The following is a 57,671-nucleotide window of genomic DNA, read 5'->3' as shown; positions in this document are numbered from 1 at the left end:
TTCGTTATACTTTAGTTGAAAAATATAAACCGCTCGATCAACTTTGGCTGTTTATTCGTGGGCAGAAAGGAAAATCAGGCATTATCTATTGTAATAGTCGCAGCAAAGTAGAAGAGACCGCTGAACGACTAGGTAAGCGAGGATTAAGTATCGCGGCTTATCATGCGGGTATGGATATTGCCACACGAGCGAAAGTGCAAGATGCTTTTCAACGCGATGATTTGCAGATTGTGGTCGCAACGGTCGCTTTCGGTATGGGAATTAATAAACCCAATGTACGTTTTGTGGTTCATTTTGATATTCCGCGTAATATTGAATCTTACTATCAAGAAACGGGACGTGCAGGACGCGATGGTTTACCTGCACAAGCGGTACTGTTTTATGATCCCGCGGATATGGCTTGGCTACGTCGTTGTTTAGATGAGAAGCCAGAAAGTGAACAAAAAGCGATTGAATCCCATAAATTAAATGCCATGGGGGCTTTTGCCGAAGCACAAACTTGTCGACGTTTAGTGTTACTTAATTACTTTGGTGAACACCGCCAACAAGCTTGTGGTAACTGCGATATTTGCCTTGATCCACCTAAACAATATGATGGGTTAGTGGATGCACAAAAAGCGTTATCTTGCATCTATCGTACCGGACAACGTTTTGGTATTGGTTATATTGTTGAAATTTTACGCGGTGCCAATAATCAACGCATTCGCGATAATGGCCATGATAAATTGCCAGTTTATGGTATTGGTAAATCCCATAGCCATGAATATTGGATGAGTGTGATCCGCCAATTGATCCATTTAGGTATGGTTGCGCAAAATATCGTTCATCGTTCTGCATTACAATTGACTGAGATAGCTCGACCAATATTGCGTGGTGAGGTGTCATTACCCTTGGCAGTACCACGACTATTAAGCCCAACAAAAAGCCGTTATCAGCAAACAAAAAATAGTCATCGACAGTACGATAGGAAATTATTTGCGAAACTACGCAAATTACGTAAATCTATTGCTGATGAAGAAAATATTCCACCCTTTGTGGTATTTAATGATGTCACATTGATTGAAATGGCGGAACAATGCCCTGTCTGCCCTGATGAATTGTTGTTGATCAATGGGGTAGGACAACGAAAACTAGAACGATTTGGGCCAGCATTTATGACACTTATCCGTGATCATATTGAGGGGTTCGAATAGCGCCAACGAGGAGGAGCCGAATGACAACCACACTTTTTCAGCACATGTGGTTATCTCGTGAAAAGCAATTCTCTGCTTTTACGAATGGTATCTTATTGGACTTTTGGAACCAACGACAGGAAGGCGAATTTATCGGAGTCGATGGCGTGAGCATTCGCTATGTTCATTGGCGCTCTTCATCACACAAAAAAGCGTTGGTGATCTGCTCTGGCCGTAGTGAAAGTTATGTAAAATATCCTGAAGTGGCCTTCGATTTTTATCATCTTGGTTATGATATTTTTCTTCTCGATCATCGGGGGCAAGGATTATCAGGGCGCTTATTAGATGATCCGCAAAAAGGCCACGTAGAAAAATTCAGTGATTATGTCGATGATTTATCGACATTTATTGATACTATCGTTTTGCCTTATCACTATCAGCACTATTTTGCGTTAGCCCATTCGATGGGAGGCGCTATTTTAGCCAGCTACCTATTACGTAAACCTGATATTTTCCAAGCCGCCGCACTGTGTGCGCCGATGTTTGGGATTAATTTACCGATACCACGCTGGGTGGCTAATTTTTTAGTTAACCGTGCAGAACAAAGTCTTTCAGAACGAAATAATTACGCGGTATCAACGGGCAAATGGTTTCCTTTGCCATTTATTTTGAATGTATTGACTCATAGCCATGAAAGGTATCGTCGATACTTACGTTACTATACCGATTTCCCTCAATTACGTTTAGGTGGGCCGACCTATCATTGGATGAAAGAGAGCCTAGAAACGGGGGATTGGCTTATTGAACATGCAAAAGAGATTAACACCCCTTTGCTAGTACTTGAAGCTGAGCTAGATAAAGTGGTGGATAATCGGGGAGTAAGGGCTTTCTGTGATGGTTATAGTCAGTCCAGAACAAGAGAAGAAAAGCAAAAATTGCCACTTGTGATTGAAGGTGCGCACCATGAAATCTTGTTCGAAATAGATAAGCTACGCTCACAAGCATTAACTGAAATCTGTGAGTTTTATGATAAGCATTTATTTTAATCAGGAATGTGTATGTATTCGATAGTTGCTTCTGATCTTGATGGCACCTTGTTATCACCTAACCACTTATTAACTCCCTATACCAAAGAAACGTTACATCTGCTTATTGAAAAAGGGATCCATTTTGTGTTTGCTACAGGACGTCATCATATCGATGTGGCACAAATTCGTGATGGGCTTGGTATTGACGCGTATATGATCACTTCAAATGGGGCTCGCGTACACAATACGCAAGGCACTCTTATTTTCAGTCAAGATCTTGAACCTGAAATCGTTTATGACTTAGCCCTAATGGTGTTTGATCACCCAGATATTGCAACGAATATTTATAGCAGTGATGACTGGTATATCAATAAAGAAACGCCTGAATTAAAAGAATTTTTTAAAGAATCGGTATTTAATTACCGTCTATTTGAGAAAACAGGCTTCCCAACAACGCAGGTGTGCAAAGTCTTTTTTACCTCAGAAGATCATGAATTGTTAGTTGAGTTAGAAAAGAAAATTAATCAACGTTGGGGTAATAAAATTAACGCAAGTTTTTCGTTGCGTAATTGTCTAGAGATTATGGCGGGTGGGGTATCAAAAGGAGAGGCACTACAAAAAGTCGCTAAGTTGATGCAACATTCAGTCAAAGATGCCATTGCATTTGGTGATGGTATGAATGATAAAGAGATGCTACAGATGGCGGGTAAGGGCTGCATTATGCAAAATGCCCACCAGCTACTAAAAGATCTATTACCGGATATGGAAGTGATTGGCTCAAATGTTGATGATGCTGTTGCACACTATTTACGTAAGTTGTATCAGGTTTAATCACAAACAATGGGATAAATTAAAAGGCGGATATACTTCCGCCTTTAGTTTAAGAGCGCAATTTACTTAATGATATTGCAGGGTAAATTGCAGTGTTCCATCAGCTTTGCCTGCGGTGGTAGTCTCAGAAGTTTGTATGTAACCCGCTTCTAAAGGAATAGAAAAATTACCACTGTTATTCTTTTCGCTCACCGTTATCAATTTTCCTAACTCAATGGGTTGGTTTTGGTATTTCACCTGAATGCCATAGCCTTTGGCTGTATTGCTATCATTAGCATTATTAAGGCTAATCGTGCCTGCGGTTTGGCTAGCATCTGGGGTGCCATCGAATTTTATCTTAATGGGTGAAACGGGATCACAATCTAAATCGATATTCACATCTTGTAGACTATCAGGGCTAACAGAGCCAACACCATTAAAGCTCGATTTTGCCACAGATCCTAAAGGAACATTAATATTATTATTGATAACTTCACAGCCACTGGAAACAATATTAAGGGGATTAAGGTAAACCTTTGGTTCAGTGCGGCCAGTATTGTCACTGGTGATAAATCCCCCATTGTGATACAAAATCAGCATAGCAACCCATGTGCTTGGAATGGTTTGTGATTTGATATTGTTACGCAGTTTATATAACGTCATTTTTAAAGAAGCGGTATAACTACTACGGTTTAAGTTACTTGTGCAAATAAGGCGATTACTGTAGTTGCCATCAACATTATATAGTCCATCGACATAAGCGGAGCCGGTGCAACCGACAGTAATAGTCCCGTGTAGGGTATAACCGATACCACTAGTCCCTAATTCACGCACATAGGCACTGCCTACTTTAGGGCTGGAAGCTGAAATATAGCCGGGCAAGTAGATCCCCGCCTGTACTGGGCCTGTGATATTCCACCAAGTCCAGCCATACATAGTGCCTAAGTCAATCGTTGCCAGCTCTGTTAAAATAGGCGCAGTTCTTGAAACATAAATCGTATTATTATAACTCACCGTTCTAGTGGTTGTATCGGCACGATATTCAGCAAAAGCGGTTGATGTATACAAAAGTGCAGACAGACAACCCAAAGTTATATATTTATTCATATTTATCACCTATCTGCAGTCCAGTTGTAAAAATTGAATTTTCTCGAGCGATAGATCGGCGTTTAATGTTGCTTGGCACTGTTCCGTAGCACTATTCCCCCATTTGGCTTGTAGTTGACTACTTGCAGGTACACCATTTAGGAAAACCTCACCATCATTAGCCACAATCCCACTGGAAATCACTTGTCCATCTTGGCTAATTTCAACTTGGCTACCGAATGGTAAAGGTTTACCGTTATAAGAGAGGTTCACTAATACTCTTGCACCCTTGCGAGCTTTAAAATCGGCTAAAACAATCGCGCCTTTTGTTGGGATCACTGTTGTTGAAGTGAGTTCCACATCGTTGTTTCCCTTTAAGGAAGCGGGATCAACCGTTACTCTATTGCGTTCATAACGGGAAACGTTAGGGATAACGGCATAACCTTGAGCATTGGTATATAAACTTTGTGCACTGCTAATTTTCAAATGATCAATATCTTCCGCTTTGATTAAAATAGCGGAGTCATAGATAGTGCGAGATGGGGTTATTCCAGCTTGATGGATTAATAACGCGCCAGTTGCTCCCCAATTCACTGACTGGAAACGTTTATCATAGTTATAACCAGCACTGATTTCGCCGCCTGAAGCACTATAACTACCATTGATAGCACCGCTATATTCTTGGCGAGTATGGTTATAGTTTTGCGAAATATCATACTGAAGATTGTTATCTTCGAGACGAGTACCACTTAAACTTACAGAACTTATCGAATCACCTTGTTTACTGGTGTTATAACGATAACTTAACCAATTGTTATTGTTGGTCATATTGAACGGCAGGTTAAAGTTAATCGATAAAATTTGATCGGTTAATTCACTTTCTTGCCGTTTATTATAGGCATAAGAAATACTATAACTGAGTGAGCGATAATTAGAGTTAAAGCTTAGGTTGATATTGCGATCGACTCTATCTTGATACCAATAGTATTGCTGATAACCATTTAAAGAGAGGTAACCAAGCTCTCCTAATGCTTGCGATACTGAGATCTGAAACTGTTTTTTCTTACGATAAAGCTGTGAAAAGCGTTCATTCGTGGTTGAAAAATCATAATAATCTTTAGTTGAGTAGCGATAAGACGCTAATGAAAATCCTGTTTTGGTATCCGGTAAATATTTTGAATACTGGACACGATAAGATTGCCCTTGTGCTTTATGGTTATCGATAAGCGTGGTATTTGCATGAGTTATATCGGCTGAAATCGCCCCTAAATAACCCATATTTACGCCGGCACCTATCGCATAAGCTTTATAATCTGCTGAAAGTAGCGTACCTCCATAAAGGGAAAAATTATAAGGTAAGCCGTAAATGGCAGAAGCTTGTAAAAAGGTCGGTTTTCGCTCTGCGCTATCAGCATTATATTTCCCCAAGTCGAGGCTATATTTTAAGTTCCCAGCTCGTTGCATCATGGGGACTGCAGAGAAGGGTTGGGAAAATGTACGTTTGCTCCCATCAGCTTCTTCAACAGTCACTTGTAAATCACCACTATAAGAGGTGGGATAGAGATCTGATATTTCAAATTCACCGGGGGGAACAGAGGTTTGATAAATAACACTATTATTTTGGCGGATAGTCACCATTGCGTTGCTTTGTGCAATTCCTCTTACAACAGGAGCAAAGCCACGCTGACTTTGTGGCAACATGCTTTCATCTGAGGCTAATTTAATACCACGATAAGGAACACTTTCTAACACATCATTACTTGATGCGGTTTCACCTAGTGTTAATCGACTTTTTAAACGGCGGATATCGCGTTCAACGTAAGTTTGTAGACTGTTCCATTCTGCGGCGTTATCACTATTTTTGTTGTAAGTGCTGTGATTACGTACACGCCAAGCGCCTAGATTAATACCACTGCGTAATCCTAAAAAGATATTGTCACTGTCTTTTTGGTCTCGATACCAATATTTATTCTGACGATAGGTGTAATTAATAAAGACTGCATTAATCCCATCATTCCATTCTGTGGGGGATATATAACCTTGCCCATAGTTATATAATGCAATTTGTGGGATCGAAAATGATAATCGCGCACGTGAAAAATCATATTTATATGTAGCATTAGGAATAACACGAGCAATATCCGTTATTTTACTACTATCAGGTTGTTGGCTAAACGCGTCTGTAACGGATCCTTTGACTCCCCAATTGAGTAAATCCTGTTTACTGATTTCAGGCGCCAGCACTTTTTTATCGTCATCAAAAATAAAACGAATTTGACGATTATCGATAAGTTTATCGTTAAGATAAATATCGACAGAATAGACACCAGGAAGTTGTCCTCCTGCATAGGACAGGTAATTCAAACTGTTAATATCTGCAACGTGATTTTCGATACCTAAATTAAGTGCTTCAGGATTAAAAATATCTTCAGCAAGAACAGTATAAGGGAATAAAACAGTCGTGATAGCAATAGCTAACACTCCACGACGATAAAGATTATCTGCCATGTTGATGGGTAATCGTTTTGTAGATACTGCTATCATAGAAAAAGTCATCGCCGTATACTCTTAATTTAATACTTTATCTACAGTCGCACCGTAATCATTGATAAATTGAACGGTAACTTTCTGCGGAATATGATTTTCTTTTAGCAAGACCACTTCTTGGTGAGGATTAACAAAATCATTAAATGGGTAGCGTTTATCACCCACTAAGATATGTTTAATTGTCAGGTGATACGGCGTATCGTTATTTATTACTAACCCTTTATTTTGTTTAGATAATTTCACCTTATCAAAATCAAGTGGTTCAATATCATGGGCACGGAGAAACAATTTAAATTGAGAATTAATCACTAATTGGAGTTGATTCTCTGGACTTTTTTCCATCGGTGGAATGGATTTGATATTGAGCCAATAAACCACTTCTTGGTTTGACGCCAAAGGTGCTCCGGTATATGAAATTCGCGCCGTGCCTGAACTATCTGGCTCAATACGAAATAGTGGAGGTGTTGCAATAAAAGGTGTTTTTTCATCACCTTGATAAGCTGAAACCCAACTTTGAATTAAATAGGGTTTTTCCTTATCTGTATTCATAATTGGAATACTGATTTCACGTAGATTATCGTCATAGACAAAACGTGTTCCTCCCACACTTATTCCAGCAGCTTGGCTAGCCGTTATGAGGGAAAATAGTAAAAATAATATTAGGGAAATATTCTTTTTCATAAGTGGCCATAAGTTTGAGGAGAGGTGAGAGGGTAATGGTGATTACCCTCATATTTATCATTTATTATTTATATTGGATGCTATATACAGCAGAGCCATTGGCAGGGCCTGGCGTTGCCGCATCAGTTGCTTTATAACGAGCAACGTAGTCTAGGTTAATTTCCGTACCTGTGATCTGTACATCTTGTGAATCGTCATACAGTTTGATTTGGGAAACAGCATCTTTCTCAAATAACGCGATACCTACGTTAGTTGCGCCACCAGAAACTTGATCTATAGCTAAGATATCTCTGTCGCTTGCATCACGAGTACCGCCAAAACGTACGGCTACCGTGGTATCAACAGGGCAGTCGATTAATTTAATGGTAAAATCTTTCAGGCCAGCAACTTCCCCTTTGGTTGCTAAGCTTTTAGAAGAAACTTTGCCTAAGTCGACGGTTAAGTTTTTAGAAGAGCCATCAACAGTACATGCTTGATCGGTTATTTCTCCCGTAAAGTTAATTGTGCCTGATGCTAAAGCAGCAGGTGCTGAGAATATAGAAAGAGTCACTCCTAATGCACAGAGTGATTTATTTAATTTGCTCATGATCGGTCCTATATAAAAAGTAAGCGAACTTACTTTTTAATCTATTTATAAGTATATATGTGTATAAATTTATTTGCATAGACAGTATGCCGATAAAATATAACACTGCTAATTTTTTAAGTTAATAAACATTTACATGAGTTTTTTTGTTCTTACATCAAATTATTTAATATGTCGTAATTTAATTAAAATAATTTTTTATTAAAAGTTTTTAGATATTTGTTGAATAGCTAATTGTTGATAATAAACTTTGCAAGTTTTCATTAATAAATGAATTTTTATTCAAATATAAATAGAACTTATATTCCTTCTCTTTTTTATATGTTATTAATTGTTTTATTGTTTTTTTATTCAATTCATCTTGAATAAAAATAAGGGGGAGACGTGCATAACCTAAACCATGCTGAATTAAGCTAATTGCTGTCTCTACCGAGCCAACTTGAATGACTTGGGCCTGATTATCAGTATCGGGTGAATCAGGTGAAAGAGAAATACAGCTATGTTTTTGTAATTCCTGCAATAATTCCTCATCTTGTAGTTTCTGTAATGGGCTATCTGGATGTGTTACTAAGGCGGTTTTAATGCTTTCTAAAACAATAGGTTGCAGTGATTTAATATAATAAGGTGACACAATTAAATCATATTCTTTTTGCGCTAAAATTTCTGATTTGCTGAGAGAATTCCTATAAATATTAATATCATACTGTTTATTCTGCTTAATAAATTGTGAGATTTTATTTAAAAAAAGATCAGCGACATACATTGGGTCAATTAGTACGTTAATTCTTAACTTATTGTTAAATTTGATATTTTTTGCCTTTTTTTCTAGAGATAATGCTTTTTCTGTTACTTCTCGAGAAAGTGTTAGCAATAGTTCTCCCTCAGTAGTTAATACTGCGCGTCTTTTTTCTAAAGAAAGTATTTCTATACCCAAGGTTTGTTCTAACTTATTGATAGTATAGCTAATTGATGATTGAGTCCTATGTAACACATCAGCGGCTTGAGCAAAGCCACCGTAATCAACAACAGCTTGTAAGGTGATCCATTGGTCTAATGTTGTGCGGGATTTTTCCATAATGGAGTCCTTCTTATTATTGTTTATTAATAATGCATTTTAAACGAAGCTAGCAATATATCTTAGCATTGTTAATAGGTAATAATACGCATTTTTTTTGTGAGTTAAAAAAATATTAACATTATAAGTTGTAATGCTACTTTTTAATTAGAGAAGAATATTTATAGTTATTTTTTATTGTTATCTTTGAATATAACACTTAAATTTTTATTTTTTTATATGTAATTTTTATAACTATTGTTTTTATTTTCATTAATAGTCCACTTAAGTTTTAGTATTTTTTTAATATAAATTGTTAATTGATGTTTTATATTTCTTATTTGTGTTTTTTATTTTTCTTTTTTTCATTTTGTTTTTTTATTTTGTTGTTATTAAATATAAATATTAATTAATTTTTTAATTACTTATTTTTTAATAAATATGTTTATCTATTATATTTAAAAATAAAGATAAAAAAGAAATTGGCCAAGTTAGTGTTCACCTCGTGTGAAGAGAAAACAAACCTGCGTATATAATAAATTAATACACTTATCTTTTTTAGACTACTTGTTGGTGTTTCATATAGCAATTTGAATGATTTTTGCTACGTCACGCTGATGCAGCAAGGAAAAGGAGAGGATAATGATAGGTTAAAAAATAAACTAAACTTATTTGACTTAAGTTAAACAAAAATTAAATATGATAAAAATAAGTAAAATAAAATATCGAAAATAGTATTTTAATACTCATTTATTGAGTAAATTTAAGTATAAAAACGTATTTTTGTGATCTTTAGCAATAAAAAAAGATAGGCGTGTTTGCACAAATTTTTGAAGAATACAGAACAAAGATGGCTTTTTATATTGCAAAAATTGATAAAAATTAAAATAAGAGAAAACAGTAAGCAACTAAGATGGTCGCTATTATTTCTTAATTCTTTACTTAGTAAGAAGGATCTTTGGTAATAAAAGAGATCTCTATAAGTAAATAGAAAACTAAGTAACATTTTATGATGTTCATATTCCAATATTGTATAATTATATATAGATAAAATAGTTTCATTGTGTTATTAATCATCAATTTTATTAAACAAAAAAGTGAAAAAAAAGTTATTAATAGTGATAGGTAAACGGAGTGTGCATATCTATTGTGGTGTGACATGCGTCATACCAACAGAATAGCTGTTTATAACTGGCTGTTTGCATTGAATGCTAGGCGCATAACAGTGGTAAGAAGAGAGGTAACAAGAAGCAAAAATGCCACTATTTTGGTTTTTTCATTTAAATTAGTGGCATTTTTATTCAAAGTAATAGATGTAATTGACTACAATCCGCCTACTTCTCTCGGTGTTGCACGCATTGAAGTACTAATGGTATTACCCACCATATCTACCCGTGCTTGGAACGGCGGGAATGGTAATGGAATGCCATGCTCTGCAAAGGCTAGCAGAATATTTTGATGGATCTCATGTCTGGCTGGCATTCTATGTCCCATTTCTGCGGCATAAACACGTAACTCGAAGATTTGGATCCCTTGTTGTAGGTCAACCAAGTAAACCTCAGGAGCGGGGTTGTCTAAAATCATGGTAGAGCGTTTAGAGGCTTCTAATAAAACATTGGTCACTTGTTCACTATTGCAATCAGCTGGCGCAGGGATGGTCATTACGATACGTGTAATAGAGTCTGATAATGACCAGTTAATAAATTGCTCTGTAATAAATGCTTTATTAGGCACAATGATCTCTTTTCTATCCCAATCGGTGAGCGTGGTGGCTCGCGTATTGATTTTAGAAATATTCCCAGTCAAGTTACGGATAGTAACGGTATCACCAATACGGATTGGCTTTTCAAACAAGATCATTAACCCTGAGATAATGTTGGCAAAAATTTCTTGTAAGCCAAAACCAAGACCTACCCCCATAGCCGCAATTAACCATTGTAGTTTTGACCACTCAATACCTAATAATGAGAAACCAACAATACTGCCTATTAGGGTGATGCTGTATTTCGTTAAAGTGGTAATGGCATAACCTGTACCAGGTGTTAGATCTAAGTGTTGTAAAATTGCCAGTTCAAGCAGTGCTGGCAGGTTTCTTACCAATTGTGCCGTGATAATAATCACTAATATAGCGACTAAGATAGACCCCATGGTAATGGGCTGGATAGTATTGACGCCATTAACGGAGGAAGTCACATCCCATAGTCGGATATTATCGACAAAAGAGAAGGCTGTATTGAGCTCTGACCAGAGTAAAATCATGGACACGAGTGCAATCATGGTCAGAATAGAACGTACTAGACCAATAGATTGTGCACTAATCGCATCAAGGTCAATGGCTTGATCTTCCAACTCTAAGTTAGCGGTACTCTCACCACTGCTGCCAACAATGGTATTCTCATCTTCCCCTTTAGCTCGTTGAGCTAAAATTTCTGCCCGTTTTTGTTTGGCTCGTTCAAAGGCAAGCTTACGACGTTGGATCAGCATCCATCGTTGAATAATATGATAAATAATCAGCAAGGCAAACCAAATCGCCACAGACATCTCTAAGCGACCCAGTAATACGATGGAGGTTGAGAGATAGCCTAAGATAGCCGCGAGGGCTGCAAGAACAGGGGCAACAAGTAAGAACCACCATAAAATGGTATTTATCACATTATCACCAGAGCCATGTTTATCTAAGTAAAGCGGCACATGTGCCTTTTTTAGGCTTGAGGTAATAAAACTTAAAGCAATGCACAATAATAAAAAGCAAAAACGCCCAACCGTTGGCGCAAATTCTCTGTCACTATAGTATTCAAAGGTGATAAGCGACATCATTAATGGCACAATGACGAAGATCGATAGTTGATAAAAGCGCATCGCTTTTTTCACACGACTCTCTTTCCATTTAAATTGCGCGATAAATAACCCATTAGGGCGAGCAAAGGTAGCACTTATCATAAATAGCCATAGCACAGGGGCTGCTGCAGTTACACCATAACCAATCGCTCCCGCCATGGGATAACGCCATTCGACACTTTGTAAACCATATCCTACGGCAGACCATAATAGCGGTAGTGGTAAGGCGATTAATATTGACCAAAATACGGTACGCACCGTTAATGAGAAATGATCTTGAGTGACTTTACCAATGCGATTACTGACTCTTTCAAGAAACGCATTGTAATGCTTACGGGTACGAAGACTAAAACCGACAATAGATAGGGTGACCAGTAGATAGATAAAGGTATCTTGGTTTTTGAGCATGTTAACCGCAGCATGCCCTAATTGTGAGAAAGTATCTAATGAGAGTAGGCGAGTAATATCTTTAATTAATAAAACCGGATAATTGAGTTTTATTGGGCTGATATCGGCCACCCAGAACATATAGCGGTTTGTGGCATCTTTTGTCTCTTTTAAGGCATCCGCAAGTTGTGTTGTGGCTACTTTAAGCTTGGTCAGCTCTAGGATTTGGGAGTCATAACCGGATAAAAGAGAATTGAGTAACTCTTGGCGCGCTTGAATGAGGGAGTCAAAAATATATTGCTGAGCTTCTGGTAGCTTTGAGCCATCGGCAGTTTCAGGAGGCTGGATTTTGCCTAGGTTTTCTAGCATCTCTTCATAGCCTAATCGCTCAACACGTAACTGAACGATATCCCTATCCAGCTCTTGAGAGCGAGGCATTTCAGGTAAGCGAGCCAATTGTGTTCTTAATGCTTCACCTAATGCCGTAGAGCCACTTAACCATTGTGCTTGCTCTCGAATGGTTGTGAGTGTCTGTCTTACTTGTTGGGTTTGTTGTGTTGTTAGACGCTGTTTTTCGGTTAACTCACTCATTTCTTGCGTCTGTTTATTGAGGATCTGAGAAAGTTGACGGTTAGTCTCGATTTGCTTAGTCAGAAACTCGGGGAGTTCGCCCCCTTGCTCGGCGAGCATTTCTGTCTTTTCTAAAGCGAGATCTGCCACTTCTTGGCGCTTAATATTCAGTAAACTACGCAATTGTTGCAGTTGTACGTCAAGTCGTTGATAACGTTTTTTAAATAGCTCTAAGCGCAGTCGAGTAATTTCTTGACGATTATTAGCAGAAAGTTGCGCCATTTCCAGCTCATTAACCATCGCTTTTCGTGCTGTGACTTCAGCTTGGGTTAATTTATTTTGTGCTTCTGCTAGTGGGGTGTTTGATGCCCCTATTGCCGCTAAACGTGCCGTTGCATCACTTAGTAAACGACGAGCTTCTGAAAGTTGCTGAGGGAGTAAATTGAGTGATTCGCTGATTTCACGGCTTTTATCTTGCTCTTGTTGTTGTAGCCGAGCTTGTTCCATCAGTTGGCTACTCACTTGAATGATTTTTTGCTCAAGCTCAGGAATGGTAATTTTTTCTGGAATTGTTGGAACCGAGTGACTCTCTTCGAGTAATTTAGCCCTTAGCTCTTGAGTGATCTGCGGATATTCATCAATAGTCTTTTGATAATTATCCGCATTAACTTGAGCTTTTTCACCATCATTTATCCAATTGATGGTGCCTTGTAGCGCCTGAACAGTTTCAATATCTTGAGGGTTAGTACTGCCTTCAAGTTGTTTGATATCTTGACGTAATTTATCAACATCCGCAGCAAACACCGAAGTATTGAATGAGATAGTCAGAAAAAAGCTAAAAAGTAGACTGATTATCAGGCGCACAAGGTTTACTCCGAATTACGAATTATTCATTAATGGTATTATTATCGCAGGCCTTATGATCAGTGCCTGTGGCATTAATGATAGAGCCTAGTAGTTCTCCCATTAATGTTACAGAGCCGTTCATCAGATCTTTATTTAATTGAACACTATTTTCAGGGAAGAGGTTAATAACGGTCGAGCCTAATTTAAAGCGTCCCATCTCTTCACCTTTTTTCAGAAATATAGCGCCAACTTTATCCGCTTGAGGATAAGTCCAACGTTTAATAATACCTTCACGTGGTGGTGTTACCATGCCACACCAGACCGTTTCAATACTTCCTACAATGGTCGCTCCAACAAGAATTTGTATCATGGGACCAAATTGGGTGTCAAAAAGGCAAATAATACGTTCATTACGAGCAAATAAGTTAGGAACATTTGCCGCAGTTAAAGGATTAACAGAAAAGAGATCGCCGGGGACATAAATCATCTCTTTTAATAACCCATCGCAAGGCATATGAACACGGTGGTAATCCCGTGGTGAAAGATAGGTTGTAATAAATTGTCCATGGCGGAACTGGTCGGCCAAGGTAAAATTACCTGCTAGCAACGCTTCAAGGGTGTAAGAGTGCCCTTTGGCTTGTAAAATTTGATCGTCTTGGATCTGACCAAGCTGACTGACAGCGCCATCTGCGGGGAGAGCCAGTTGGTTATCTCCTTCAACAATAGGGCGAGCGCCATCTTTTAATGCACGAATAAAAAACTCATTAAATGTTGCATAAGCCTGAAATTGGCTCTCTTTCGCTTCATTCATATCAACTTTATATGTGCGAGCAAACATTTTGATAGCAAATTGAGTAACGCTACCTGCTTTTTTATTGGCAAACCAACCAGCTAGCTGTGTTAGCCATAATTTAGGCAATAGATACTGTAGTTTAATTTTTAGCTTGTCCAAAATGGCAACCTCTGGGATCGAACGATAAAAAATCGACAAAAGGGGTCTATTGTACCCACCCTTAATAGGGTTGTCAGTGAATCTATGCTTAAGAGTCTAAATTAATATTTTTACGCACTTTCACCTGACTCATACTTTCTAAAATACGATGATAGTTTTCAAATCGGGTTGGTGCGATTTCACCTTTATCTACGGCTTCGGTGATCAAGCAACCCGGATCGTCATTATGCTTACAATCACGGAATTTACAGCCTCCTAAGAAAGGTCGAAACTCAATAAAACCTTTGGTCACTTGCTCAGGTGTTAAATGCCACAAACCAAATTCACGTACCCCCGGTGAATCAATAACATCGCCTCCTAGAGGAAAATGGTAAAGGCGCGATGCGGTGGTGGTATGTTGTCCAAGCCCTGAGTTGTCAGAGACTTGATTGACCAGAATACTTTCTTCCATTGGTGGTAAGAGAGTATTGAGAAGGCTCGATTTACCCACACCTGACTGGCCAGCAAAAATAGAGATGCGGCCAATTAATGCTTGAGTTAATGCTTCTAATCCTTCTTTGGTATAGCTTGAGACTTCAAGCACTCGATAACCAATATCTTTATAAATTTGCATCCACTCACTTACCATCGCTCGGCTTTCTGCATCTAACATATCGACTTTATTCAATACAATAAGGGGTTCGATATTTAAGGTTTCACAAGCCACTAAGTAGCGGTCGATAATATTAAGTGAAAGCTCAGGTAAAATGGCTGAAACAATAATAATTTGATCGATATTAGCGGCAATAGGTTTAATACCATCATAATAATCTGGGCGAGTAAGTACAGAAGTACGCTCATGAACAGCTTCTACAATGCCATTGACGCGCACATTTTCTTGGGTTTGTAATGCAGGGCGCCACACCACTCTATCGCCTGTGACTAGGGATGAAATAGTACGGCGAATATTACAACGGGTAATGGAGCCATCTGCAGCTTCAATATCTGCATGTTGCCCAAAGCGACTGATAACGAGGCCTTCGGTCGCTTCGCCTAATTGTGTATCGTCTAATTCAACGTGATTTTTTTTCTCTTTGCTTTGCAAACGCTTTTTATGATTTTCTTGTACTCGGCGTTGCTGGCCTTTAGATAATTTACGTTTTGTCACCGATCCTCACTTGTGTTATTCGGTTAGATGTTCTTTTGTCGTGCTTATTGAGTAAACGCGCTATGATAAAGGTTAAAATATCATGTCTCACTCTAAGAAACAGCTAGGATATATTATGTCAAAAAGCGAGAACAATCTTATCTGGATAGATCTGGAAATGACCGGCCTTGATCCTGAACGCGATCGTATTATTGAAATTGCCACTATCGTCACCGATCCCCAACTTAATATTTTAGCTGAAGGTCCCGTTATTGCCGTACATCAATCGGATAAATTACTCGCCTCGATGGATGAATGGAATACTACAACACATACGGCAAGTGGTTTAGTTCAGCGGGTTAAAGAGAGTCAGTATGATGATGCAGCTGCACAACAAGCCACTATCGAATTCCTTGAAAAATGGGTGCCACAGGGTGCATCACCGATCTGTGGTAATAGTGTGGGGCAAGATAGACGTTTTTTATTTCGCTATATGCCTGAATTAGAAAAATATTTTCATTATCGTTATCTCGATGTCAGTACACTAAAAGAGTTAGCTCGTCGCTGGAAACCTGAAATCCTTGAAGGATTTAAGAAAAAAAATACTCATCAAGCGTTGGATGATATTCGAGAATCTATTGCTGAATTAGCCTATTATCGCCAAACCTTTATTAAAGAGTAGAAATTAGCGGATTGATGGCTGATATTGCATCATTGTGACGATTTTATCGTCATGCAATCAAAAAAACGCATTTTTTTACTGATAAGGGCTTGCGGTTAAGCATTTTTCTCGTATAATGCGCTTCCCGTACCGATGAAGAATTTCGTTTGTACGGGTGTAAGAAAGACGCGGGAATAGCTCAGTTGGTAGAGCACAACCTTGCCAAGGTTGGGGTCGCGAGTTCGAGTCTCGTTTCCCGCTCCAATCTTTCTTCGATAGTTATCAGTATTAGCGACGCGGGAATAGCTCAGTTGGTAGAGCACAACCTTGCCAAGGTTGGGGTCGCGAGTTCGAGTCTCGTTTCCCGCTCCAAATCTTTCTTCGATAATTATCAGCACAAAACTTACCAAATGCGGGAATAGCTCAGTTGGTAGAGCACAACCTTGCCAAGGTTGGGGTCGCGAGTTCGAGTCTCGTTTCCCGCTCCAAATCTTCTTCCAAAGACTTCAATAAACTCAGTAAATTCTTATAAATCAAAGCGTTTGTCGTAATAGCATTAGCTAAGCTGTTTTTAGAAGTCGGCCTGTCTCTCTATGATAAGAATATACAGTAAGATATTTTTACCCTAAAAGTCACAAGGACATAACTATGGACAGGAAATAGCAATACTTGTATAAAATATAACCAAAAAATCTTTATTTTCTCTCTCACTTTTTAAAAATGAGTCTACACTGTGGTAGGTGCAGATCAGCGATTGTAGCTAATACACTTAAAGCGAGTGACCCATTGCAGTGCAGAAAAAGGGAAATCGATAACAGCAAGAAAGATCAAGCTATTTTTTTGTGATCTATCTTTGATCTTTGCTTGCATTTCTATTTAGCCAGCACTAGAATGTGCGCCTTTCCTCGTTTAGGGGGGAGCTAAACCTCAGATCAATTTTTGTTGTTTAGGTTTTTATTCTGTTAAATATACTTTGAAGAGTATTTTTTATGAAGAAAAGTATTTTTATGACTTTTCTTTGGAAAAAAGAGCCCGAGTTCCACTTATCTTAATATTCTTATCGAAATAAATTATCCACAATAAGATGCTCATAATCCTTGCATCTAGCACTAATTTATTTTTTTACTGCACAGAGTTATCCACAGGCTGCTATCATTGAGTCATTAGCATATTATGCTAGTGGGTTAAATATTGCTTTTATCTATCCACTTGATAAGTAAGTTTATTTTTATTTTTTTTAATTTGTGCCACACTTCGCTTGAATTTTTTCTTCATATTGATAGACAAAGAGTTTTTATTTTATTCACAGGTGAAATTATCTCATCTTATGAGTATGCGTATCATGTTAAAAACTAAGCATCACGAGGTAGGCCCTTAGTTATTGCCCTTACTAGACGTTTTTGTTGTGAAGTCTGTATTTTTAGTGTTTTTTCTTCTCTTTTGGCTTTCTGTTGGGCGATAGCCCAGTGCAAATGTTCATCTAAAACCTCCCCTAAACCAAAGCGCTCTTGCAAGGCCAGTACAATTTTGTCCTGATAAGGGGCATTGCCTAACGCAACACTAATATTTCTTAGCCAACGTAAATAGCCAATTCGTCGGATCGGTGAACCTTCTGTAATACGCAGGAATTTTTCTTCACTCCATTGGAATAGATCCAGCAATTCTGGTGTATGTAAGGTACGGCGCGGAGAAAAATCATCTTCCTCTGTGAGCGAAGAAAAACGATTCCATGGGCAAATTAATTGGCAATCATCACAACCATAGATACGATTGCCCATCAAAGGGCGAAATTCTTCAGGAATAGCGCCTTCAAGTTCAATCGTTAGGTAAGAAATACAGCGACGAGCATCAATGGTGTAAGGCTCTACGATGGCGCCTGTTGGGCAAGTGGTCATGCAAGCTACACATTTACCGCATTGCTCTTCAACGGGAGAATCAATAGGCAAAGGTAAATTAATTAATAATTCACCGAGAAAAAACCAAGAGCCAGCCTGATTATTGATAACAAGTGAGTGTTTACCAACCCACCCAAGACCAGCTTTCACGGCCAATGGTCGTTCCATTATCGGCGCTGAATCAACAAAAGGGCGAAAATTAACAATACCTTGATATTCAAACTGTTGGCAATATTGCGTAATTTTTTCACCTAATTTTTTAAGGCGTTGTCTTAATACTTTGTGATAATCTCTACCCAATGCATAACGGCTAATATAGCCTTGCTCTGGATTATTAAGGGTACGAGCAAAAGCGGCATCTGTTGGCAAATAGTTCATTCTGACGCTGATCACACGCAATGTGCCCGGCACCAATTCATGGGGTCTTGCTCGAGTCATGCCATATTTAGCCATCCATGCCATTTCACCATGATACTGTTTATCTAACCAAGCTTGTAAACGAGGCTCTTCGAGCGATAAATCAGTATCGCAAATTCCTGTTTGTTGGAATCCTAATTCAGTTCCCCAACGTTTTATATTTTGAGCAAGGTGATGAAGATCGAGTGATGACATGAGCAACCGAAATAATAGCTAATAGGTGAGTCCTAAGAGTGCGCAGTGTATCATAGTGCAACGATAGGAAAAATCCTCGTAAGAAATAGATTTATGGTATGGTTATTTGAAATTGATTCTGATAATAATTTACTTTAAGTGAATATAAAAATGGTCTGTTTGCATGTGCTCTAACATGCTATTAACTAAGTCGTTATTACCTAACAATAGATTGTATGAATATGAAAGAATGGGTTGTTACATTAGAAGATGAAGCTGCAACAGTAAAACTAGGGCATTCAGTCGCAATGGCGACAAATAACCAAGGGCTTATTATTTATTTATTTGGTGATCTAGGGGCCGGGAAAACCACCTTTAGCCGCGGATTTTTACAAGCTTTAGGTCATCAAGGTCATGTTAAAAGTCCGACATATACCTTGGTAGAGCCTTATATGCTGACACCACGCCCAGTCTATCATTTCGATCTTTATCGCTTAGCTTCAGCGGAAGAGTTAGAATTTATGGGGATACGTGACTATTTTGCACAAGATCCACTGTGTCTCATTGAATGGCCTTCTCAAGGGGAAGGGTTTATACCTAATGCGGATTTAGAGCTTCATTTAAGCTATGAAAATGAAGGTCGTAAAGCCCATTTTATTGCCCTTTCACAGAGAGGGAATGCTGTTTTATCCCGTATTCAGTCTGCATAAAGGAATATTGATTATGTCGAGTCTCATCACTATTGTGAGCCAATGTCAGCGTTATATTGCCACCTTTTTGTTGGTTGTTCTGTCACTTTTTGTGGTGCAAATAGCACAAGCCGCTACGGTAACAGAAGTGAAGGCCGAAAATGGGGATGTGGCTACAACACTTACATTTTCGTTTAGTGGTGGGAAACCAAGCTATAGATATTATTTACTGAAAAATCCAGATAGGTTAGTGATGGATTTTAAGCAAGGTAGCCAAATAACGGGTTTACCTGTGACATTAAATCGTCAGCAATTAGCACAGAAAATTCGCAAGACACAATCAAAAGATAGCCAATATCAAAGTATGGTGGTAGAGCTTGCCAAACCAGTCGTGGTGACGGAGCGCTTGTTAAATAGCAATGGTGAATATAAGTTAGTACTTACTATAAAACCTATTAATGCTCGACAAAATAACAATACATCAACGACGGTCAGTGTAGTGGCGTTATCAGCAAACAAAGCCACAAATACGGTGGCTAATCAACAGATGGCGCCTTTGGTGAGTACACCTAAGCAACCTGTTACACCTGTAGTACCGGTAAAGCCTCGCACAACCTCGAATAAGCCAGCGTCGAGCGATCGGCAAATAATTATTGCGATTGACGCAGGGCATGGTGGTCAAGATCCCGGCGCTATTGGGCAAAAAGGTAATCGTGAAAAAGATGTTACCTTAAGAGTGGCAAAAAAATTAGAAGCGATTTTGCGTAATGATCCTATGTTCAAACCGGTTTTAACCCGCAATGGCGACTATTTTATTTCTGTTGCTGGACGCTCTGAAGTGGCCCGTAAGCAAGGTGCCAATATGTTAGTGTCTATTCATGCCGACTCTGCACCTAATCGCAGTGCGCGCGGGGCATCTGTTTGGGTATTGTCAAATCGTCGCGCGAATAGTGAATTAGGTAAATGGCTTGAACAAAGCGAAAAACAATCAGAGCTTCTCGGTGGCGCCGGTGATGCACTCGCAGAAGGGGTTGATCCCTATTTAAGCCAAGCAGTATTAGATTTACAATTTGGTAATTCACAGCGTGTAGGCTATGACGTTGCGGTAGCGGTGTTATCTGAACTTAGAAAAGTAGGATCATTACATAAAAAAACACCAGAGCACGCCAGCTTAGGGGTTTTACGTTCACCTGATATTCCGTCTATTTTAGTCGAAACAGGTTTTATTAGTCATGCCGCTGAGGAACAATTGCTGATTTCAGATGCTTACCAAGAGAAATTAGCCGCTTCAATCTATGCCGGATTAAAAAATTACTTTCTCGCTCATCCCTTACAGAATGGGCCAAAATAAAGATAAACGTGGGATAAGGTAATGGCGATTAATTTATTACCTCCTCAGTTAGCAAATCAGATTGCAGCAGGGGAAGTCGTTGAAAGACCCGCTTCTGTTGTTAAAGAGTTACTTGAAAACAGCTTAGACGCGGGTGCGACAACAATTGATATCGATATCGATAAAGGTGGCGCTAAGCTAATTCGTATCCGCGATAATGGATGCGGCATTTCTCGTGATGATTTGAAGTTAGCACTTGCTCGCCATGCAACAAGCAAAATATCGACACTGGATGATCTTGAAGTCATTATGAGCATGGGGTTTCGTGGTGAAGCCTTAGCCAGTATCAGCTCTGTATCACGTTTAACCTTAACATCTCGTACTGCATCTCAAGAGGAGGCTTGGCAAGCCTACGCCGAAGGGCGTGATATGACAGTGGCAGTCAAGCCAGCAGCACATCCGGTGGGGAGCACAGTTGAAGTGCTCGATCTTTTTTATAACACTCCTGCAAGACGTAAATTTTTACGTACCGAAAAAACAGAGTTTGGTCATATAGATGAAGTAGTACGTCGTATAGCCTTATCCCGCTTTGATGTGTCAATTAATTTAACCCACAACGGTAAGCGGGTGCGTCAATATCGCGCTGCGAAAGAAACTCATCAGCATCATCGTCGTTTAAGTGCTATCTGTGGTAATCATTTTGTTGATCAAGCAATGCAACTGACGTGGGAGCATGGTGATCTGGCAATAAAAGGCTGGGTAGAGCATCCTTTAGCTCCAGTGCAAAGCAGTGAAATACAGTACTGTTATGTCAATGGGCGCATGATGCGCGATAGATTGATTAACCATGCTATTCGTCAAGCATATGAAGGTTATTTGCAAGGTGAGCAGCAACCTTCTTATGTGCTTTATTTAACCGTCGACCCTCATCAAGTGGATGTCAATGTGCATCCTGCCAAACATGAAGTGCGTTTTCACGAATCGCGCTTAGTACACGATTTTATCTATCAAGCTGTCTTGAGTGTGTTAAGGCAGGTTACAGAAGATACGTTATCTTTAGATGAAGAGGATAATGGGGCTTTAACTGCCACAACATTTCCTGAAAATCGCCAAGTTGCGGGAGAAAATGTTTTTTCGCAGCCTTATCAAGCACCAGTAATCTCATCTACGCAAAAAAAGAGCACGGGAGCTTACCAAGGAAGTGCAGGAAAAGGGTTAACAGATACGCAAAAGAGTCCCCAAAAAACGCTAGATACACGTCAGTTTGGTGAGAGTTATCAACGTACGCAAGGCATGCTTTATCAAAAAATGATGCAAGAAAGTGCGAGCGATGTTGAAAATAAAGAAAAAATACCCCTATTTCCCCCTCGTCCCCCATTGAATTTAGTTGATGTTGGTCATACAACTAATAACAATGAAACAAATGTAATTTCAGTGGTGCCTCGTTCTGTTAATGCCAGCGCAGCGCAAACAGATTATACTTTTGGCCGGGTATTGGCGATTTATCAGCAGAAATATGCGTTAATTGAATCTTCGCAAGGTCTAGGGCTGTTAGCATTGGAAGAAGCTGATTTTCTGTTAAAATGTGCCCAGTTATTGCCAGAAAATGAAAATCTGAAACCCCAACCTTTGCTAGTGCCTTTAAAAGTCACACTCAGTAAAGATGAAATTAATACATTTAAGCAGTTTCAGGCGTTAATCAGTGATTTTGGGATTGTTATCGACATCTCTCATGGTAAAGCGACGATCCACGCGGTCTCGTTGCCTTTGCGACAGCAAAATTTACCTGTATTACTGACAAAGCTATTAGCTTATTTGGCAACAGAAAAATTATGCTCTAAACAACAAATTGGGCATTGGTTAGCAAAACAGTTAAGTCATGAGTCGGGTGTTTGGTCACAGGCTCAGGCAGTAGGATTATTGGCTGATATTGAACGATTATGTCCACAATATGTCAGACAGCCGTCCAAAAACTTATTACAATTAATAGAATTACAACCTGTGGTAGCGGCACTGAATAATGAGCGAAGTAAAAACGCAAATAAAACCTAAAGCAATCTTTCTGATGGGGCCAACAGCCTCTGGTAAAACCGCATTAGCCATTGCGCTAAGACAAAAACTGCCCGTTGATCTTATTAGTGTTGATTCTGCTCTTATTTATCGTGGTATGGATATTGGTACTGCGAAACCGGATGAGACAGAGCAGTCGCTTGCACCACATCGTTTAATTGATATTCTAGATCCCGCATTACCTTATTCTGCCGCAGACTTTCGTAAAGATGCGTTAAAAGCAATGGAAGAAATTACGGCTGCAGGACGAATTCCACTATTAGTGGGCGGGACTATGCTATATTTTAAAGCGTTATTAGAAGGCTTATCGCCTTTGCCCAGTGCTAATCCAGAAATTCGTGCTGAAATCGAAAAAAAAGCAGCCGAACAAGGGTGGGAGGCAATTCATCAAGAGCTAGCATCCGTCGATCCCGTTGCGGCCAAACGGATCCATCCTAATGATCCTCAACGCCTTTCTCGTGCACTGGAAGTTTACCTGATTTCAGGTAAATCGATGACAGAATTAACTCAAATATCAGGCGAAGCATTGCCTTATGATGTTTATCAGTTTGCGATTGCTCCGAAAGATAGAAATGTACTTCATCAACGCATTGAAGCACGTTTTAAACAGATGTTAACGTGTGGCTTTGAAGATGAAGTAAAATCATTATACCAACGGGGCGATCTGCATGAAGATTTACCTTCTATACGTTGTGTCGGCTATCGCCAGATGTGGTCATATTTATCCGGCGAAATCGACTATGATGAGATGGTTTATCGAGGGATCTGCGCTACCCGGCAATTAGCGAAGCGACAAATCACTTGGTTAAGAGGTTGGCATGATGTTCATTGGTTAGATAGTGAAGATTTTGAACAGTCTCTTAACACTGTTTTGCAGGTAGTTAGTGCATAGATGGTAGGTTTGTGTAAAATTGATAGTTGCTAAAGTGCAATTTTTGAGTAGTTCATTTTTTCGAACCATTAGGTTCTAGTATAAAACAACAAAATAAGGAAAACATAGAATGGCTAAGGGGCAATCTTTGCAAGATCCTTTTCTGAACGCATTACGTCGTGAAAGGGTCCCTGTTTCAATCTATTTGGTAAACGGCATTAAATTACAGGGTCAGATCGAATCTTTTGACCAATTTGTTATTCTGCTGAAAAACACTGTTAGTCAGATGGTATACAAACATGCTATCTCTACCGTAGTACCTTCTCGTCCTGTTTCTCATCATAGCAATACAGGTACCAACCAAGCGGGTACAAACTACAGTGGCGGTAACGCGACTCAGCAGGATGATGTTGCAGAATAATTATCAAATATTATTCTTAATATAATAAAAACATAGGTAGGGAGACTTTACCTATGTTTTTCCTGTTTTTATAAAGTCCATGAGGTTTCGCCTTTGTTTGATCGTTATGAAGGTGGCGAATTAGCCGTTTTAGTGCACGTTTTCTTTTCGCAAGAAAAGGATATTGATGACTTGCAAGAGTTTGAATCTTTGGTGACATCTGCCGGTGTAAAACCAGTTCAAATTATTACAGGGAGCCGTAGAGCGCCTCACTCCAAATATTATGTGGGAGAAGGTAAAGCGGAAGAAATCGCAGAAGCAGTAAAAGCGAGTGGTGCAGATGTGGTGCTATTTAATCACGCACTCTCACCGGCACAAGAACGAAATCTGGAAAGACTTTGTGAATGTCGTGTGGTTGATCGCACGGGAGTTATCCTTGATATTTTTGCTCAACGAGCAAGAACGCATGAAGGAAAGCTACAGGTAGAACTCGCTCAGTTACGTCATTTATCAACCCGTTTAGTTCGAGGGTGGACACACTTAGAACGACAAAAAGGGGGGATTGGATTACGTGGCCCTGGCGAAACACAGCTTGAAACAGACCGACGTTTGCTCAGAGGTAAAATTAGTCAAATTCTAATGCGTCTAGGCAAAGTTGAACGTCAGCGTGAACAAGGACGACAAGCGCGAAGTAAAGCTGATATTCCAACGTTATCTTTGGTGGGTTACACCAATGCGGGTAAGTCGAGTTTATTCAATCGTATAACCTGTGCTGATGTGTATGCTGCTGATCAGCTGTTTGCGACACTGGATCCTACCTTAAGACGAATTCAGGTCGATGATGTTGGTACCGTGGTGTTAGCTGATACGGTTGGTTTTATCCGACATCTACCTCATGATCTGGTGGCGGCATTTAAGGCAACGCTACAAGAAACACGTGAAGCGACATTGCTTCTTCATGTTATTGATGCCGCTGATAGCCGTTTTGAAGAGAACATTCATGCAGTTGAAAATGTATTAGAAGAGATTGATGCTCACGAGATACCGACACTGTATGTGATGAATAAAATTGATCTTCTTGAGGACTTCACCCCAAGAATTGATCGAAATGAAGATAATTTACCTGTTAGGGTTTGGGTTTCTGCACAAACAGGTGAAGGTATTCCTCTGTTATATCAGGCGTTGACAGAGCGCCTTTCAGGTGAGATCGCACACGTTGAATTGCGTTTACCGCCAGAAGAAGCAGGGCGATTACGTAGCCGTTTTTATCAATTACAGGCTATTGAGCGTGAATGGATTGAAAAAGACGGTAAAGTTGGGCTAATCACCCGAATGCCTATGGTAGACTGGCATCGACTTTGCAAGCAGGAGCCTACTTTATTGGATTACGTGGTCTGATAATTGGCCATACTAAAGAACATTAACTGAGAGCTGGCGATGAAATCGGCTCTTAAGCCTGATAAATCTAATCATAATAATGGAGCTAGAACATGGCGTGGAATCAGCCCGGTAACAACGGACAAGACCGCGACCCGTGGGGGAACCGAAACGGCGGTAATAATAACGGCGACGGGAACTCTAACGGTAATCAAGGAGGTCGGGATCGTAAAGCATCAGATCTCGATGATTTGTTCCGGAAACTGAGTGCAAAACTTGGCGGTTTCGGTGGTAAAAAAGGAGGAAACTCCTCTTCTGGGCAGAATGGCGGACCTCGTGGTAATGCTGGAAACGTATTAGTTTCTCTTGCATTAGGTGCAGTGGTTGTCGTTTGGGCTGCCAGTGGTTTTTATACCATTAAAGAAGCCGAACAAGGTGTTGTGACTCGTTTCGGTAAATTTTACCAAATCGTCGAGCCTGGTTTAAACTGGAAACCGACTTTCATTGATGAAGTTCAGCCTGTCAACGTGAAAACTATCCGTGATTTAACTACGGGTGGCATGATGTTGACATCAGATGAAAACATGGTTCAAGTTGAGATAAACGTTCAATATGTTGTCTCAGATCCAGAAGCATTTCTCTTTAATGTCACAACGCCAATGAACAGCCTAGGACAAGCGACAGACAGTGCCGTCCGTGGTGTCATTGGTCGTTCAGAAATGGAAAAGATCCTGACATCGAACCGCTCAGAAATTCGTGATCAAACCCGTCAAGAATTAGAAGAGACGATCCGCCCTTATAAAATGGGGATCTCCATTGTGGACGTCAACTTCCAAGTCGCTCGCCCACCAGAAGCGGTCAAAGCGGCATTCGATGACGTAATTGCGGCACGAGAAGAAGAGCAGAAAACCATTCGTCAGGCTGAGGCTTATAAAAACGAAGTGTTACCATTAGCAAAAGGTAACGCACAACGTATGATTGAAGAAGCAACTGCTTATAAAACGAGTGTGGTGATGAAAGCAGAAGGTGAGGTGGCGAGTTTCGCCAAAATCTTACCTGAATATCGCGCAGCACCGGAAATTACTCGTGAGCGTCTGTATATTGAAACAATGGAAAAAGTGTTGTCGAAAACACGTAAAGTCATTGCCAATGACAAAGGTAACAGTATGTTGGTTCTGCCTTTAGAGCAAATGTTACGCCAACAACCAAAAGCGCCAACGTCAGTTAATAGTGTCACAGAGGCACCTGCGCGTATTTCAACCCCTACGCCAAGTACCCACACAACACCTACTCAGAAACCAGCAACAACTTATGGTAACGGTGGATATGGTAGCAATAATAGTGGTGGTTATGGTCAGCCTTATGGCTCTAATCAAGGAGGACAATAATCATGCGTAAAGTTATCGCTGTTGTTGCAGTTATTATTTTAGCGTTGTTGTACTCCTCAGTATTTGTCGTGCAACAATATGAACGCGGTATTATTTTACGTTTCTCGAAAGTGGTACGTGATGCTGAAAACAAACCGGTCGTTTATGAACCAGGTATTCACTTTAAAATTCCATTTATTGAGAATGTGAAAAAACTGGATGCGCGTATCCAAACGATGAATATCCAGCAAGATCGCTTCTTATCAGGTGAGAACAAAGACTTGTTAGTTGACTCTTATCTGAAATGGCGTATCAGTGATTTTAGTACTTACTACCTAGCTACTGGTGGTGGTAATACGATGCAAGCAGAAACCTTATTGCGTCGTAAATTTAGTGACCGTTTACGCTCTGAAATTGGTCGTATGAGTGTAAACCAAATTATCACTGATTCACGTGGTCGTTTAACCATTGATGTGCGTAATGCGTTGAATGAAGGTACACCTTCTCGCGATAAAAGTGATGCAGATGATGCTATTGCTATTGCTGCGAAGAAAGTGGCAGAAGAGACCAAAGGTAAAGCCCCTGCTATCAATATGAACAGTATGGCGGCATTAGGTATTGAAGTGATTGATGTTCGTATCAAACAAATCAACTTACCAATGGAAGTTTCTGAAGCCATTTATCAACGTATGCGTGCAGAGCGTGAAGCGGTTGCTCGTCGTCACCGTTCACAAGGTCAAGAAGAAGCGGTGAAAATCCGTGCTGCAGCAGATAAAACAGTGACAGAAACCTTAGCTGAATCGGAGCGTGAATCGTTACGTATTCGAGGTGAAGGGGATGCGCAAGCAACTAAACTATTTGCTGATGCATTCAGTCAAGATCCTGACTTCTATGCGTTTATCCGTAGCTTACGTGCTTATGAGAATAGCTTTAATAAAGACGGTAATGACGTCATGGTGTTAAGTCCAGATAGCGATTTCTTACGCTATATGAAAGCACCAACTAAAGCGAGAGCGATTGAAGAGTAATCGTCATCGTTCAACAAAATAAATAATCATCCCCTAAGATAAAACTTAGGGGATTTTTTTAGCTTTTAATCAAGTAGATAGAATTAAAACAAATAAAGAAAATCGTTTTTTATTATTGAATGAAACGAAAAATCGCTCGCAACCATTTCCAAATTGCCTTTAGCTGAGATAGTATAAAGTGAAAATTGCATTTCAAGATAAACCTTCGGCAATCCCGAGGCGTCTTCTTAGCCATTTTCACTTTTATGTCACTCTGCTTCCTGTTTTTGCGATCAAAACTGTTGATAAAAATCACAAGTATCTTGTGATGTGGTTTTTTCGGGCAAAAATATTGACAATGGCAAGATAATCTATTGCTTAAAAGCGGGGATGACATAATTAGATAAAATCTACTGTAACTCTTGAATTGAGATGGTAGAATCCTTTTTTAAGCAACCGAGTGTATTTTGAAATGAGTAATAACGTTGTCGTATTAGGCACCCAATGGGGTGACGAAGGCAAAGGCAAGATCGTCGACTTGCTGACAGAACGTGCTAAGTATGTTGTTCGTTACCAAGGCGGACATAACGCAGGTCACACCCTAGTCATTGACGGTGAAAAAACCGTTCTCCACTTAATCCCATCAGGCATTCTTCGTGAAAATGTTGTCAGCATCATCGCAAACGGTGTCGTATTATCGCCAGAAGCATTGATGAAAGAAATGACACAGCTCGAAGAGCGTGGTATTCCTGTTCGTTCACGTCTACTGCTGTCAGAAGCTTGCCCATTAATTCTGCCTTATCACATTGCATTAGATAACGCCCGTGAAAAAGCACGTGGTGAGAAAGCGATTGGTACTACGGGTCGTGGTATTGGTCCTGCTTATGAAGATAAAGTCGCACGCCGTGGTTTACGTGTTGGTGATCTATTTGATAAAAAAGCATTCGCTCAGAAGCTTAAAGAGATCATCGAATACCATAATTTCCAACTGGTTAATTATTACAAAGTTGAGCCTGTTGATTACCAAAAAACCTTAGACGATATCATGGCGATCGCTGATATCTTAACTGGGATGGTTGTTGACGTTTCTGACTTACTTTACAAAGCAACACAAAAAGGTGAGTTAGTGATGTTTGAAGGGGCGCAAGGTACTCTATTAGATATCGATCACGGTACTTATCCGTATGTCACCTCTTCAAATACCACCGCAGGTGGTGTTGCAACAGGTTCCGGCTTAGGTCCTCGTTATGTTGGTTATGTATTAGGTATCATTAAAGCCTATTCTACCCGTGTTGGTGCAGGTCCATTCCCTACAGAATTATTTGACGAAACGGGCGATTTCCTGCGTGAAAAAGGCCAAGAGTTCGGTGCAACAACAGGTCGTAGTCGCCGTACTGGTTGGTTAGATATTATTGCTATCCGCCGTGCTGTTCAAATCAACTCATTGTCAGGCTTCTGCATGACCAAACTTGATGTCTTAGATGGTCTGAAAGAAGTTAAAGTGTGTGTAGGTTATCGCTTACCAAATGGCGAAGTGATTGAAACTACACCATTAGCAGCAGATGATTGGGAAGGTATTGAGCCTATTTATGAATCTATGCCTGGCTGGAACGAAAGCACTTTCGGCGTAAAAGATAAAGCACAGTTACCACAAGCCGCGTTAAATTATATTAAACGCGTTGAAGAGTTAACTGGTGTGCCTGTTGATATCGTTTCTACAGGTCCAGATCGTTCAGAAACGATTATTCTCCGTCATCCATTTGATGCATAATTTATTGTATTAATTGGTTTGATGTGAAAATCGTCCCTGAAAATGACAGGGGCGATTTTTTCGCATCTGTAACAAAGCCGAACTGAGCCACTATGTTGATTAGCAATAAAACGAGAAACAGTTTCCCGCTCGGTTGCGTTTTTGTTTTAGGGCTATGGTCAGAAGTGAAATAAGATAACGTTATTTTGTTGTCAACTAAGAGAAGCGATCTGTTGAAAAGCGACAGGATCGCTTTTTCTTTGCCTGTGATATCGCTATTATTTTAATGGTTGTGGTGAGTAAGCCTAAAAGCGCGGACTTTTGAGTATATCTTTGCTAAATGTCCAAAAATTAAACATAATATTGCTTAATAAAATGATATTCTCATTACTCATTATTTATCCTTTAACTTCTTTAACTGGGAGTTTTACTTTTCAGAGGTCATTGTGCAATTAACCAGTTTTACAGATTATGGATTGCGGGCATTGATATATATGGCTTCATTGCCAGAAGGCAAAATGACGAGCATCACCGAAGTGACGCAGGTCTATGGTGTGTCACGTAATCATATGGTTAAGATTATTAATCAGCTAAGTCATATGGGATTTGTCGAAGCGATACGTGGAAAAAATGGTGGTATACGCTTAGGTAAACCTGCCGCTGATATTATTGTCGGCGAGGTCGTTCGTGCTTTAGAGCCGCTTTCACTGGTTAACTGTAGTGCTGAGTTTTGTCATATCACCCCAGCTTGTCGATTAAAACTTGTATTAAATCAAGCGATAGAACAGTTTTTGAAAGAGCTAGACCGTCATACACTGGCTGAATTGGTAGAAAACAACAGCCCCTTATATAAATTGTTATTAGAAGATGTTTGAGTCGACAATTTCATCATTCTGATAGCTTGGAGGTCATAATGTCCAAAGATCCTTTTCAGGATAGAGAAGCCGAAAAATACGCCTCTCCAATTGCTAGTCGTGAATTTATTTTAGAAGAAATGAAGAAACGCCCGGCCCCGATGAGCCGTGAAGATATCGCGCAGGCATTGAAAATTTCAGGTGAAGAAAATCTGGAAGCATTACGTCGTCGTTTACGGGCTATGGAACGAGATGGTCAGTTAGTTTTTACTCGACGTCAGTGTTATGCCTTACCTGAACGCCTCGATCTTTGGAAAGGTAAAGTTATCGGTCACCGTGACGGCTATGGTTTTTTACGTGCGGAAGGCCAAAAGGATGATCTCTATCTTTCACAAGATGAAATGAAAAAAACCATGCATGGTGATGTGATTTTAGCGCAACCCCTAGGCATGGATAGAAAAGGGCGTCGAGAAGGTCGCGTCGTTCGTGTTCTTGAACCCAGAAACAGCCAAATTGTTGGGCGCTATTTTATTGAGTCAGGTATGGGATTTGTGGTACCTGACGATAGCCGTTTAAGTTTTGATATTCTTATCCCTAAAGAAGATATCATGGGCGCACGTATGGGGAATGTGGTGGTGGTTGAAGTTACCACAAGACCAACACGGCGTACTCAAGCGGTAGGACGCATTGTTGAAATTTTAGGTGAAACTATGGGGACGGGAATTGCGGTAGAAATTGCACTACGCACCCATGAAATTCCTCATACTTGGCCACCTAAAGTAGAAAAAGAAATCGCTGATTTAAAAGAAGATGTGCCAGAGTCAGCGAAACAAGGCCGCGTTGATTTGCGTGATCTCCCTTTAATTACCATTGATGGTGAAGATGCGCGAGACTTTGATGATGCTGTTTATTGCCAGCGTAAAAAAGGCGGGGGCTGGCGTTTATGGGTAGCAATTGCAGATGTGAGCTATTATGTACGCCCTCAAACTGCATTAGACACAGAAGCGCGTAGCCGAGGCAATTCGGTCTATTTCCCATCTCAAGTTGTCCCTATGCTGCCAGAAGTACTGTCGAATGGATTATGTTCATTAAATCCACAAGTCGACCGTTTATGTATGGTTTGTGAAATGACCGTTTCTGAGCAGGGGCGCCTTTCATCTTATAAATTCTATGAAGCCGTAATGAGCTCTCACGCGCGAATGACTTACACCAAAGTATGGAAAATCATTCAAGGTGATGAAGAGTTACGTGAGCACTACCAACCGATCGTAAAAGATATTGAGCACCTTTATGAGCTATATCAAGCTCTCGATAAGGCGCGTGAACAGCGTGGTGCCATTGGTTTTGAATCGGAAGAAGCGAAATTTATTTTCAATGCAGAACGTCGTATCGATCGTATCGAACCGGTTGTACGTAATGATGCACATAAATTAATTGAAGAGTGCATGATTTTAGCCAATATTGCGGCGGCGCGTTTTGTTGAGAAAAATGAAGAGCCTGCGTTATATCGTGTGCATGATAAACCCAAAGAAGAGAGCGTAATGAATTTACGTTCGGTATTTAATGAACTGGGTTTAACATTACCGGGAGGATTAACACCGGAGCCAGGCGATTATGCGCGAGTCATGAAAGAAGTCGAAGAGCGTCCAGATCACGAAATGCTACAAACCATGGTATTGCGCTCCATGAAACAGGCGATTTACGATCCTGAAAATCGAGGTCACTTTGGTTTAGCATTAAAATCTTATGCTCACTTCACTTCCCCCATCCGTCGTTATCCTGACTTAGCATTACATCGCGCTATTAAATACCAGATAGCGAAACAGCAAGGCCATGGCTCACAACGCTGGACCCCAACGGGGGGCTATCATAGTGATATGGATACCATGCTTCAATTAGGGGAGCACTGCTCTTTAACTGAACGTCGGGCGGATGAAGCAACCCGTGATGTGGCTGATTGGCTGAAATGTGATTTCATGCTTGATCAAATTGGTCAGCAATTTACCGGTATTATTACCAGTGTCACTGGTTTCGGTTTCTTTGTGCGCTTAAACGATCTATTTATTGATGGTCTTGTTCATGTATCCACATTAAATAATGATTACTATCAATTTGATAATGTTGGACAACGTTTAATTGGTGAGTCATCAGGTCAGGTATATCGTCTGGGTGATGAAGTTGAAGTGAAAGTTGAAGCGGTCAGTATGGATGAACGTACTATTGACTTCTCATTGATTTCAACAACACGTAAAGCACGTAACCCCGGGAAAACAGCACGTGTTCGTGCGTTAAAAGGGGGAAAAGACAAGAAAAATGCGAGCAGTAGTAAGTCTCGTCGTCGTGATGCCAGCAAAGACAAAAACTTTGAACCTGATAGTGCCTTTAAGAAAGGTAAATCAAGTAAAGAAAAACAGAGTAAAGATAAAGTCATTAAAGAGAAAATTGCGAAGGATAAGGCGAGTACTAAACGTAAAAAAGCCTCTGCACAAACCAAAAAGATAGAGGCGAAATTAAAAGCCAAACGTGCGGCGAAACGCACTAAAGCGTAGTTATACAACGAAGTCATTCACTGTTTGACTCCTATTAAAAAGGCGGATTTTCCGCCTTTTATCTGTTATTGTGCCTTTTATTTTTTAACGAGTAACAACCGCTATGAGCGAAGATATTATTTATGGTATTCACGCAGTAAAAGCACTGCTTGAGCGTGATCCGACACGTTTTAAAGAAGTTTATGTGTTAAAAGGACGCGAAGATCGTCGTTTAATGCCGGTGATCCATGCGCTGGAAGAACAAGGGATCTTAGTTCAAGTTGCTAATCGCCAATGGTTAGATAATCAAACTGAAGGTGCGGTTCACCAAGGGATAATTGCTAAGGTAAAACCTAGTCGTCAGTACCAAGAACAAGATTTACCGGACTTATTAGCTGAAGTAGGTACACCTTTTCTATTAGTGTTAGATGGTGTGACTGATCCACACAACTTAGGGGCATGCTTACGTAGTGCTGATGCGGCTGGTGTTCACGCAGTCATTGTACCAAAAGATCGCTCAGCTCAATTAAATGCCACGGCGAAAAAAGTCGCTTGTGGTGCTGCAGAAAGCGTACCTTTGATCCGTGTAACCAATCTGGCACGTACTTTACGCTTACTACAAGAAGAGAACATCTGGATTGTTGGCACCGCGGGGGAAGCGGATCATACATTATATCAAAGCAAACTCACAGGGCCTTTAGCTTTGGTTATGGGGGCTGAAGGTGAAGGAATGCGCCGTTTAACCCGCGAACATTGTGATGAGTTAATCAGTATTCCTATGGCAGGCTCAGTCTCTTCATTAAATGTCTCCGTGGCAACCGGAGTTTGTTTATTTGAAGCAATGCGTCAGCGTATTTCTGTAAAATAACACTGCGCGTATTTTATTCTCTTCCTCCCTTGAGTTTTATTGCGTGGGGGGGTATAGTTACGCGTCAATTTTTTCAGTCACACTTAAACAAGTTCCTTGCCTCCATGGGTGGTGACTGACCCTGACAGGAGGCTGATAAATCCGTAAGGAGCAATATCAAATGCGTCATTACGAAATCGTTTTTATGGTTCACCCAGACCAGAGCGAACAAGTTCCTGGTATGATCGAACGTTATAAAACCGCTATCACTAATGCTAATGGTCAGATCCACCGTCTCGAAGACTGGGGTCGTCGTCAACTGGCTTATCCAATCAACAAACTGCACAAAGCACACTACGTTCTGATGAACGTTGAAGCTCCGCAAGAAGTGATTGATGAACTGGAAACTACTTTCCGCTTCAATGATGCCGTGCTCCGCAACATGATCATGCGTACTAAACACGCAGTGACTGAAGCTTCACCAATGGTTAAAGCAAAAGACGAACGTCGTCGCGATGTTGCTGAAGATCTTGATGAAGAAGAAGTTGATGATGTAGCAGAGGATTCTGAAGAGTAATTAGTGTTGTGACGGCTAATCGATTAGTGCTAACAGGCACTGTGTGCAAAGCATTGATACGAAAAGTTAGCCCTGCTGGGATCCCGCATTGCCAATTTGTGATTGAGCATCGTTCAACACAAGAAGAAGCGGGATTAAAAAGACAATCATGGTGCAGAATGCCCATTATTGCCAGTGGGAAAGCGTTACAAACTGATACTCACAGTATAACGGTCGGTAGCAAAGTTACCGTTTCAGGATTCATTAGTAGCCATCAGGCGAGAAATGGATTGTTTAAACTGGTATTGCATGCCGAACAGATTGAATTGATAGATTCTGGAGACTAGCCATATGGCACGTTATTTCCGTCGTCGTAAGTTCTGCCGTTTCACAGCGGAAGGCGTACAAGAGATTGATTATAAAGACATCGCTACGCTGAAAAACTATATCACTGAAAGTGGTAAAATTGTACCAAGCCGTATCACCGGTACTCGTGCAAAATACCAGCGTCAGCTGGCTCGTGCTATCAAGCGCGCGCGCTACCTGTCTTTATTACCTTATACTGATCGTCATCAGTAATAGGTATTATATAGTCCATTAATGACTTGTAGAGGATAAGGTAATGCAAATTATTCTGCTTGATAAAGTAGCGAATCTGGGTAGCCTGGGTGATCAGGTTAACGTAAAATCGGGCTATGCTCGTAACTATTTAATCCCACAGGGTAAAGCTGTTTCTGCGACTAAGAAAAACATCGAGTTTTTCGAAGCGCGTCGTGCTGAGTTAGAAGCTAAATTAGCTGAAACTTTAGCAGCAGCTGAAGCTCGTGCAGCGAAAATCACTGCGCTGGGTTCTGTCACTATCAGCTCTAAAGCGGGTGACGAAGGTAAACTGTTTGGTTCAATCGGTACACGTGACATCGCTGATGCAGTAACTGCAGCTGGCGTTGAAATTTGTAAGAGCGAAGTTCGCCTGCCAAACGGCGTTCTGCGTACAACTGGTGACCACGAAGTTCACTTCCAAGTTCACAGTGACGTATTCGCTGAACTGAATGTAATCATCGTTGCTGAATAATCATTAGATTAAACAGTTATGTTGATAGAAAAACGCCAGCTTAGCTGGCGTTTTTTATATAGGTTATTTGCTCTATTTCTCCACACCGCTTGTTGACACTATGGCGTACGATAATAACTACCATCACTTAGCCGAGTGAAGGTAATAACAGTACCGGTATTGTCAGTCACTTCAAGCATACTCACTTCACCTTGTGAACCTCGTTGTAAACGAATGGTTTGTCCGGCGCGTAACTGGCTTAACGGTTTTTGTGGGCCTTCTGATTTCGCCATAGTAAACGCATCATTGACAAGCAACTGATTATCTCTAAATAGTTGTGCAAGGGTTTGCCCCTCTTTAATAGTATAAGTTTGCCAATTATCAGTCGCAGTTGACGGTGCTTGAGGCGTTGTGTTTACTGGCGTATTGTCATTGGTATTATTGGCTTCACCTTCTTCTGGTAAGTCTTCTGTCTCTTGCTCAGCATTTAGACTATCTTGTGCTGGTGGTAGTGTATTAGGGACATTTTGTGTTTCATTTGAGACAGAAGGTGCTACAGGCACAGGAAGATCTTGTGTCGAAGATGAGGGTTGAGGTGGGGTGGTATTTTCACTTGTTGGCCAGAAAAAAACGACTAACAAAATAATGGCAATAACAACGATTGCTCGACGATGTAAGCCTGGGAATTTGCCCATATTCACCTCATGATTGAACTGTGAATCACTATCACTAATTGTAACCTCTTTTTTATTTCTTGTTGCCATACTAGCACGAACCATGATCCTTACCTGCTCCCTGAATTCTTTTCAGAATTATCTCTTTAATTTGATTACGTCCTTGAAGGTGTTACCAAAAGCACCCGATGCTTAATCACCTATAGTTGTGCGATTAAGCGAGACAGAAGAATACTGAGTGTTATTTATTCAACGGCATTATGTGGCGAATGTTTAGCATTTATTTGTTTAATAGACTTACTCTGCTTAATCAAATGTTCTATGTTGCCTCACCCCTTGCAACATGTAGAGATGCCACTATCACTAATAGGTATATAAAAAAAATGATCAAAAAAACTAGCCATTAAAATAAAAAGGCGCTACATTATCGCAACTCAATATTGTTATATTATAACATTACATAAAGAGGGCGAGTATGAAAGAAAATATTCATCCACAATATCGTACTGTCATTTTCCATGACACTAGCGTAGATGCTTATTTTAAAGTGGGATCAACCATTCAAACTGATAAAACTATTGAGTATGAGGGGCAACGCTATCCTTATGTCACTTTAGATGTCTCTTCTCAGTCTCATCCATTTTATACCGGTAAACAAAAAACACATTCTCAAGAAGGTAATGTGGCACGCTTTAATAAGCGTTTTGGCCGATTTGTTAATTAGGGAAGAAAAAATGCAAGTATTAAGTTCATTAAAGAGTGCGAAGCTGCGCCACCCTGATTGTAAAGTGGTACGCCGTCGTGGACGTCTGTATGTAATTTGCAAATCAAATCCACGTTTTAAAGCCGTTCAGGGGTAACCTATGCAAAAACCAATCCTTTCTTGTCTTTTGATTATGGGTTTTTTAGGTAGTGCTATGTCTGTTTTGGCACATGGACATCATCATGAAAAAGTACGCACACAAGCACAAATAGATGCTGCGAATGGGATTTTTGAGGACAAGGACGTTCTCAATCGCTCATTAAGCGATTGGGATGGCGTATGGCAATCTGTTGAGCCCTATCTGCGTAGTGGCGAATTAGATATCGTTTTGCAAAAGAAAGCGGAGACGAAGCAAGATAAAACAGTAGAACAATATCGAGCTTACTATACACAAGGCTATAAAACCGATGTTGATATGATTGGTATTGAGAATAATATCGTAGAGTTTCATCGTGGTGATAAAGTCGATAGCTGTGAATATCACTATGATGGTTATCGTATTCTACATTATCAATCGGGTAAAAAAGGTGTTCGCTATCTGTTTAGATGTGACGATGCCAACAGCCAAGCTCCACGGTTTATTCAGTTTAGCGATCATATTATTGCACCAGAAAAAGCACAGCATTTTCATCTATATATGGGAAATAGTTCACAAGATGAATTACTTAAAGAGCTAACTAATTGGCCAACCTATTACCCTTATTCAATGAAAGGGGAAGATATTATTCATGAAATGCTTTATCACTAATTAAAGTGAAGAAATAACCTATTGGGCTGACATCAATACCCTTGATATTTATCGAGGGTATTGTTTATTTAATGAAAGATAATGGTTGCAAAAAGCAATCGCGTCCTTGCGATGACTTTTACTGTTAATCAGTGGCCTCGTTTACAGGCCTTGGCAGAGGTATTTCATTTCCATATAGTCCTCAATACCATGCTCAGAGCCTTCACGACCTAAGCCAGACTGCTTTATACCACCGAAAGGAGCCACTTCATTAGAAATTAGACCTGTGTTAATACCGACCATGCCATATTCTAGATTTTCAGCCACACGCCAAATACGTTGTGGATCTTCACTGTAGAAATAAGCGGCTAAGCCATAGATGGTATTATTGGCTAGATGTACTACTTCTTCTTCATTGTCAAAAATGACTAAAGGTGCCACGGGGCCAAAGATCTCTTCTTCAAGAATATGACTATCAGCAGGCACATTACCGACCACGGTAGGCTGAAAGAAATTTTCACCTGCTTTATCTCTTTCACCACCACATAGCAGTGTCGCACCGCGTTGTAAGGTATCAGCAAGGAGTGATTGTGATTTTTCTACCGCCTTATGATTAATAAGAGGCCCAATAGTCACGCCTTCGGTAAAGCCATTACCGACTTTTAGTTTTTTAACCTCAGCAACAAAGCGTCCACTAAATTGTTGATATACATCTTTATGGATATAAAAACGATTTGCACACACGCAAGTCTGTCCGGCGTTACGGAATTTCGCCCCCATAGCACCTGCAACCGCTTTCTCAATATCGGCGTCATTAAAGACAATAAATGGCGCATTTCCCCCTAGCTCCAGTGAGACTTTTTTCACACTGTCAGCACATTGGCGCATTAATAAACGGCCAACCCCTGTAGAGCCAGTAAAACTTAATTTACGCACGCGGTTGTCTGATGTGAACACTTCACCGATTTTAACTGCATCACCGGTGACAATATTAATAACACCGGCAGGTATTCCTGCTTGCGCGGCTAATTCAGCTAACGCAAGGGCTGTATAAGGGGTTTCGTTGGCAGGTTTTATCACCATAGTACACCCCGCGGCTAATGCTGGGGCTGCTTTACGGGTGATCATGGCAGCAGGGAAGTTCCAAGGTGTGATAGCCGCACAAACACCAATCCCTTGTTTGATCACCATTAGACGCTTATCTGATGAAGGGGAGGGGATAATTTCACCGTTGGTTCTTTTACCTTGCTCAGCAAACCACTCAATAAATGAGGCTGCGTAGGTGATTTCGCCTTCAGCTTCGGCAACGGGTTTACCTTGTTCAAACGTCATCAGTTCTGCAAGTTGACGCTTGTTATCCTGTATCAGTTGGAACCAGCGTTGCAGTAAAGTGCTTCTTTGATGTGCGGTTAACGCACGCCATGTCGGTAATGCTTTGGCGGCTGCATCAACAGCCGCTTTGGCTTCTTCTGTTGCCATATTCGGCACAGTACCAATGGGCTGATTTGTTGCAGGATCAATCACTTCAACCGTGTCTTTGCTTTTTGCATCACACCAAATACCGTCAATATATCCTTGTTCACGGAAATAGGGATTGTCAGTTATTTTCACTTCGTACCTCTCTGAACATATATATTGATATTGAGCGCTGGGTTAACAGAGCTACCTTGTCTTTAATTATATGCTTGTGTGAGAGGCTTGTGAAAAAAAGTCTGAAAAATATCGTCAAGAAAGGTCAAAATCCATGACAAATAGCGCAAATTGATGGCGTTTTCGACGAATAATCGCGATTAGCCAAGACGGGAGGTTTACGCTCTAGCTTACCACTGTTATTCTTGGCACTAACTTTCATAAAAACAGGTATTTTTTCATGTCAAAACCATCATTTGATTCTATTGAATCGCAGGCAAGTTACGGTATTGGTCTGCAAGTCGGCCAACAACTGACTGAATCAGGTCTTCAAGGATTAGAGCCAGCAGCACTGCTTGCCGGCTTGACTGACGCGTTAGAAGGCAATACTCCTTCTGTACCTGTTGAAACGTTACACAATGCTTTACGTACTATGCATGAGCGTGCTGAAGCTGTTCGTCAAGAGCGTCAAGCGGCACTGGCAGAAGCAGGTAAAGTATTCTTAGCAGAAAATGTAAAAAAAGAAGGCGTGCAGGTTACTGAATCTGGTTTACAGTACAAAGTACTGAAAGCAGGAGATGGCGCTATTCCAGCTCGTACTGATCATGTTCGTGTGCATTATACTGGTCGTTTAATCGATGGTACGGTATTTGATAGCTCAGTACAGCGTGGTCAGCCTGCAGAATTCCCTGTTAATGGGGTGATTGCAGGATGGATTGAAGCATTAACCTTGATGCCAGTAGGCTCTAAATGGGAATTATATATTCCTTACCAATTAGCTTATGGTGAACGTGGCGCGGGGGCGGCTATTCCTCCTTTTGCAACATTAGTTTTCGAAGTAGAACTATTAGAAATTTTATAATTTCTTCTTCTGCAAAAAATAACACTATAGCCGGTTTTTTCCGGCTATTTTTGTCTCTATACTAGAGTAAAGAGAGTGCAAGATAATTGATTTTTATAAGAGTGAGTACCATTCTTATAAAAATAAGTGAGGTGCATTATGTTAGAACAAGTCAGCGAATTAGCCCGCCAAGCGGGTCAGGCGATAATGCAAATTTATCAACAATCAGCGCCAATTGAAGTACAGGAAAAGAGTGACCATTCACCGGTTACTGCAGCAGATTTAGCCGCCCATCAAATTATTAAGCAAGGACTTGCCAGTATTGCGCCAGATATTCCTCAATTATCTGAAGAAGATCCTCCTGCGTGGGAAGAACGTCGCCATTGGCAACGTTATTGGCTGATTGATCCCCTCGATGGTACCAAAGAGTTTATCAATAAAAATGGTGAGTTTACGGTTAATATTGCGTTGATTGAACAGGGTGTACCGGTATTAGGCGTTGTGTATGCACCAGTACAAAATATTCTCTACTCAGCAGCCAATAAACAGGCATGGAAAGAAACCTGTGGTCAGCGTTTACCAATAAAAGTCAGCCGTGCTGACCCCCCCGTGATTGTTATTAGTCGTTCTCATCAAGATGATGAATTAAAAGAATATTTATCGCAATTGGGTGAGCACCAAACGGTGGCTGTTGGATCTTCATTAAAATTTTGTCTAGTGGCGGAAGGAAAAGCTCAGCTTTATCCGCGTTTTGGACCTACTCATACATGGGATACTGCAGCAGGACACGCCATTGCGATAGCCGCAGGGGCACATGTTACCGATTGGAAAGGGGTGACACTTGATTATTCACCGAGAGAATCACTGATAAATCCTGGTTTTAGAGTCTCTATTTTCTAATGATAACGAGAGCAGAGCCCTTAAGTTTAAAGGGCTCCGATACAGATAATTTAAATACTATTCTTTAATTAAGTCATTGATAAGGTTAATGGCGGAAGTTATTTCTGCACCACTTAATACACCTTCTTTGACAAAACGAACTTTTCCTTGTTTATCCAGCACAATAATTGCTGAACTCTCTTTTTCTAGTCCCCAACCTTTTTGCGCTACACCATCAGCATCAACAATAAATTGTGACCAAGGAAACTCTTTTTTACTGTCTTCAACACTACCGCGAACAAAAGGCCCAGTACCAAAGATAGCATCATCAGTATTGATGATAGTGGTTGTCTGATAACTATTTTGTGGAAATTTGGCTTGTTTGATGGCTTCAATCAGTGGCGCATTCATCTCTTTAGCCTTACTGCGTCCAGCGATATGTTGAATTGTGCGTACTTTGCCACTAAGTAGTCCGCTATTCCAATTTTGATAGCTAAATTTATCTTTGGCACCATCATAAAGAAGCTCCCCTTTGTCACTCACAGAGATCGCCGGTAGTAGGGTATCTTCAGTAATATTATGGGCAAATACCCATGTAGATGTGCTAAGCAAAAGTGCAGCCAAGGTTATTTTGTGCATCGTTATTGTCCTATTATTCAATTCGACTTTATCGGCTATTTAAGCATAGAGGCTAAAAAAGAATAATACCTCATTGTTGATACATTTTTTTAACATATAGGGTGTAAGATAAAGTATTCACACTCTCGATTTATCTTCTTTACTGTCAATAAGTGTAAAAATAGATAAGAAATTTAAATAAATGGAACCTAGTACTTATAATTAGGTCTTTAAATTTGGTATATAAAGATCGGTCTTTATGACTGATTAAATTCACAACTGAGCATGGGAGACTAACTGAAAGATGAAGATCTTCAATCGCTATAACCCAGAAAAAATTGCTCTCTACGTTAAGACGTTATTTCGTGGACGGTTTTATATCAAAGGAATGGGCGCATTTGAGTTCGATTACGGTAAAATTTTATTGCCGAAAATAAAAGATAAGCTGCATTTTAATGTGATGAGTGAAGTTAACCAGCAGGTGGTTTTACTCAAAGCTGAAATGGGCTAACTTTTATCTGATAGATAACTGAGTCTATATCTTGTGCTTTTACGATAAGACTCAGTTATTAATTTCAGTTTGTTACCAGTTGATTTAGGCTTTATGCTCTTCGTGCTCAAAAGGCACTTCTGTCGTTGTTTGAGGAGCAGGTATTGCTTCTTGCAAAACCGGTTTTACTGGCGGAATATCATCAATTTTAGTGACAAGCAGTTGATCAATTTTATAGTTATCAATATCCACCACTTCAAATTTATAACCTGCGAACTTCACATAGTCAGTACGTTTGGGGATCTTACGCAAACGGAACATCATAAACCCAGCAATGGTTTCGTAATTGCTAGAATCCGGGAAATCATCAATATCTAATGCCCGCATAACATCATCAATAGGTGTTCCACCTTCAACCAACCATGAATGCTCATCACGACTGACGATTTGCTCTTCTTGACCCGGGCCAATCAGATCGCCCATTAAAGTGGTCATCACGTCATTTAAGGTGATAACGCCCATCACCATCGCATATTCATTGAGAATAATGGCAAAATCTTCCCCTGAGGTTTTAAAGCTTTCTAGCATGTCAGATAAAGTTAAGGTATCCGGAATAATAAGGGCTTTACGGATATGCACGCCTTCTTTGAGGTTAAGACTTTGCCCATTGATCACACGGTTGAGTAGCTCTTTTGAATCTACATAACCAATAATATGGTCAATATCCCCTTCACAAACTAAGAATTTAGAGTGGGGCTGAGTGGCAATTTTATGCTTAATATCTTCTTCTGTCTCTTCGCGATCAAAGTAGACAACATCTTCACGTGGTGTCATGGCTGATGGTACGGTACGTGATTCTAATTCAAACACATTTTCAATTAATTCGTGCTCTTGTTTACGTAATACCCCCGCTACTGCACCGGCTTCGACAATCGCAAAGATATCATCAGATGTAATATCTTCATTTCTTACCATCGGGATTTTAAATAGTTTAAAGATAAGATCTGCCATGCCATTAAACAACCAAACGAAAGGGCGGAATAAGGCGAGACAAAAACGCATAGGATTAACAATTTTCAGTGCAATGACTTCTGGCTTGATCATGCCGATACGTTTAGGAGTTAAATCGGCAAGCAGAATAAACATCGATGTGACGATAATAAATGAACAGACCGATCCTAATTGTTGCGCGAGAGGTGCTTCTAAAAAGCGGGAAAAGAGATCTTTTAATGCGGGGGAAAAAGCAGATTCACCGACAATACCCGCCAAAATGGCAACGGCGTTAAGACCAATTTGTACCACGGTAAAAAACATACCGGGGGTTTCTTGCATTTTTAATACACGAGCGGCGTTAATATTTCCTTCGTCAACCAACTGTTTGAGTTTAATACGACGGGAGGCCGCCAGTGATATTTCAGACAGCGAAAAAAAGGCGCTAATGGCACACAGCAAAAGCACAATGAGTAAACTATTAAGCATATAAGGCTCACATCACCCAGAGTATTAAATCCAGAGGGTAATACTTGAGTGTTAATAATCGAAGATAAATCAATATATTGTGATAGACTATTTTATAAAAATAGACACAAAGATAGATAAGAGGGCGTAATTATATCATCGCCCTGCTATTTTCTGCTAGTGTTAGTTTGCCGGTGGAAAACAGATACCAATGCCACCAAGTCCACAATAACCTTGAGGGTTTTTAAATAGGTATTGCTGATGATAATCTTCAGCAAAATAGAAAGGTCCGGCAGGTTGTATTTCAGTGGTGATCTCTTTATGTGCCCCTTCACTATTGATAGCTTGTTGATAACGTTGTTTTGACTCAATAGCTTGTGCATATTGCTCAGGGGTTAGGGTATAAATGGCCGAGCGATATTGGCTACCAATATCATTACCTTGGCGCATGCCTTGGGAAGGGTCATGATTCTCCCAAAAAATAGCCAATAATTGTTGATAGCTGATAAGGGTAGGATCAAATACCACACGAACGACCTCTGCATGACCGGTACGGCCTTGGCAAACTTGCTCATAGGTGGGATTTTCTGTTACACCACCGCTATAACCGGCACTTGTGCTATAAACACCGGGTTGTTGCCAAAATAGGCGTTCAACGCCCCAAAAGCAGCCCATGGCAAAATAAGCAATTTGCATATTTTCTGGGATCTCACGGATAGAATGCCCATTGACGGCATGATTAGCAGAAATTTCTAATGGCGTTGTGCTGCCGATTACGGCATGCTCAGGATGATAAGCTTTATGTTGCAAGGTAAACTCCAAATTTTATATTTGTAAACGCTTTACTATGGTAAAGGTTTAATATTGTTATAAACTAAATCTACAATAAAGCTTAAAACTATTTGTCGTCAATTACCGAATGATATAAATAATATTGAGGAGAAAACGTGCCGAGATACTCCGTTATCTACGTTCTCTGTCTGTCTTCTATAACGTTTTTTGCTTATGGGGCAAATTTACGTTTAAAAGTAGAAGGTTTAGAAGGGCAACTCGAAAAGAATGTACGAGTCCAGCTATCAAACATAACAACAGAAGAAGTTGCACCAGACGGGCGTTTTCGTGCGCGTGTTGAAAAGGCAATTAAAGAGGGCCTACGGCCTTTAGGTTATTATCAGCCAACGGTCACTTTCTCTTATCAAGAAAATACCCCTCCGACACGCCCTGTATTAACAGCAAAGGTTGAGCTTGGTATTCCCGTACTGTTAAAAGGGGTCAATATTGTACTGGAAGGGGGAGCTAAAACAGATGAACAATATGCCAAAGTGATTAAAGAAAACACCCCCCCTCTTGATAGTGTGTTAAATCATGCCGAATATGAAAAATTAAAAGGCTCGTTAACAGGGCTTGCTATTCGTCGTGGTTACTTTGATGCAGATATGGAAAAAAGCCAGCTCGGTGTCTCTTTAGATAATCATGCCTCGTATTGGGATTTTGTCTTTAATAGTGGTGAACGTTACCGTTTTGGTAAAGTGAATTATACTGGCTCACAAATTCGTGAAGACTACCTACAAAATATTGTGCCTTTTAAAGAAGGGGAATATTACTCTTCTGAAGATTTGGCAGAGTTTAATCGACGCTTAGCTGCCACAGGATGGTTTAATTCGGCGGTTGTCACACCTAATATCGCTAAAGCACGTAGTGAAGGCAATTATTTGCTACCAATGGATGCCGTTGTTACCCCTCGTTCACGTAACTATATGGAGCTAGGGGGCGGTTTTGCCACAGATGTCGGACCTCGATTAAATATGCAGTGGGATAAACCTTGGATAAATTCTAGGGGCCATAGTTTAACATCGAATATGAGTATTTCTAAGCCTGAGCAATCTATTGGTGCTAATTATAAAATTCCATTAAAAGTTAACCCATTAGAACAATATTATGGCATTCAAGGCGGTTATAAACGTACAGATTTAAATGATACTCGTTCGGATACCACCACACTGAACGTTTCTCGTAACTGGGATATGTCAACGGGATGGCAATACAGTATTAATACCCGCTGGAGTCTGAGCCACTTTACCCAAGGTGATGTGACCAATACAACCATGTTGCTTTATCCTGGTGCGAATGCAAGTCGCGTACGCCAACGGGGTGGCATGATGCCTTATTGGGGGGATAGCCAACGTTATTCAGTCGATTATTCCAATAAAATATGGGGATCTGATGTTGAATTTCTCGCCCTACAAGCTCAGCAAGTGTGGATACGCACACCTTGGGAAGGCCACCGTTTTGTGGTCAGAGGGACGTTTGGCTGGATTGAAACGAATCAATTTGAGAAAGTACCACCCGAATTACGTTTCTTTGCTGGTGGCGATAGAAGTATTAGGGGTTATAAATACCAAAGTATTTCACCGGAAGATAGCAAAGGTAAATTAACAGGGGCATCAAGAATGCTAACGGGATCTGCTGAATACCAATATAACGTAACTGGAAATTGGTGGGGAGCTGTATTTGTTGATAGTGGTGAAGCCGTTAACGATTTTACGAAAAGTGATTTTAAAACAGGTGCTGGTGCGGGGGTTCGTTGGGCATCTCCAGTAGGGCCTGTAAAGTTTGATTTAGCCGTTCCAGTCAATAGTGGTGAAGAGCGTAAGTTACAGTTTTATATTGGGTTAGGAGCTGAGTTATGATGAAGTGGTTGAAAAGGATAACACTAACGCTACTTATCATCATTTTACTGGTTTTAGGTGCTCTTGCATGGATTTTAGGGACGCAATCAGGGCTACATTTTGCCATTAATAGTGCAGCTCGTTGGGTGCCAGGTTTAACCATTAACAGTGTTAATGGCGGTTGGCAAGATTTACGTTTAACGGGTGTTGAGTATCAAATGCCGGGTGTAGACGTCAATGTGGGGGAGTTATCACTAGGCTTAAATTTAAGCTGTTTGAAGGACAAACAACTGTGTGTTGAGGCCTTAGGCACACGTGATGTTATCGTCAATGTAGATACTAGTGCACTCCCTCCAGCACAAGAAACACCCCCTTCTGAGCCTTTAACTGAGCTTAATGCCCCTTTACCTATCTATTTAAACTCTCTCTCATTAGCCAATACGCGTGTACAAATTGATGATATGGCCCTATCACTCAATGAGTTTACTACGGCAGCACAATGGGAAGGGCGCCAAGTTACCTTAAAACCGACAGTCATTAATGATTTGTTGGTGGCGTTACCGAAAACACCCGAAGACGGTAGTGTTGTCGCCATGGCGCAAGATGTAAAAGAAGTTGCAGCAACGACGCCTCAAGCGGAGCCTAAAACACCGCAAGAGCAAGAGCAGGCATTAGCTGACACTATTAAGACAATTTTCGCCAAGCCTTTATTAGCGCAGTTACCCGAAGTTATTATTCCTGTTGATATCAATGTGGAGGGGATAGAAGGTAAACAGTTACAAGTTAGTGGTGATACGCCTGTGACTATTAATCAACTCTCTTTTCAAGCCAATACGCAAGGTCAACAGGTTAATCTCACTAGGCTCAGTATTGATGCGCCAGAAGGCAAAGTCAGTTTAAACGGTCAAATTACACTGGATAAACAGTGGCCGGTTAATCTAGATATGCAAGCGGTGCTTCGTGAGATGGCAGGATTGGAAGAGTTTAAAGATCAGCAAGCAACACTGTCCTTACAAGGTGCGATACTTGATGAATTAAAACTCGCACTCTCTTTAACAGGAACTGTTACCGCAAGCCTTGATGCACAAGCTGAGCTCGCTAAAGCACATCTTCCACTAAAATTAACCTTAGAGAGCCAAAAAGTGCGCTGGCCTTTAACGGGAGATGTGCAGTATCAACTTAATGATACTCGACTACGTCTTAATGGGCAGACGGATAATTATGATCTTTCATTACGTTCTAATATTGAAGGACAAGAGATCCCGCCAGCCAAATTGACCCTAGACGCTAAAGGGAATGAAGAGAAAATAGCACTCACTCGTTTGCGTTTAGCTGCATTACAAGGTCATGCGGATATTACCGGTGTGGCAGATTGGAGTAAGGCGATTAGCTGGAATGCATTATTGACTATCTCTGGTATTAATACAGCTAAACAATATCCCGATATGCCAGCGAAATTAGATGGACGTATTGCTACAACGGGTAGCCTGTATGGAGGAAGTTGGCAACTGCGAGTGCCTGAAATTACCTTAGATGGTAATTTAAAAAATAATCTTATTAAGGCGCGAGGAAACGCCTATGGTAATGATTCGGGGCAATGGAATATTCCTCAATTAACCTTAATTCTAGGTAAAAATAATCTCGATATTGCGGGGCACTTAGGTGAGCAGTGGGCGCTTGATGCGAACATCAATGCTCCGGGGTTAAATGGTTTAGTGCCGGGGTTAGCGGGCGTTATTAAAGGGAAAGTGAATGTTCGCGGTGATATTAATAAGCCGAAAATTATTGCTGATATCAATGCACAAGGGATCAAATGGCAAGATCAGCTCAGTGTTGGGTCAGTTGTCGTTAAAGGTGATATTCAGTCAGATGACGTGATCAGTGGTAAACTGGCAATTACAGCACGCCAGTTAAAACAGGCTGATTTAATTATTCGTCAATTAACGCTAGATGCGGCAGGGACAGAAAAACAGCATAAGCTTACCTTGAAAATGGATGGGGAACCCGTATCGGGTGGCCTGACATTAGCCGGCTCGTTTGATAAAGAAAAACAGCAGTGGCAAGGCACACTTAACAATACCGCATTTGATACGCCTGTAGGCGAATGGCGTTTAAATAAAGCGATGGCGCTAAATTTATTAGCGGAAAAACAGCAAGTGACGATTGGTTCACATTGCTGGGTAAATCCTAATGCACAACTGTGTGTACCTAAAGAGATCACTGTAGGTGAGAGTGGTAGTGCGGCAATCACGTTAACACGCTTTGATTTAGCCATGATAAAACCATTCTTACCTCCTGAAACCGCGCTACGCGGTGTCTTTACGGGAGATGCTACGGCAACTTGGAATGCGAAAGGCGGATTACCTAAAGCGTCAGTTAACCTTAAAGGTCAGGGCGTTGGTGTAAAACAAAATGTCGATGGTACGGTATTACCTATTGATTTTGATGCAGTTACGTTAAATGCGGGTATCAATAATGGTAAAGCGACCTTGCAATGGTTGATTAGTATTGCCGGTAATGGTGACTTTAAAGGCCATGTCAATGTTGCTGATCTAGAAAAAACACGTCAATTATCAGGTACGGTTGATATTGATAACCTGACATTAGATCTGATTAAGCCTTTCTTGGGTAAAGGTGAAATAGCGCAAGGTAGTGTAGGGGCGCAGCTACGTTTAGGGGGGAATGCACAATCACCATTGCTATTTGGGCAGTTTGGTATTAACCAGTTAAAAGTAGTTGGTCACTGGATCCCATTTGACATCACCAAAGGGAATGTCGATATTCGCTTTAATGGTGCGACTTCTGATTTAAGCGGTAGAATCGAAACACCGGAAGGTTATTTAAATCTGACGGGGAATGCGGACTGGCGCAAACTAGATGAGTGGCGTGCCGTGGTGGCTGCGAATGGCAACAAACTGCGTGTGTCATTACCACCAATGGTTCGTATTGATGTTAACCCAGACTTAGTTTTTGAAGCTAATCCACATTTGCTTAAATTAGATGGTCGTATTGATATACCTTGGGCTCGTATCGTGGTGCAGGAATTACCCGAGTCTGCGGTGTCGGCCTCTTCTGATGAAGTGATGTTAGACAAAGAATTACAACCTATAGCACCAAAGCAGACTTCTATACCTATTCAAAGTAATTTGGCGATTAATATTGGCGATGATGTTACATTAGATGCCTTTGGGTTGAAAGCCAGATTAACAGGGGCATTAAAAGTTGCTCAAAGTAAGCAGGGGTTGGGATTAAATGGTCAAGTGGATATTCCTCGCGGGGAATTCAAAGCTTATGGACAAGATTTACAAGTACGTAAAGGGCAAATCTTGTTCTCAGGGCCGGTTGATCAGCCATACTTAAATATTGAGGCGATACGTAACCCTGATAATACGGCAGATAATGTCATTGCTGGGGTTAAAGTCACCGGACTTGCGGATAAGCCGAAAGTGGAAATATTCTCTGAGCCGGCCAAAACACAACAAGAAGCATTATCCTACTTGTTAAGAGGTGAAGGATTAGCAAGTGGTGATTCTGATTCAGCACAAATGACAGCCATGCTAATAGGATTAGGTGTTGGACAAAGTGGACAACTCGTAGGACGTATTGGCGAAACCTTTGGTATTTCTGATTTAGCGTTAGATACACAAGGTGTAGGGGATAGTTCACAAGTTGTCGTCAGTGGTAAGATAACCGATGATTTACAAGTGAAGTATGGGATGGGTATATTTGATTCGCTAGCGACGTTAACATTACGTTATCGCTTGATGCCCAGGTTGTATTTACAAGCAGTGTCTGGTATGAATCAGGCAATAGATCTGCTTTATCAATTTGAGTTTTAATTTATATGCGAATTATTGTTTATGGAAGTTTACGGCGAAATCAGGGTAACCATCACTGGATGACCTACGCTCAGCTATTAGGTGAGTATAAATTAGCGGGGTATAAACTCTATGATTTAGGGTTTTATCCTGCTGTGGTTGAAGGTGATGGTGAAATAGAATGTGAAGTTTATCGGATCACGCCTTCCATTTTGACGGAGCTTGATGAACTGAAAAAAAATGATCAAGATTACAAGCGCCAGTTGATATCAACACCTTATGGTAGTGCTTGGATCTATCTTTATCAAAAGCCAGTTGATGGGTTGCGAGAAATCAAAAGTGGAGATTGGCTAAAACGCCACGAAGAAGAGTAATAGGCTTACGAAAGCTGACTCAATAATGATTAAAAAAGCTCGATATATCGAGCTTTTTTATTTTTACTAAAAGTAGTATTTATATTTTAAAATTTAAATAAATAATTATTACTTCGTTTTTTATCTAAATTGATATGAAAATAATTAATGGTAGAGCTGATTGACAGAAAAATAACTTCAGTGTTAAAACAGTTTTGCTTAAGAAGGAAAGAGATAACGACTTATTATTAAATAGCGAAATAAGGTAATTTATGGACAAATTAAACGATATTACTCAACTTTATAATAATCCACCAAAAGATGTAAAACATAATATAGTCAATCATCGTTTTACGGATATGATGCTACAAACTAAAACTGTTGCAACAGAAGCATTAGATAAATTAGCTTATCTTGCAGGTATTAAAAATGCACCTGCTGATGATAAGTATTTAAAATTAAACACCACTAGCTTAGATGCGTTACTAAAAAGTGCGAAGTCACTTGGTTATGATATCGAAGTCGTCAGTCTTTAATCAATAAGCAGCCATAAGGCTGCTTTTTAAATGAAAGGAGGCAATAGTGAATAAGGATATTAATGAACTTAATAAAGATATTAATATTGTCGGATTACATTGGATTGAACGTTGGCGAGTGAATAATGGAAAAAATCAGTCTTATGTTATTCCTTTCGCAACAACCTATCCTATTAATATTGTTTATCACGGTAAAAGCGAATTTAAATATGGGCAGTATGGCATTCATCTTGGCCAGCAAGATACACTTACCTTTTTAGGTGATAAAAAACAAAAGATACTGGCTAAATTTATTGATTGTCGTAAAAACTCACCGACATTTAAATCAGAATTAAGTTTGGAGATAACCCCATCATCCGCAAGAACACTTATTATTCCCCCAGGAGTTGCTCATACTTTTTCCCATCTAGAAAATGTTTTTACCTTAAATAGCTACTCTCTTTTTTTACCTACTATCGAGCAATTAGCAAGTGAAACATTAAACTGGTCACCTAATAATGATGTGATAAATTTGCCGGAAGATATTGATATTAATGAGATTGAAGGCTATGAGCCGATGACAGAAGAAGCTTCGGCGCTGGTCTACTATCGAGTTGCTGAAATACAACAGCAGTGGTTAAGCCAACATCGATTTTTACACTCTGAAACTCGTAAAATTTGCTTAGATAATGGCGATGAAATTAATGTAAGGTTGCGAGAGAAAATTGCCGATGTTCAAAAACAATCATTACCTACATCCACTATTTTAGGTGTTGAATTTCGTGAAATGGCGACCCTGCATACGGGCAAAGAGAGTGGCATTGTCCCATTAACGCGACAATCCCCTATGTATCTAGTTGAACATGGTCAGGAGGCTTATGATTTCGACTCTTATGGATTACATTTAGGGCAAGAAGATCATTTAACTTTTTTAGGAAATACCTCGGGTAAAATCACTATTAAGCTGGTGGATATGCGTGAAGATTCGCCTACGCTATTTTATGAAGATGAAATGGTTTTTGATCCGGCACCCAATATTGAGTTAGTGATCCCCTGTGGTGTTGCCCATGCCTTATTTAATATGGCGAATATCATTACTGTGAATCGACCTGTTATCTATTTGGACGAAGAAAAAGAATATATTCCGGGTCATGACGTGATTGATTGGAAAATCGCTAATAAAAATTATCAAGCTTATCGTGTTAATAAAATAGCAGCAGATTTAACCTATTATCAATTTCTTGTTTCTAAACAACAAGAGTTAATGAAACATAAGCCCACCCATCATACCCCAAAATCGATTATTGTTTATGATGAAAATAATCAGCCTATTAAAGTATTAATTAAAGAAAAGGTGTAACCTCTATTATGCGTATTGTCTTTTTCTATATGCTTTTTTTGGTATTAAGTGCAGATGGTCTAATGGTTTTTTTGACACCTGTTATTGTTTATCAATTAACAACAAGCATTGAATATGCGGGATTGACATACGCTTTATGGTGGTTACCACGTATTTTTTTAATACCGCTTATTGGTCAATATATTGATGGTCTAGGTGTCCGTCCTGTTTCTGTTATTTCCGATAGCTGTAAAATTATCGGTTGTTTATTTTTATTAATAGTAGATTTTTCCTCTGATTTAGTTATTGCAATTAGTTTTGGATTAGTGGGTAGCTTAATTTCTATTGGTAATTCACAGACACTGATTTCATATGAAAAAATTATTGCCTTGATGAGTCGCCATAAAGAACATCATATTAATATAATGTCTCGAATGGATTTTTTGGGCATGATCATTGGCCCATTAATCGGCATGTTATTTATTGATTATGGTTACCATTATTTACTGATTATTCCCTGTCTATTTTATTTCATTAACGCCGTGTTCTTTTTGTTCTTTTACTTAGTACCAAAACAGCGCCAATCTGCCACTCAGTTACATAGCCTAACAGAGACATTACAGGTGACGAAAAGGATAGTGGTGATTTTTACGTCTCCTATTTTGGTTTTTTCTATTTTAATTGCTATCGGCAATAATATGTTTGATGGATTAATTGAGTCGAGTGGGGCGGCGTTGATCGACCAATCGATGAATTTACCCATTAAATATTATGGCTTTATTGATATTTCTGCGGGGATCTGTGGCGTGATAGGAACTTATTTATATGGTTATCTAACCCATTATTTAAATCGAAAATTATTAATGTCTCTATCAATTTGTATTATCACAATAAGTTCTTTTCTATTGGTTATTTTTCAACATGATATCACGGCTTTTATTCTCTTTTATGCCCTATCCATTATTGGTAAGGTTTTTTCAGGGAATATTTTACGGATGTTAAGAATAGAAATTATTCCTGTGACACAATTAGCTAGCATTTCCTCACTGATTATTTTGTTTAATCAACTGATTTTGCCCATTGTTGGGGGATTGCTCTTTTTTTCTACAGGAAATATTTCGACAGTATATATATTGATGATAATCGCTATGGCGATCACCTTGGTGAGTGGCGTAATGCTTATTATGCGGTTAAACCATAAAAAAGAGATAATCATAAAATAAGCCCACATTTGAAGTGGGCTTATTTTTGCTAAGCAACCAATGGATTACTTAGCAACGCTAATTCTAATGACACAGAATTATTTTTTTGCGCGTTCAAAAGAAGACAGAATTTCAGCTTTAGCCGCTTCTACGCCTTCCCAACCATCAACTTTTACCCATTTACCAGATTCTAAATCTTTGTAATGTTCGAAGAAGTGTTTGATTTGAGCTTTTAATAATTCAGGTAGATCGTTCACATCTTTAATGTGATCGTATTCTTTACTTAGTTTGGTGTGTGGTACAGCAACCAGTTTTGCATCTTCACCTGATTCATCAGTCATTTTCAGTACGCCAACAGGACGGCAACGAATGACTGAACCTGGTTGTAATGGGTATGGAGTTGGAACCAGAACGTCTACTGGATCACCATCTAAAGATAATGTGTTGTTGATGTAACCGTAGTTGCATGGGTAGAACATCGCTGTTGACATAAAACGGTCAACGAACAGTGCACCACTTTCTTTATCAACTTCGTATTTGATTGGATCAGCATTGGCTGGAATTTCAATAACAACATAGATATCTTCTGGTAGTTCTTTACCAGCAGGAACATGATTCAGGCTCATAAAAAATTTCCTATGAAAAATTAATTTGACGTGGCTCGTAGTATAGCGAAAAGTTTTTAACAATACCCGTTTTTTGCCGTACAGGTTGCCTTTTGAGGTAAAAATAAGCAACAAATACACGAATTAGCTATTTTGGGAGATGAAAAAACCGGACGCGTTAATTAAGCCCGGTTTAACTATATCCTGACAAAAAGAAAATTTATTCTTCGTCTGGATATTGAGCCATAAATGCTTCTGCTTGTTCGACCATCGCTTTAGTACCCACAAAGAATGGCATGCGTTGGTGCAACTCTGTTGGTTTGATATCTAAAATACGATCTTTACCATTACTGGCTTTACCACCCGCTTGTTCCGCGAGGAATGCCATTGGGTTGCATTCATAAAGTAAGCGTAATTTACCATTTGGATGACTTGCCGTACTTGGGTAAATATAAATCCCCCCTTTGAGCAAGTTACGATGGAAATCCGCAACCAAAGAGCCAATATAGCGAGTTGTATAAGGACGGTTAGTCGCTGCATCTTGCTCTTGGCAATACTTGATGTATTTTTTTACCCCTAATGGGAATTTAATGTAGTTACCTTCATTGATTGAATACATATTTCCGGTAGGCGGAAAATGAACACTTTCGTGAGATAAACAGAAAACCCCTAAAGAAGGATCGTAAGTAAAGGCATGTACACCACAACCGGTAGTGTAAACCAACATAGTAGATGAGCCATAAACGACATAACCCGCAGCAACTTGGCGATTACCGGGTTGCAGGAAATCATCTAGTGTCACTGGTTGGCCAATAGGCGTAATACGGTGGTAAATAGAGAAAATAGTACCAACGGAAACGTTTACATCGATATTAGAAGAACCATCCAATGGATCCATTAATACCACATACTTGGCATTTTCCGCACGATCACCTTCAAAGATAACGATATCGTCTTCTTCTTCCGAACCGATCCCCGCAACTTCACCACGAGCTTTAAGTGCTGCTTTTAGTTTCTCATTCGCGTAAAGATCCAGTTTCATCTGGGCTTCACCTTGAACATTAGAAACACCGTTAGTGCCAAGAATATCGACTAACCCAGCTTTATTAATATCACGGTGAATAATTTTAGCCCCAAGCTTAATGGCTGACAGTAATGCCGTTAATTCGCCAGTTGCATGGGGAAAATCTTGTTGTTTCTCGACGATAAATTCGCCTAATGTTTTCATGACGTGGGTCCTGAATGTGAATGGATAAAATATAAAAAGGAAAAAAGTTTCCTTATTAGTGGCAAGTTTATCCAAAGAATCGCATGATTCAAAGGTTAATCCGTTTCTAATCTGCTTTTTGATGGTTAGAATAGTGACCAACTTCATGCTATTGGAAAGAAATTCATGCACATTCATATTCTTGGTATTTGTGGCACCTTTATGGGAAGTCTTGCCATCTTAGCTCGAGCGAAAGGGCATAAAGTAACTGGCTCTGATGCAAATGTTTATCCTCCAATGAGCACATTATTGGAAAATCAAGGCATTGAGCTAATCGAAGGTTATGATCCACAACAATTGGAACCTGCTCCTGACATGGTGATTATTGGCAATGCGATGACTCGAGGGAATCCTTGTGTTGAAGCGGTACTTGAAAAAGGATTGCCTTACACATCAGGGCCACAATGGTTACATGACTATATTTTACCTGAGCGTTGGGTTTTGGCCGTTGCGGGTACCCATGGTAAAACGACTACGGCAGGTATGCTGGCTTGGATTTTAGAAGATTGTGGTTATCAACCTGGTTTTTTAATTGGTGGTGTGCCGGGTAACTTTCAAGTTTCAGCACAATTAGGGGAAAGCCCGTTTTTTGTTATTGAAGCTGATGAGTATGACAGTGCTTTCTTTGATAAACGTTCTAAATTTGTTCATTACTCGCCACGTACGCTTATCTTAAATAATCTGGAATTCGATCACGCGGATATTTTTGATGATTTAACGGCGATTCAAAAACAGTTTCACCATTTAGTCCGTATTGTGCCGGGCAGTGGCAAAATTATCATGCCTGATAACGATCTGAACTTAAAACAGACCATTGGTATGGGATGTTGGAGTGAGGAAGAGTACACCGGTGAGACGGGTGATTGGCAGGCGAAAAAGATCAGTAATGACAGTAGCCACTTTGCAGTGTTCCATAAAGGTGAGCAAGTCGGTGAGGTTTGTTGGGGACTTTCGGGTGAACACAATATGCAAAATGGCTTAATGGCCATTGTGGCAGCTCACCACGTTGGTGTATTACCGGTAGATGCATGCGCAGCACTCAATAAATTTATTAACGCTCGTCGTCGTTTAGAATTACGGGGTGAAGTAAATCAAGTGAGTGTTTATGATGACTTTGCCCATCATCCTACGGCGATTTTAGCAACCCTTGAAGCGCTACGTAGTAAAGTTGGCGGAACAGCACGTATTATTGCGGTATTAGAACCTCGCTCTAATACGATGAAGATGGGGATCAGTAAAGATGATATCGCCCCGGCATTGGGACGTGCTGATGAAGTTTTCTTATTTCAGCCACCTAACATTCAATGGTTAGTCAGTGATATTGCCGAGAAGTGTGTACAGCCTGCTCGTTGGAGCACGGATATTGATACATTAGTGGAGATGGTTGCTAAAGAAGCTAAACCGGGTGATCATATTTTGATCATGAGCAATGGTGGCTTTGGTGGTATACATGAAAAACTCCTGGCGAAATTAGCCACACCAAAATCATCTGTGGATCAATATTAATTTAAATAAGTAAGCCACTGAAATTTCAGTGGCTTACTGTTTATGACCTATTTTCCTGAAGTCGCTATTTATAATTCCTGATCAAATAGGTTTAAAATCGCATCTCGTAGTTCTTCTGTTGAGAATCCTGGCGCGGGTGTAGAAAAAATAGTGTCATCACCAGCGATACTTCCGAGGATCCCTTCTGCTTTACCTAAAGAATCTAATAAACGTGCAATAAGCTGTGCGGCACCGGGGCTGGTTCTAATAACCACTACTGAGTGGTTATGGTCAATATCAAGTACCAAATTTTTCAATGGGCTACTTGCTGTTGGTACACCAAGTTCTGTTGGCAGGCAGTAAACCATCTCCATTTTGGCATTACGCGTTCTTACTGCGCCAAATTTTGTTAGCATACGAGAGATTTTAGACTGGTTAATATTATCAAAACCAGCTTCTTGTAATGCAGTTACAATCTCGCCTTGTGAACTGAATTTTTCTTCTTTCAGCAGGGCTTTAAATGCTTTAACCAAGTCTTCTTGCTTAGAAGGAGTGCGCATAGTTCACCTTTAGTGAGTTATCAATAACTCGCACATTATGCAGAGAAGTGAATTTTTATGCAACATTAGCTCCGTTAATCTTGTTTCTCTTCTTGGTTGATGTGTGTTTTTGTGTGTTAACTCAAAAAAGTTTTATTTCTCGATATTGAATGCGATAATCTTGATTAGGTAAATAATTTGTTAACTAAATGATAATCTTAAATGATTATGCAATATGAGATAGCGCGTTTAGCACTTAGCGATATTTATTGG

The 57,671-nt window shown here is 40.0% G+C and carries 50 protein-coding genes and 3 tRNA genes (1 of these 53 cut by a window edge); 36 read left to right on the top strand and 17 right to left on the bottom strand.

Translation table 11 applies throughout. From position 1 onward, the window contains the following. The 3 genes in view from recQ to yigL are tightly spaced (at most 20 nt apart) and all read left to right on the top strand, a layout consistent with a single transcriptional unit that may run on beyond the window. Positions 1-1,193, top strand: the 3' portion of a protein-coding gene (gene recQ / locus GWI58_RS03265) for an ATP-dependent DNA helicase RecQ (protein WP_161768896.1). Its footprint begins 637 nt before the window's first position; 1,193 of the gene's 1,830 nt are visible here — the last part of the coding sequence; the start codon falls outside the window, past its left edge; its stop codon occupies positions 1,191-1,193. Positions 1,194-1,213: 20 nt separating this feature from the next. Continuing rightward, positions 1,214-2,218, top strand: coding sequence for a lysophospholipase L2 (gene pldB / locus GWI58_RS03260; RefSeq protein ID WP_161768895.1), 1,005 nt, complete (start codon positions 1,214-1,216; stop codon positions 2,216-2,218). A gap of 12 nt (positions 2,219-2,230) precedes the next feature. Further along, entirely contained in the window at positions 2,231-3,031 is an 801-nt protein-coding gene (yigL, locus tag GWI58_RS03255; protein ID WP_004246316.1) for a sugar/pyridoxal phosphate phosphatase YigL, read from the top strand. Positions 3,032-3,097: 66 nt separating this feature from the next. Here the strand turns inward: yigL and GWI58_RS03250 are convergent, their stop codons facing one another. The 8 genes from GWI58_RS03250 to rsgA form a co-directional block, all read right to left on the bottom strand. Continuing rightward, the gene (locus GWI58_RS03250) at positions 3,098-4,117 is read right to left on the bottom strand and encodes a fimbrial protein (protein WP_065424095.1); all 1,020 of its coding nucleotides are present in this window, start codon (positions 4,115-4,117) and stop codon (positions 3,098-3,100) included. Between the two features lie 9 nt (positions 4,118-4,126). Then, positions 4,127-6,652 carry a fimbria/pilus outer membrane usher protein gene (locus tag GWI58_RS03245; RefSeq protein WP_094959937.1) on the bottom strand — a complete coding sequence of 842 codons (2,526 nt, stop codon included), beginning with the start codon at positions 6,650-6,652 and terminating at the stop codon, positions 4,127-4,129. Between the two features lie 12 nt (positions 6,653-6,664). Next, entirely contained in the window at positions 6,665-7,324 is a 660-nt protein-coding gene (locus GWI58_RS03240) for a fimbrial biogenesis chaperone (RefSeq protein WP_004246313.1), read from the bottom strand. Positions 7,325-7,388: 64 nt separating this feature from the next. Then, positions 7,389-7,910, bottom strand: a complete 522-nt coding sequence (locus GWI58_RS03235; protein ID WP_004246312.1) for a fimbrial protein — start codon at positions 7,908-7,910, stop codon at positions 7,389-7,391. 211 nt (positions 7,911-8,121) lie between these two features. Beyond that, positions 8,122-8,985: a LysR family transcriptional regulator gene (locus GWI58_RS03230; RefSeq protein ID WP_094959938.1), complete on the bottom strand. Its 864-nt coding sequence runs from the start codon at positions 8,983-8,985 to the stop codon at positions 8,122-8,124. Between the two features lie 1,302 nt (positions 8,986-10,287). Then, positions 10,288-13,623 carry a miniconductance mechanosensitive channel MscM gene (gene mscM, locus GWI58_RS03225; protein WP_004249643.1) on the bottom strand — a complete coding sequence of 1,112 codons (3,336 nt, stop codon included), beginning with the start codon at positions 13,621-13,623 and terminating at the stop codon, positions 10,288-10,290. A 22-nt stretch (positions 13,624-13,645) separates the two neighbouring features. Next, positions 13,646-14,557, bottom strand: a complete 912-nt coding sequence (asd, locus tag GWI58_RS03220; RefSeq protein ID WP_161768894.1) for an archaetidylserine decarboxylase — start codon at positions 14,555-14,557, stop codon at positions 13,646-13,648. 88 nt (positions 14,558-14,645) lie between these two features. After that, the gene (rsgA, locus tag GWI58_RS03215) at positions 14,646-15,704 is read right to left on the bottom strand and encodes a small ribosomal subunit biogenesis GTPase RsgA (protein ID WP_004246308.1); all 1,059 of its coding nucleotides are present in this window, start codon (positions 15,702-15,704) and stop codon (positions 14,646-14,648) included. A gap of 115 nt (positions 15,705-15,819) precedes the next feature. On the opposite strand from rsgA, the gene orn reads away from it, so the two are divergent. The 4 genes from orn to GWI58_RS03195 all read left to right on the top strand — a co-directional run bounded on the left by orn (position 15,820) and on the right by GWI58_RS03195 (position 16,832). Next, complete coding sequence (orn, locus tag GWI58_RS03210) at positions 15,820-16,365, top strand: oligoribonuclease (RefSeq protein ID WP_004253041.1); 546 nt, start codon at positions 15,820-15,822, stop codon at positions 16,363-16,365. Positions 16,366-16,532: 167 nt separating this feature from the next. Then, positions 16,533-16,608, top strand: a tRNA-Gly gene (locus GWI58_RS03205). 32 nt (positions 16,609-16,640) lie between these two features. Beyond that, positions 16,641-16,716: transfer RNA gene (locus tag GWI58_RS03200), tRNA-Gly, on the top strand. 40 nt (positions 16,717-16,756) lie between these two features. After that, positions 16,757-16,832: transfer RNA gene (locus GWI58_RS03195), tRNA-Gly, on the top strand. An 864-nt stretch (positions 16,833-17,696) separates the two neighbouring features. Here the strand turns inward: GWI58_RS03195 and queG are convergent. Beyond that, positions 17,697-18,851, bottom strand: coding sequence for a tRNA epoxyqueuosine(34) reductase QueG (gene queG, locus GWI58_RS03190; protein ID WP_108717154.1), 1,155 nt, complete (start codon positions 18,849-18,851; stop codon positions 17,697-17,699). A 221-nt stretch (positions 18,852-19,072) separates the two neighbouring features. On the opposite strand from queG, the gene tsaE reads away from it, so the two are divergent. The 16 genes from tsaE to rplI all read left to right on the top strand — a co-directional run bounded on the left by tsaE (position 19,073) and on the right by rplI (position 35,548). Continuing rightward, a complete protein-coding gene (gene tsaE, locus GWI58_RS03185) occupies positions 19,073-19,540 on the top strand; it encodes a tRNA (adenosine(37)-N6)-threonylcarbamoyltransferase complex ATPase subunit type 1 TsaE (protein WP_004249636.1) in 468 nt (155 codons plus the stop codon). Positions 19,541-19,553: 13 nt separating this feature from the next. After that, the gene (locus tag GWI58_RS03180; protein ID WP_161768893.1) at positions 19,554-20,870 is read left to right on the top strand and encodes an N-acetylmuramoyl-L-alanine amidase; all 1,317 of its coding nucleotides are present in this window, start codon (positions 19,554-19,556) and stop codon (positions 20,868-20,870) included. A 21-nt stretch (positions 20,871-20,891) separates the two neighbouring features. After that, positions 20,892-22,901, top strand: a complete 2,010-nt coding sequence (gene mutL, locus GWI58_RS03175) for a DNA mismatch repair endonuclease MutL (protein WP_161768892.1) — start codon at positions 20,892-20,894, stop codon at positions 22,899-22,901. Next, on the top strand, positions 22,870-23,811 hold the full coding sequence (gene miaA / locus GWI58_RS03170) for a tRNA (adenosine(37)-N6)-dimethylallyltransferase MiaA (protein ID WP_004246293.1): 942 nt from the start codon (positions 22,870-22,872) through the stop codon (positions 23,809-23,811). The genes mutL and miaA overlap by 32 nt, the downstream gene beginning before the upstream one ends. A 109-nt stretch (positions 23,812-23,920) precedes the next feature. Next, entirely contained in the window at positions 23,921-24,211 is a 291-nt protein-coding gene (hfq, locus tag GWI58_RS03165; RefSeq protein WP_004246291.1) for an RNA chaperone Hfq, read from the top strand. Between the two features lie 93 nt (positions 24,212-24,304). Beyond that, a complete protein-coding gene (hflX, locus tag GWI58_RS03160) occupies positions 24,305-25,588 on the top strand; it encodes a ribosome rescue GTPase HflX (RefSeq protein ID WP_004246290.1) in 1,284 nt (427 codons plus the stop codon). Positions 25,589-25,680: 92 nt separating this feature from the next. Continuing rightward, positions 25,681-26,955, top strand: a complete 1,275-nt coding sequence (gene hflK, locus GWI58_RS03155) for an FtsH protease activity modulator HflK (protein ID WP_094959725.1) — start codon at positions 25,681-25,683, stop codon at positions 26,953-26,955. A gap of 2 nt (positions 26,956-26,957) precedes the next feature. Next, a complete protein-coding gene (gene hflC, locus GWI58_RS03150) occupies positions 26,958-27,962 on the top strand; it encodes a protease modulator HflC (protein WP_094959724.1) in 1,005 nt (334 codons plus the stop codon). A gap of 451 nt (positions 27,963-28,413) precedes the next feature. After that, positions 28,414-29,712, top strand: a complete 1,299-nt coding sequence (locus GWI58_RS03145) for an adenylosuccinate synthase (protein WP_004249629.1) — start codon at positions 28,414-28,416, stop codon at positions 29,710-29,712. 425 nt (positions 29,713-30,137) lie between these two features. Further along, positions 30,138-30,566, top strand: coding sequence for a nitric oxide-sensing transcriptional repressor NsrR (gene nsrR, locus GWI58_RS03140; RefSeq protein WP_004249627.1), 429 nt, complete (start codon positions 30,138-30,140; stop codon positions 30,564-30,566). 38 nt (positions 30,567-30,604) lie between these two features. Beyond that, positions 30,605-33,094 carry a ribonuclease R gene (rnr, locus tag GWI58_RS03135; protein ID WP_161768891.1) on the top strand — a complete coding sequence of 830 codons (2,490 nt, stop codon included), beginning with the start codon at positions 30,605-30,607 and terminating at the stop codon, positions 33,092-33,094. Positions 33,095-33,209: 115 nt separating this feature from the next. Continuing rightward, on the top strand, positions 33,210-33,941 hold the full coding sequence (rlmB, locus tag GWI58_RS03130) for a 23S rRNA (guanosine(2251)-2'-O)-methyltransferase RlmB (RefSeq protein WP_170827695.1): 732 nt from the start codon (positions 33,210-33,212) through the stop codon (positions 33,939-33,941). Between the two features lie 160 nt (positions 33,942-34,101). Then, a complete protein-coding gene (rpsF, locus tag GWI58_RS03125; RefSeq protein WP_004246283.1) occupies positions 34,102-34,497 on the top strand; it encodes a 30S ribosomal protein S6 in 396 nt (131 codons plus the stop codon). A gap of 8 nt (positions 34,498-34,505) precedes the next feature. Then, positions 34,506-34,823, top strand: coding sequence for a primosomal replication protein N (gene priB / locus GWI58_RS03120; RefSeq protein WP_004246282.1), 318 nt, complete (start codon positions 34,506-34,508; stop codon positions 34,821-34,823). 4 nt (positions 34,824-34,827) lie between these two features. Further along, positions 34,828-35,055: a 30S ribosomal protein S18 gene (rpsR, locus tag GWI58_RS03115; RefSeq protein WP_000135199.1), complete on the top strand. Its 228-nt coding sequence runs from the start codon at positions 34,828-34,830 to the stop codon at positions 35,053-35,055. Positions 35,056-35,098: 43 nt separating this feature from the next. Then, entirely contained in the window at positions 35,099-35,548 is a 450-nt protein-coding gene (gene rplI, locus GWI58_RS03110; RefSeq protein ID WP_004246281.1) for a 50S ribosomal protein L9, read from the top strand. A 98-nt stretch (positions 35,549-35,646) separates the two neighbouring features. Here rplI and GWI58_RS03105 read toward each other — a convergent pair whose 3' ends face one another. Beyond that, positions 35,647-36,306 carry a LysM-like peptidoglycan-binding domain-containing protein gene (locus tag GWI58_RS03105; protein ID WP_161768890.1) on the bottom strand — a complete coding sequence of 220 codons (660 nt, stop codon included), beginning with the start codon at positions 36,304-36,306 and terminating at the stop codon, positions 35,647-35,649. Positions 36,307-36,676: 370 nt separating this feature from the next. On the opposite strand from GWI58_RS03105, the gene GWI58_RS03100 reads away from it, so the two are divergent. The 3 genes from GWI58_RS03100 to zinT are packed head-to-tail and all read left to right on the top strand — an operon-like array spanning position 36,677 to position 37,712. Further along, complete coding sequence (locus tag GWI58_RS03100; protein WP_004246279.1) at positions 36,677-36,925, top strand: type B 50S ribosomal protein L31; 249 nt, start codon at positions 36,677-36,679, stop codon at positions 36,923-36,925. A gap of 10 nt (positions 36,926-36,935) precedes the next feature. Further along, complete coding sequence (gene ykgO / locus GWI58_RS03095) at positions 36,936-37,061, top strand: type B 50S ribosomal protein L36 (protein WP_004246277.1); 126 nt, start codon at positions 36,936-36,938, stop codon at positions 37,059-37,061. Between the two features lie 3 nt (positions 37,062-37,064). Continuing rightward, positions 37,065-37,712 (top strand): metal-binding protein ZinT, encoded by a 648-nt coding sequence (gene zinT, locus GWI58_RS03090; protein WP_094959722.1) that lies wholly within the window; start codon positions 37,065-37,067, stop codon positions 37,710-37,712. 141 nt (positions 37,713-37,853) lie between these two features. On the opposite strand, the gene GWI58_RS03085 is transcribed toward zinT, so the two are convergent. Further along, positions 37,854-39,302 carry a succinate-semialdehyde dehydrogenase gene (locus GWI58_RS03085; RefSeq protein WP_161768889.1) on the bottom strand — a complete coding sequence of 483 codons (1,449 nt, stop codon included), beginning with the start codon at positions 39,300-39,302 and terminating at the stop codon, positions 37,854-37,856. A 259-nt stretch (positions 39,303-39,561) separates the two neighbouring features. Between GWI58_RS03085 and GWI58_RS03080 the strand changes: the two genes are divergently transcribed. Both GWI58_RS03080 and cysQ read left to right on the top strand, forming a co-directional pair. Then, positions 39,562-40,182 carry a peptidylprolyl isomerase gene (locus tag GWI58_RS03080; protein WP_004246273.1) on the top strand — a complete coding sequence of 207 codons (621 nt, stop codon included), beginning with the start codon at positions 39,562-39,564 and terminating at the stop codon, positions 40,180-40,182. Between the two features lie 138 nt (positions 40,183-40,320). Beyond that, complete coding sequence (gene cysQ / locus GWI58_RS03075) at positions 40,321-41,061, top strand: 3'(2'),5'-bisphosphate nucleotidase CysQ (protein WP_074924327.1); 741 nt, start codon at positions 40,321-40,323, stop codon at positions 41,059-41,061. 57 nt (positions 41,062-41,118) lie between these two features. Here cysQ and GWI58_RS03070 read toward each other — a convergent pair whose 3' ends face one another. Continuing rightward, complete coding sequence (locus tag GWI58_RS03070; protein ID WP_017827590.1) at positions 41,119-41,679, bottom strand: YtfJ family protein; 561 nt, start codon at positions 41,677-41,679, stop codon at positions 41,119-41,121. 283 nt (positions 41,680-41,962) lie between these two features. On the opposite strand from GWI58_RS03070, the gene GWI58_RS03065 reads away from it, so the two are divergent. Next, positions 41,963-42,169 carry a DUF1107 domain-containing protein gene (locus GWI58_RS03065; RefSeq protein ID WP_004246270.1) on the top strand — a complete coding sequence of 69 codons (207 nt, stop codon included), beginning with the start codon at positions 41,963-41,965 and terminating at the stop codon, positions 42,167-42,169. Between the two features lie 84 nt (positions 42,170-42,253). On the opposite strand, the gene GWI58_RS03060 is transcribed toward GWI58_RS03065, so the two are convergent. Both GWI58_RS03060 and msrA read right to left on the bottom strand, forming a co-directional pair. Then, positions 42,254-43,627: a hemolysin family protein gene (locus GWI58_RS03060; RefSeq protein WP_161768888.1), complete on the bottom strand. Its 1,374-nt coding sequence runs from the start codon at positions 43,625-43,627 to the stop codon at positions 42,254-42,256. Between the two features lie 162 nt (positions 43,628-43,789). Then, positions 43,790-44,416, bottom strand: coding sequence for a peptide-methionine (S)-S-oxide reductase MsrA (gene msrA, locus GWI58_RS03055; RefSeq protein ID WP_004249614.1), 627 nt, complete (start codon positions 44,414-44,416; stop codon positions 43,790-43,792). 137 nt (positions 44,417-44,553) lie between these two features. On the opposite strand from msrA, the gene tamA reads away from it, so the two are divergent. The 6 genes from tamA to GWI58_RS03025 all read left to right on the top strand — a co-directional run bounded on the left by tamA (position 44,554) and on the right by GWI58_RS03025 (position 53,523). Beyond that, positions 44,554-46,296 carry an autotransporter assembly complex protein TamA gene (gene tamA, locus GWI58_RS03050; RefSeq protein WP_161768887.1) on the top strand — a complete coding sequence of 581 codons (1,743 nt, stop codon included), beginning with the start codon at positions 44,554-44,556 and terminating at the stop codon, positions 46,294-46,296. Then, positions 46,293-50,114 (top strand): autotransporter assembly complex protein TamB, encoded by a 3,822-nt coding sequence (gene tamB, locus GWI58_RS03045; protein WP_161768886.1) that lies wholly within the window; start codon positions 46,293-46,295, stop codon positions 50,112-50,114. The genes tamA and tamB overlap by 4 nt, the downstream gene beginning before the upstream one ends. 5 nt (positions 50,115-50,119) lie before the next feature. Beyond that, positions 50,120-50,467, top strand: coding sequence for a gamma-glutamylcyclotransferase family protein (locus tag GWI58_RS03040; RefSeq protein WP_004246264.1), 348 nt, complete (start codon positions 50,120-50,122; stop codon positions 50,465-50,467). A 251-nt stretch (positions 50,468-50,718) separates the two neighbouring features. Then, positions 50,719-50,982 carry a hypothetical protein gene (locus tag GWI58_RS03035; protein WP_004246263.1) on the top strand — a complete coding sequence of 88 codons (264 nt, stop codon included), beginning with the start codon at positions 50,719-50,721 and terminating at the stop codon, positions 50,980-50,982. A 46-nt stretch (positions 50,983-51,028) separates the two neighbouring features. Then, the gene (locus GWI58_RS03030; RefSeq protein ID WP_161768885.1) at positions 51,029-52,321 is read left to right on the top strand and encodes a dTDP-4-dehydrorhamnose 3,5-epimerase family protein; all 1,293 of its coding nucleotides are present in this window, start codon (positions 51,029-51,031) and stop codon (positions 52,319-52,321) included. 8 nt (positions 52,322-52,329) lie between these two features. Then, positions 52,330-53,523, top strand: a complete 1,194-nt coding sequence (locus tag GWI58_RS03025) for an MFS transporter (RefSeq protein WP_004253020.1) — start codon at positions 52,330-52,332, stop codon at positions 53,521-53,523. 77 nt (positions 53,524-53,600) lie between these two features. Here GWI58_RS03025 and ppa read toward each other — a convergent pair whose 3' ends face one another. Then, on the bottom strand, positions 53,601-54,128 hold the full coding sequence (gene ppa / locus GWI58_RS03020; RefSeq protein ID WP_004246260.1) for an inorganic diphosphatase: 528 nt from the start codon (positions 54,126-54,128) through the stop codon (positions 53,601-53,603). A 199-nt stretch (positions 54,129-54,327) separates the two neighbouring features. Continuing rightward, a complete protein-coding gene (fbp, locus tag GWI58_RS03015) occupies positions 54,328-55,335 on the bottom strand; it encodes a class 1 fructose-bisphosphatase (protein WP_004249610.1) in 1,008 nt (335 codons plus the stop codon). Between the two features lie 165 nt (positions 55,336-55,500). Here fbp and mpl point away from each other — a divergent pair, with 165 nt between their 5' ends. Continuing rightward, the gene (gene mpl, locus GWI58_RS03010) at positions 55,501-56,880 is read left to right on the top strand and encodes a UDP-N-acetylmuramate:L-alanyl-gamma-D-glutamyl-meso-diaminopimelate ligase (RefSeq protein ID WP_004246258.1); all 1,380 of its coding nucleotides are present in this window, start codon (positions 55,501-55,503) and stop codon (positions 56,878-56,880) included. Positions 56,881-56,948: 68 nt separating this feature from the next. Here mpl and argR read toward each other — a convergent pair whose 3' ends face one another. After that, a complete protein-coding gene (gene argR, locus GWI58_RS03005) occupies positions 56,949-57,419 on the bottom strand; it encodes a transcriptional regulator ArgR (RefSeq protein WP_004246257.1) in 471 nt (156 codons plus the stop codon). Positions 57,420-57,671 lie beyond the last annotated feature (252 nt).

Origin of the sequence: Proteus sp. G2674 (assembly GCF_009915195.1) — a bacterium.
Classification (GTDB): domain Bacteria; phylum Pseudomonadota; class Gammaproteobacteria; order Enterobacterales; family Enterobacteriaceae; genus Proteus; species Proteus mirabilis.
Note: the sequence above shows the minus strand (reverse complement) of the source record. Positions and strands in the feature narration are given on the sequence as shown.

Excerpts from the sequence above, each read along its gene's own strand:
- GWI58_RS03025 (WP_004253020.1), top strand. The coding sequence starts at position 52,330 with ATGCGTATTGTCTTTTTCTATATGCTTTTTTTGGTATTAAGTGCAGAT.
- miaA (WP_004246293.1), top strand. The coding sequence starts at position 22,870 with ATGAGCGAAGTAAAAACGCAAATAAAACCTAAAGCAATCTTTCTGATG.
- GWI58_RS03180 (WP_161768893.1), top strand. The coding sequence starts at position 19,554 with ATGTCGAGTCTCATCACTATTGTGAGCCAATGTCAGCGTTATATTGCC.
- GWI58_RS03245 (WP_094959937.1), bottom strand. The coding sequence starts at position 6,652 with ATGACTTTTTCTATGATAGCAGTATCTACAAAACGATTACCCATCAAC.
- rpsF (WP_004246283.1), top strand. The coding sequence starts at position 34,102 with ATGCGTCATTACGAAATCGTTTTTATGGTTCACCCAGACCAGAGCGAA.
- hflC (WP_094959724.1), top strand. The coding sequence starts at position 26,958 with ATGCGTAAAGTTATCGCTGTTGTTGCAGTTATTATTTTAGCGTTGTTG.
- GWI58_RS03035 (WP_004246263.1), top strand. The coding sequence starts at position 50,719 with ATGGACAAATTAAACGATATTACTCAACTTTATAATAATCCACCAAAA.
- zinT (WP_094959722.1), top strand. The coding sequence starts at position 37,065 with ATGCAAAAACCAATCCTTTCTTGTCTTTTGATTATGGGTTTTTTAGGT.
- hflK (WP_094959725.1), top strand. The coding sequence starts at position 25,681 with ATGGCGTGGAATCAGCCCGGTAACAACGGACAAGACCGCGACCCGTGG.
- GWI58_RS03250 (WP_065424095.1), bottom strand. The coding sequence starts at position 4,117 with ATGAATAAATATATAACTTTGGGTTGTCTGTCTGCACTTTTGTATACA.
- ykgO (WP_004246277.1), top strand. The coding sequence starts at position 36,936 with ATGCAAGTATTAAGTTCATTAAAGAGTGCGAAGCTGCGCCACCCTGAT.
- GWI58_RS03230 (WP_094959938.1), bottom strand. The coding sequence starts at position 8,985 with ATGGAAAAATCCCGCACAACATTAGACCAATGGATCACCTTACAAGCT.
- rnr (WP_161768891.1), top strand. The coding sequence starts at position 30,605 with ATGTCCAAAGATCCTTTTCAGGATAGAGAAGCCGAAAAATACGCCTCT.
- yigL (WP_004246316.1), top strand. The coding sequence starts at position 2,231 with ATGTATTCGATAGTTGCTTCTGATCTTGATGGCACCTTGTTATCACCT.
- orn (WP_004253041.1), top strand. The coding sequence starts at position 15,820 with ATGTCAAAAAGCGAGAACAATCTTATCTGGATAGATCTGGAAATGACC.
- GWI58_RS03065 (WP_004246270.1), top strand. The coding sequence starts at position 41,963 with ATGAAGATCTTCAATCGCTATAACCCAGAAAAAATTGCTCTCTACGTT.
- ppa (WP_004246260.1), bottom strand. The coding sequence starts at position 54,128 with ATGAGCCTGAATCATGTTCCTGCTGGTAAAGAACTACCAGAAGATATC.
- argR (WP_004246257.1), bottom strand. The coding sequence starts at position 57,419 with ATGCGCACTCCTTCTAAGCAAGAAGACTTGGTTAAAGCATTTAAAGCC.
- GWI58_RS03060 (WP_161768888.1), bottom strand. The coding sequence starts at position 43,627 with ATGCTTAATAGTTTACTCATTGTGCTTTTGCTGTGTGCCATTAGCGCC.
- tsaE (WP_004249636.1), top strand. The coding sequence starts at position 19,073 with ATGAAAGAATGGGTTGTTACATTAGAAGATGAAGCTGCAACAGTAAAA.
- GWI58_RS03080 (WP_004246273.1), top strand. The coding sequence starts at position 39,562 with ATGTCAAAACCATCATTTGATTCTATTGAATCGCAGGCAAGTTACGGT.
- GWI58_RS03040 (WP_004246264.1), top strand. The coding sequence starts at position 50,120 with ATGCGAATTATTGTTTATGGAAGTTTACGGCGAAATCAGGGTAACCAT.
- GWI58_RS03145 (WP_004249629.1), top strand. The coding sequence starts at position 28,414 with ATGAGTAATAACGTTGTCGTATTAGGCACCCAATGGGGTGACGAAGGC.
- GWI58_RS03100 (WP_004246279.1), top strand. The coding sequence starts at position 36,677 with ATGAAAGAAAATATTCATCCACAATATCGTACTGTCATTTTCCATGAC.
- GWI58_RS03070 (WP_017827590.1), bottom strand. The coding sequence starts at position 41,679 with ATGCACAAAATAACCTTGGCTGCACTTTTGCTTAGCACATCTACATGG.
- rplI (WP_004246281.1), top strand. The coding sequence starts at position 35,099 with ATGCAAATTATTCTGCTTGATAAAGTAGCGAATCTGGGTAGCCTGGGT.
- fbp (WP_004249610.1), bottom strand. The coding sequence starts at position 55,335 with ATGAAAACATTAGGCGAATTTATCGTCGAGAAACAACAAGATTTTCCC.
- hfq (WP_004246291.1), top strand. The coding sequence starts at position 23,921 with ATGGCTAAGGGGCAATCTTTGCAAGATCCTTTTCTGAACGCATTACGT.
- GWI58_RS03235 (WP_004246312.1), bottom strand. The coding sequence starts at position 7,910 with ATGAGCAAATTAAATAAATCACTCTGTGCATTAGGAGTGACTCTTTCT.
- mpl (WP_004246258.1), top strand. The coding sequence starts at position 55,501 with ATGCACATTCATATTCTTGGTATTTGTGGCACCTTTATGGGAAGTCTT.
- GWI58_RS03240 (WP_004246313.1), bottom strand. The coding sequence starts at position 7,324 with ATGAAAAAGAATATTTCCCTAATATTATTTTTACTATTTTCCCTCATA.
- tamB (WP_161768886.1), top strand. The coding sequence starts at position 46,293 with ATGATGAAGTGGTTGAAAAGGATAACACTAACGCTACTTATCATCATT.
- GWI58_RS03105 (WP_161768890.1), bottom strand. The coding sequence starts at position 36,306 with ATGGTTCGTGCTAGTATGGCAACAAGAAATAAAAAAGAGGTTACAATT.
- mutL (WP_161768892.1), top strand. The coding sequence starts at position 20,892 with ATGGCGATTAATTTATTACCTCCTCAGTTAGCAAATCAGATTGCAGCA.
- queG (WP_108717154.1), bottom strand. The coding sequence starts at position 18,851 with ATGTCATCACTCGATCTTCATCACCTTGCTCAAAATATAAAACGTTGG.
- pldB (WP_161768895.1), top strand. The coding sequence starts at position 1,214 with ATGACAACCACACTTTTTCAGCACATGTGGTTATCTCGTGAAAAGCAA.
- rpsR (WP_000135199.1), top strand. The coding sequence starts at position 34,828 with ATGGCACGTTATTTCCGTCGTCGTAAGTTCTGCCGTTTCACAGCGGAA.
- cysQ (WP_074924327.1), top strand. The coding sequence starts at position 40,321 with ATGTTAGAACAAGTCAGCGAATTAGCCCGCCAAGCGGGTCAGGCGATA.